The 57,671-nt window shown below is 64.4% G+C and carries 49 protein-coding genes (1 of these 49 cut by a window edge); 20 read left to right on the top strand and 29 right to left on the bottom strand.

Annotated features, from left to right (window positions below; translation table 11 throughout):
• The 3 genes in view from fhcD to IYY11_RS19055 are tightly spaced (each overlapping or abutting the next) and all read right to left on the bottom strand, a layout consistent with a single transcriptional unit that may run on beyond the window.
• Window positions 1-346, bottom strand: the start of a protein-coding gene (gene fhcD / locus IYY11_RS19065; RefSeq protein ID WP_196405302.1) for a formylmethanofuran--tetrahydromethanopterin N-formyltransferase. It extends 563 nt beyond the left edge of the window; the window shows 346 of its 909 coding nt (coding positions 1-346); it begins with the start codon at window positions 344-346; the stop codon falls past the left edge of the window.
• Window positions 334-1,971: a formylmethanofuran dehydrogenase subunit A gene (locus IYY11_RS19060; RefSeq protein WP_196405301.1), complete on the bottom strand. Its 1,638-nt coding sequence runs from the start codon at window positions 1,969-1,971 to the stop codon at window positions 334-336. Before IYY11_RS19060 ends, fhcD begins: the two co-directional genes overlap by 13 nt.
• Window positions 1,962-3,062: a formylmethanofuran dehydrogenase gene (locus IYY11_RS19055; protein WP_196405300.1), complete on the bottom strand. Its 1,101-nt coding sequence runs from the start codon at window positions 3,060-3,062 to the stop codon at window positions 1,962-1,964. The genes IYY11_RS19060 and IYY11_RS19055 overlap by 10 nt, the downstream gene beginning before the upstream one ends.
• A 349-nt stretch (window positions 3,063-3,411) precedes the next feature.
• On the opposite strand from IYY11_RS19055, the gene pqqA reads away from it, so the two are divergent.
• On the top strand, window positions 3,412-3,489 hold the full coding sequence (gene pqqA, locus IYY11_RS23885) for a pyrroloquinoline quinone precursor peptide PqqA (RefSeq protein ID WP_083481414.1): 78 nt from the start codon (window positions 3,412-3,414) through the stop codon (window positions 3,487-3,489).
• 162 nt (window positions 3,490-3,651) lie between these two features.
• Entirely contained in the window at window positions 3,652-4,689 is a 1,038-nt protein-coding gene (locus IYY11_RS19045; protein WP_196405299.1) for a cytochrome-c peroxidase, read from the top strand.
• Window positions 4,690-4,809: 120 nt separating this feature from the next.
• Here IYY11_RS19045 and IYY11_RS19040 read toward each other — a convergent pair whose 3' ends face one another.
• Window positions 4,810-5,430 carry a response regulator transcription factor gene (locus IYY11_RS19040; protein ID WP_196405298.1) on the bottom strand — a complete coding sequence of 207 codons (621 nt, stop codon included), beginning with the start codon at window positions 5,428-5,430 and terminating at the stop codon, window positions 4,810-4,812.
• A 107-nt stretch (window positions 5,431-5,537) separates the two neighbouring features.
• Here IYY11_RS19040 and IYY11_RS19035 point away from each other — a divergent pair, with 107 nt between their 5' ends.
• Window positions 5,538-6,869, top strand: coding sequence for an ATP-binding protein (locus IYY11_RS19035; RefSeq protein WP_196405297.1), 1,332 nt, complete (start codon window positions 5,538-5,540; stop codon window positions 6,867-6,869).
• On the opposite strand, the gene IYY11_RS19030 is transcribed toward IYY11_RS19035, so the two are convergent.
• The gene (locus IYY11_RS19030) at window positions 6,863-7,234 is read right to left on the bottom strand and encodes an STAS/SEC14 domain-containing protein (protein WP_210331424.1); all 372 of its coding nucleotides are present in this window, start codon (window positions 7,232-7,234) and stop codon (window positions 6,863-6,865) included. The genes IYY11_RS19035 and IYY11_RS19030 overlap by 7 nt on opposite strands.
• A gap of 307 nt (window positions 7,235-7,541) precedes the next feature.
• Here IYY11_RS19030 and IYY11_RS19025 point away from each other — a divergent pair, with 307 nt between their 5' ends.
• The 8 genes from IYY11_RS19025 to IYY11_RS18990 all read left to right on the top strand — a co-directional run bounded on the left by IYY11_RS19025 (window position 7,542) and on the right by IYY11_RS18990 (window position 15,541).
• A complete protein-coding gene (locus tag IYY11_RS19025) occupies window positions 7,542-8,270 on the top strand; it encodes a DUF1614 domain-containing protein (RefSeq protein ID WP_196405396.1) in 729 nt (242 codons plus the stop codon).
• A 37-nt stretch (window positions 8,271-8,307) separates the two neighbouring features.
• Window positions 8,308-8,556: a hypothetical protein gene (locus tag IYY11_RS19020; protein WP_196405295.1), complete on the top strand. Its 249-nt coding sequence runs from the start codon at window positions 8,308-8,310 to the stop codon at window positions 8,554-8,556.
• A gap of 34 nt (window positions 8,557-8,590) precedes the next feature.
• Entirely contained in the window at window positions 8,591-10,990 is a 2,400-nt protein-coding gene (locus IYY11_RS19015) for a TonB-dependent receptor (protein WP_196405294.1), read from the top strand.
• 92 nt (window positions 10,991-11,082) lie between these two features.
• Window positions 11,083-11,484, top strand: a complete 402-nt coding sequence (locus tag IYY11_RS19010; protein ID WP_196405293.1) for an EF-hand domain-containing protein — start codon at window positions 11,083-11,085, stop codon at window positions 11,482-11,484.
• Between the two features lie 65 nt (window positions 11,485-11,549).
• Window positions 11,550-12,737 (top strand): ABC transporter substrate-binding protein, encoded by a 1,188-nt coding sequence (locus IYY11_RS19005; RefSeq protein WP_196405292.1) that lies wholly within the window; start codon window positions 11,550-11,552, stop codon window positions 12,735-12,737.
• A 131-nt stretch (window positions 12,738-12,868) separates the two neighbouring features.
• A complete protein-coding gene (locus IYY11_RS19000; RefSeq protein ID WP_196405291.1) occupies window positions 12,869-13,822 on the top strand; it encodes a YVTN family beta-propeller repeat protein in 954 nt (317 codons plus the stop codon).
• A gap of 145 nt (window positions 13,823-13,967) precedes the next feature.
• Window positions 13,968-14,714, top strand: coding sequence for an ATP-binding cassette domain-containing protein (locus tag IYY11_RS18995; protein ID WP_196405290.1), 747 nt, complete (start codon window positions 13,968-13,970; stop codon window positions 14,712-14,714).
• Complete coding sequence (locus IYY11_RS18990; protein ID WP_196405289.1) at window positions 14,711-15,541, top strand: ABC transporter permease; 831 nt, start codon at window positions 14,711-14,713, stop codon at window positions 15,539-15,541. The genes IYY11_RS18995 and IYY11_RS18990 overlap by 4 nt, the downstream gene beginning before the upstream one ends.
• A gap of 33 nt (window positions 15,542-15,574) precedes the next feature.
• Here IYY11_RS18990 and IYY11_RS18985 read toward each other — a convergent pair whose 3' ends face one another.
• The 5 genes from IYY11_RS18985 to IYY11_RS18965 all read right to left on the bottom strand — a co-directional run bounded on the left by IYY11_RS18985 (window position 15,575) and on the right by IYY11_RS18965 (window position 18,950).
• Window positions 15,575-16,486, bottom strand: a complete 912-nt coding sequence (locus IYY11_RS18985) for a hypothetical protein (protein ID WP_196405288.1) — start codon at window positions 16,484-16,486, stop codon at window positions 15,575-15,577.
• Window positions 16,487-16,541: 55 nt separating this feature from the next.
• Window positions 16,542-17,069: a translation initiation factor IF-3 gene (gene infC, locus IYY11_RS18980; protein WP_018408763.1), complete on the bottom strand. Its 528-nt coding sequence runs from the start codon at window positions 17,067-17,069 to the stop codon at window positions 16,542-16,544.
• Window positions 17,070-17,251: 182 nt separating this feature from the next.
• Entirely contained in the window at window positions 17,252-18,130 is an 879-nt protein-coding gene (locus IYY11_RS18975; protein ID WP_196405287.1) for an alpha/beta fold hydrolase, read from the bottom strand.
• Complete coding sequence (locus IYY11_RS18970) at window positions 18,127-18,351, bottom strand: zinc ribbon domain-containing protein (protein ID WP_196405286.1); 225 nt, start codon at window positions 18,349-18,351, stop codon at window positions 18,127-18,129. The genes IYY11_RS18975 and IYY11_RS18970 overlap by 4 nt, the downstream gene beginning before the upstream one ends.
• Before the next feature lie 38 nt (window positions 18,352-18,389).
• The gene (locus IYY11_RS18965) at window positions 18,390-18,950 is read right to left on the bottom strand and encodes a hypothetical protein (RefSeq protein WP_196405285.1); all 561 of its coding nucleotides are present in this window, start codon (window positions 18,948-18,950) and stop codon (window positions 18,390-18,392) included.
• Window positions 18,951-19,071: 121 nt separating this feature from the next.
• On the opposite strand from IYY11_RS18965, the gene IYY11_RS18960 reads away from it, so the two are divergent.
• Window positions 19,072-20,811: an acyl-CoA dehydrogenase family protein gene (locus IYY11_RS18960; protein WP_196405284.1), complete on the top strand. Its 1,740-nt coding sequence runs from the start codon at window positions 19,072-19,074 to the stop codon at window positions 20,809-20,811.
• Between the two features lie 230 nt (window positions 20,812-21,041).
• Here IYY11_RS18960 and glpD read toward each other — a convergent pair whose 3' ends face one another.
• Both glpD and IYY11_RS18950 read right to left on the bottom strand, forming a co-directional pair.
• Entirely contained in the window at window positions 21,042-22,508 is a 1,467-nt protein-coding gene (glpD, locus tag IYY11_RS18955; RefSeq protein ID WP_196405283.1) for a glycerol-3-phosphate dehydrogenase, read from the bottom strand.
• Window positions 22,509-22,544: 36 nt separating this feature from the next.
• The gene (locus tag IYY11_RS18950; RefSeq protein ID WP_196405282.1) at window positions 22,545-23,876 is read right to left on the bottom strand and encodes a DEAD/DEAH box helicase; all 1,332 of its coding nucleotides are present in this window, start codon (window positions 23,874-23,876) and stop codon (window positions 22,545-22,547) included.
• A gap of 306 nt (window positions 23,877-24,182) precedes the next feature.
• Between IYY11_RS18950 and IYY11_RS18945 the strand changes: the two genes are divergently transcribed.
• Both IYY11_RS18945 and IYY11_RS18940 read left to right on the top strand, forming a co-directional pair.
• Window positions 24,183-24,896 (top strand): MgtC/SapB family protein, encoded by a 714-nt coding sequence (locus tag IYY11_RS18945; RefSeq protein ID WP_196405281.1) that lies wholly within the window; start codon window positions 24,183-24,185, stop codon window positions 24,894-24,896.
• 177 nt (window positions 24,897-25,073) lie between these two features.
• Window positions 25,074-26,696 carry an ABC-F family ATP-binding cassette domain-containing protein gene (locus tag IYY11_RS18940; protein ID WP_196405280.1) on the top strand — a complete coding sequence of 541 codons (1,623 nt, stop codon included), beginning with the start codon at window positions 25,074-25,076 and terminating at the stop codon, window positions 26,694-26,696.
• Window positions 26,697-26,768: 72 nt separating this feature from the next.
• On the opposite strand, the gene IYY11_RS18935 is transcribed toward IYY11_RS18940, so the two are convergent.
• Together IYY11_RS18935 and IYY11_RS23495 are read right to left on the bottom strand one after the other, a co-directional pair.
• A complete protein-coding gene (locus tag IYY11_RS18935; protein WP_196405279.1) occupies window positions 26,769-28,343 on the bottom strand; it encodes a hybrid sensor histidine kinase/response regulator in 1,575 nt (524 codons plus the stop codon).
• Window positions 28,340-29,824, bottom strand: coding sequence for an ATPase domain-containing protein (locus tag IYY11_RS23495; RefSeq protein WP_312029754.1), 1,485 nt, complete (start codon window positions 29,822-29,824; stop codon window positions 28,340-28,342). Before IYY11_RS23495 ends, IYY11_RS18935 begins: the two co-directional genes overlap by 4 nt.
• Before the next feature lie 282 nt (window positions 29,825-30,106).
• Between IYY11_RS23495 and IYY11_RS18925 the strand changes: the two genes are divergently transcribed.
• Entirely contained in the window at window positions 30,107-31,180 is a 1,074-nt protein-coding gene (locus tag IYY11_RS18925; RefSeq protein WP_196405278.1) for a DGQHR domain-containing protein, read from the top strand.
• Here IYY11_RS18925 and IYY11_RS18920 read toward each other — a convergent pair.
• Window positions 31,139-33,148: a glycosyltransferase gene (locus IYY11_RS18920; RefSeq protein WP_196405277.1), complete on the bottom strand. Its 2,010-nt coding sequence runs from the start codon at window positions 33,146-33,148 to the stop codon at window positions 31,139-31,141. The genes IYY11_RS18925 and IYY11_RS18920 overlap by 42 nt on opposite strands.
• Before the next feature lie 71 nt (window positions 33,149-33,219).
• On the opposite strand from IYY11_RS18920, the gene IYY11_RS18915 reads away from it, so the two are divergent.
• A complete protein-coding gene (locus tag IYY11_RS18915; protein WP_196405276.1) occupies window positions 33,220-34,131 on the top strand; it encodes a transporter substrate-binding domain-containing protein in 912 nt (303 codons plus the stop codon).
• Here the strand turns inward: IYY11_RS18915 and IYY11_RS18910 are convergent.
• Window positions 34,098-34,541: an Hpt domain-containing protein gene (locus IYY11_RS18910; RefSeq protein ID WP_196405275.1), complete on the bottom strand. Its 444-nt coding sequence runs from the start codon at window positions 34,539-34,541 to the stop codon at window positions 34,098-34,100. The two genes, IYY11_RS18915 and IYY11_RS18910, sit on opposite strands and share 34 nt — an antisense overlap.
• Before the next feature lie 268 nt (window positions 34,542-34,809).
• On the opposite strand from IYY11_RS18910, the gene IYY11_RS18905 reads away from it, so the two are divergent.
• The gene (locus IYY11_RS18905; protein ID WP_196405274.1) at window positions 34,810-40,863 is read left to right on the top strand and encodes an apolipoprotein acyltransferase; all 6,054 of its coding nucleotides are present in this window, start codon (window positions 34,810-34,812) and stop codon (window positions 40,861-40,863) included.
• Window positions 40,864-40,871: 8 nt separating this feature from the next.
• Here IYY11_RS18905 and IYY11_RS18900 read toward each other — a convergent pair whose 3' ends face one another.
• Entirely contained in the window at window positions 40,872-42,425 is a 1,554-nt protein-coding gene (locus IYY11_RS18900; RefSeq protein WP_196405273.1) for an FAD-dependent oxidoreductase, read from the bottom strand.
• A gap of 345 nt (window positions 42,426-42,770) precedes the next feature.
• Between IYY11_RS18900 and IYY11_RS18895 the strand changes: the two genes are divergently transcribed.
• The gene (locus IYY11_RS18895; RefSeq protein ID WP_246720088.1) at window positions 42,771-44,393 is read left to right on the top strand and encodes an outer membrane beta-barrel protein; all 1,623 of its coding nucleotides are present in this window, start codon (window positions 42,771-42,773) and stop codon (window positions 44,391-44,393) included.
• A 55-nt stretch (window positions 44,394-44,448) separates the two neighbouring features.
• On the opposite strand, the gene IYY11_RS18890 is transcribed toward IYY11_RS18895, so the two are convergent.
• The 11 genes from IYY11_RS18890 to ispH all read right to left on the bottom strand — a co-directional run bounded on the left by IYY11_RS18890 (window position 44,449) and on the right by ispH (window position 54,445).
• Window positions 44,449-45,444, bottom strand: a complete 996-nt coding sequence (locus IYY11_RS18890; RefSeq protein WP_196405272.1) for a hypothetical protein — start codon at window positions 45,442-45,444, stop codon at window positions 44,449-44,451.
• Between the two features lie 8 nt (window positions 45,445-45,452).
• Window positions 45,453-46,199 (bottom strand): aldolase/citrate lyase family protein, encoded by a 747-nt coding sequence (locus IYY11_RS18885; protein WP_246720087.1) that lies wholly within the window; start codon window positions 46,197-46,199, stop codon window positions 45,453-45,455.
• 74 nt (window positions 46,200-46,273) lie between these two features.
• Window positions 46,274-46,573 (bottom strand): ferredoxin, encoded by a 300-nt coding sequence (locus IYY11_RS18880; RefSeq protein ID WP_196405270.1) that lies wholly within the window; start codon window positions 46,571-46,573, stop codon window positions 46,274-46,276.
• 5 nt (window positions 46,574-46,578) lie between these two features.
• Entirely contained in the window at window positions 46,579-47,382 is an 804-nt protein-coding gene (locus IYY11_RS18875; RefSeq protein ID WP_196405269.1) for an NAD kinase, read from the bottom strand.
• 129 nt (window positions 47,383-47,511) lie between these two features.
• Window positions 47,512-48,435: an ROK family protein gene (locus IYY11_RS18870; protein ID WP_196405268.1), complete on the bottom strand. Its 924-nt coding sequence runs from the start codon at window positions 48,433-48,435 to the stop codon at window positions 47,512-47,514.
• Window positions 48,432-49,211 (bottom strand): pentapeptide repeat-containing protein, encoded by a 780-nt coding sequence (locus IYY11_RS18865; protein WP_196405393.1) that lies wholly within the window; start codon window positions 49,209-49,211, stop codon window positions 48,432-48,434. The genes IYY11_RS18870 and IYY11_RS18865 overlap by 4 nt, the downstream gene beginning before the upstream one ends.
• A 34-nt stretch (window positions 49,212-49,245) precedes the next feature.
• The gene (locus IYY11_RS18860; RefSeq protein ID WP_196405267.1) at window positions 49,246-50,043 is read right to left on the bottom strand and encodes a hypothetical protein; all 798 of its coding nucleotides are present in this window, start codon (window positions 50,041-50,043) and stop codon (window positions 49,246-49,248) included.
• A 21-nt stretch (window positions 50,044-50,064) separates the two neighbouring features.
• Window positions 50,065-51,816 (bottom strand): OmpA family protein, encoded by a 1,752-nt coding sequence (locus tag IYY11_RS18855; protein ID WP_246720086.1) that lies wholly within the window; start codon window positions 51,814-51,816, stop codon window positions 50,065-50,067.
• Window positions 51,817-52,008: 192 nt separating this feature from the next.
• Window positions 52,009-52,485 carry a ribonuclease HI gene (rnhA, locus tag IYY11_RS18850; RefSeq protein ID WP_196405266.1) on the bottom strand — a complete coding sequence of 159 codons (477 nt, stop codon included), beginning with the start codon at window positions 52,483-52,485 and terminating at the stop codon, window positions 52,009-52,011.
• The gene (thrB, locus tag IYY11_RS18845) at window positions 52,482-53,447 is read right to left on the bottom strand and encodes a homoserine kinase (RefSeq protein ID WP_196405265.1); all 966 of its coding nucleotides are present in this window, start codon (window positions 53,445-53,447) and stop codon (window positions 52,482-52,484) included. Before thrB ends, rnhA begins: the two co-directional genes overlap by 4 nt.
• A 29-nt stretch (window positions 53,448-53,476) precedes the next feature.
• Entirely contained in the window at window positions 53,477-54,445 is a 969-nt protein-coding gene (gene ispH / locus IYY11_RS18840) for a 4-hydroxy-3-methylbut-2-enyl diphosphate reductase (RefSeq protein WP_196405264.1), read from the bottom strand.
• Window positions 54,446-54,740: 295 nt separating this feature from the next.
• On the opposite strand from ispH, the gene IYY11_RS18835 reads away from it, so the two are divergent.
• Window positions 54,741-55,622: a DUF937 domain-containing protein gene (locus IYY11_RS18835; protein ID WP_196405263.1), complete on the top strand. Its 882-nt coding sequence runs from the start codon at window positions 54,741-54,743 to the stop codon at window positions 55,620-55,622.
• 192 nt (window positions 55,623-55,814) lie between these two features.
• A complete protein-coding gene (locus IYY11_RS18830; protein ID WP_196405262.1) occupies window positions 55,815-57,203 on the top strand; it encodes a glutamate--cysteine ligase in 1,389 nt (462 codons plus the stop codon).
• Between the two features lie 27 nt (window positions 57,204-57,230).
• Here the strand turns inward: IYY11_RS18830 and IYY11_RS18825 are convergent, their stop codons facing one another.
• Complete coding sequence (locus tag IYY11_RS18825; protein ID WP_196405261.1) at window positions 57,231-57,557, bottom strand: hypothetical protein; 327 nt, start codon at window positions 57,555-57,557, stop codon at window positions 57,231-57,233.
• Window positions 57,558-57,671: the final 114 nt, after the last annotated feature.

Here is a 57,671-nt window from a genome sequence, read left to right as displayed (position 1 = left end):
CGAATTCGCCGGCGACCGTCGAATAGACCGCGGAGCCCGGGCAGGTCAGCACGCATTGGCCGAGCCGGTTGACGAGCTGCTTCTCCGCGTCTTTCGACGACATGGCGAACAGCAGCACGCGAACGCCCGGACGTCCGTCCGGCGTTTCTTCGGGTGGCGCCTCGCGATCGATTCCGGCCTCGCAGCCGCAGCCGATGACCGACGTGGCGAAGCCCGTCATCGTCAACGCCGCCTGCCGCGCCCATTTGGCGTTCGGCGCGGTGATCAGAATGCCCGTCCCGCTCATCGGGAAGGCTTCGGCGAAATTGTCGTCTATCGTCACGCCGTTGCGAATTATATCCGGCATGGAACCTCCGCAAAGGCGTCCTTGTGCGGCAGCGCCGCGTCGGGCACGTCGAAAATGCTGCGCGGCAGGCCGTAAAGCTCGTCGTAATAGGAATCGAGGCGCTTCGTGATCTGCCCATCGTAGCGCGGGCGAATATGCAGCGTCTTGCCGCGCGTGTAATGCGAGACTTGGCCATCGCGCACGACGAGAGCGCCATCCTTGAACACGAGGGCCGCGCGCCGGAACATGCCGGCGACGTCGCGTCCGGGCTTATAAACGGCGATGTCGGCGACGGCGCCGGGACTGAGCCGGCCGCGATCGACAAAACCAAAGAGCTTGGCGGCGCCGGAGCGGCTCATCTGGGCGATTTCGTAAAGCGTGTATTCGCGCGAAATCGACGGCAGCGTGGTGTGCTCCAGCACCTCCGCCGGAAGCCGCGCAAGATGCTGCGCGCGAAGATCAGCGCTCATCAGCAGCGCGAAGAGCTCCGGATAGGTTGTGAAGGGGCCGCCGTTCGGATGGTCGGTGGTGAAGAACACCTGCTCGGGATTTTCAATGAGCAGGAACAGCTCCAGGCCCGCCGCCCATTGGATGGCGTTGTAGTAGTTCGAAATCTTGTAGACGTAGGGCACGATGCCGCCGCCATTGGCGTCGCCATCGAAGATCGCGCCCTTCTTCGGGATCGCGCCGGGCAGGCTGTTGAACTGTTTCAGAACGTCGGACGAGATCGTCACCGTGTCCGAGAACATCACCTGGCCGACGTCGACGCTCACATTCTTATTGGCGTTGATCTTCTCGGCGAAGAGCGCGCCGGCCGACGAGAAGCCGTTCTTGCCTTCCTTGCCATAGGCATAGAACTGCACATGGGCGAGATGGAGCGGCAGCCCCTGCGCCGCGTCGATCGTGGCGAGCGCCGTGTCGATATTGCCGGCAAGGCCGAGATTGTTCATGTGCAGATGCAGCGGATGGGCGATGCCCAGCGCCTGAGTCGACTTCTGCAGCGCCTGGAAAATCTGGCGCGACGTCAGCCCGTAAAAGGGCACGACGTCGTCAAGCCCGAAGACGCGCATGTTCTCCTTGAAGGCTTCGACCCCGCCGGGATTGATGCACTTCAAGCCAAGCGAGCGGGTGTTCTCGACGGTCTGCGCGACATAATCGTTGATCGCGCCATCCTTCTCGCCGTCGCGCAACATGCCGAGCAGAAAATCATCATTGCCGAGCACGGTGAGCGCGCCCTTGTCGATGATCGGCACGTCGTTGAATTCGAGATGGGTCTGCAGCGCGTGATGCGGCGCCATCGCCGGCTCGACGACCGTGGTGAAGCCCATCTGCGCGTAGAGACGGCCGGTCTCGTAGCTCGACCATTTGGCCGTCGACAGCGGCGTGTCGGCGAGCCGCGCGCGAATCGCGCGATGCAGTTCCGGCAGCAGCAGTCGCGCCGTGTTCACATTGCCGCCGGCGATGTGCGAATGGATGTCGATTGCGCCGGCCATGACGATATGGCCGGAGACGTCGATCTCCTTGTCGGCGCTGCGCCCTTCGGGCCGTTCGACGATGCGGCCGTCCTCGAACCACACGTCGCCGATCGCGTCCTGGCCGGTCGCCGGATCGACGATATGGCCGCCGCGCAAAACTGTCAGCGCCATGCGCCCTCCGAAACTTCCGCCATGATGGCGCCGATCGCCTGCGCCACGCTCGGCGCGTCCGTCGGCGCGCTTGCCCTGCGCAGCGTCATGCCGCCGGTTTCCTGACTCATCAGCACCGCGTCATGCGTGACGCCGGGCTGACCGACTTTAATGAACAGCCCGCGAGGCGGCGCCGCCTGCGCCGGCGCAAGCGTGATGAGCGGGATGTCGGCGCGGGACCAGGCGGGTTTTTCGCCGTCGAAGGCGGAAATCCACAGCGCCGCATCGGCCTCGCCGCTGTCGACAAGCCGCGAACTCTCAAAACGCCAGGGGTCGTGCTCCGGATAACCACGGCCAAAGCCCGTGCGCGGCGGAAAGCCCGTCATCCAGCCGGCGGCCTGGGTCACGCCCGAAGCGCCGCTGCGGCCACCGATATGGACCCCGGTGAATCTGGTCGTCGCGTTAAGCTCGATCACCAAAGCCTGCATCATTTCGATCGCCAGCGGATCGAGCGTCGACGCCGACCAGACGAAGACGCCAAAGCGCGCGCTTCGCAGCGTCTCCACGAGGCCGTCGATGAGCGCGACTTTTTCGGCGCCCAGCGCCACCGGCCGTCCGCCGAAGCGGGCGCGCCACGCCGCCAGCACGCCGGAAAGCTCCTGCACGGAGGCCGGAATGACCTTTGCGCCAGGGATGGCGTTCGCTTCGTCGCCTTCCGGCCCGACCCAGATCACCTTGCGCGGCTGCTGCGCTTGCGCCCCGCGGCGCGGCGGCTCGGCAAGCGCAAGGCGCTCCAGCATTCCAGGCCAGGCTTGAGTCAGCCCCGGGCCGATCAGCACGACGCAGTCGCCGCGAAGCCGCGCCTCATTCGCCGTCGTCGTGAACATGCCGAAGGAACGCTTGACGTCGATATCGGCGAGCGTTTCGCGCGACGCGAGATGGTCGAAGGCGCCCTTCAGCCGCTCGGCCAAAAGGATCGCGGCGCGCGCGCCGGCGACGTCGGCGCCAAGGCCGGCGACGAGCGGAAAGGCCGCTTCCTTGAGAATTTTGCCGGCATGTCGATAGGCGTCGCCAAGCGCAATCGCCTTGCCGTCGAGCGTTGCTGTCTCCATTCCTACCCCGATTTGCGACCTGCCCTGGCCAAGCTTGAAAGCTTGACGGCGAAGTGAACGCTATCCATTTGTTTTTTAGCGCCTACTCGCCGAGCCGGGCGGCTCCCTTCCGTGTTTTGCTTATGCCTATCAGCCGTCACGGCGACTGTCGAGACGTTCGCCTGCGTCATTTGCATTCGAGGCCCCACAGAAGCGCTCAGCTGTTGTCGCAAGCGGCCGATTTTGTGCGCCGCATCCCATTTGCGAAGCGGCGGCGATCATGTTAAATGCTGCGCCGAGCTTAAACCTGCGGGCGCGACGCGCCACATAAGCAGGCAGAGCCGGAAAGAGTCCTAATACGGAGGAAAAAATGGCCTGGACGACTCCCGTGATTGTCGAAGTCTGCGTCGGCATGGAAATCACCAGCTACGAGTCCGCCGAGATCTAAATCTCGGCGCGGCCTTTCGCTTCGTCGAAGGCGCCAACGAATTCCAAAAATCGAGCCGGCAAGAAGAGCGCTGCGCAAAGCGGCTGCGCTTTTCGTATCGCCGGCTCGAATCATTTCGGCCCGCGTCGGCGACACGACTGGCCGCAAACAGGAGCGTCGATTTTGCGCGCGCCTTCTTTTTTCATCGCCCTCGTCTCTCTCCTATTCATCGCTGCGACCGCCCAGGCGGAACCTCCGAACGCGAAGACGCTTCTTGAGGACGCGAAACAGAATTTCCAGCCGATCGTCGTTCCCTCCCCTGGCAATGATTCGGTAACGGCGGCGCGAATCGAGCTTGGTCGCCGATTGTTTTTCGAAAACCGCGTGTCGATGGACGGCAACGTCAGTTGCGCGCATTGCCATTTGCCCGACAAGCAGGCGAGCGACGGGCTGCCGAAGGCGATCGGCGTGTTCGGAAAGGAAAATCCGCGCAACGCGCCGTCGATCTTCAACGCCGCGCTGAATTTCAAACAGCATTGGCGCGGCGATCGCGAGTCGCTCGAAGACCAGGCGGAAAAATCGCTGCTCGGCCCGGCGAGCTTCGGCAATCCCGATCAGGCGACGGCGATGAGCAAGCTCAAGGCGGTTCCCGCCTACGCCGGCGCCTTCGCCAAGGCGTTCCCCGGCGACAAGGACCCCATCAACTCGAAGAATTGGGGCGTCGCGGTCGGCGCCTTCGAGCGCACCTTGCTGACGCCCTCGAAGTTCGACGCCTTCCTTGGGGGCGACGCTTCGGCGCTGACGAAGCAAGAGGCGGCGGGGCTGCGCAAATTCATCGATTTGGGCTGCGCCTCTTGCCACGATGGCGCTGGCGTCGGCGGCAATTCCTTCCAAAAATTTGGAGTTGCAACTGACTACTGGAAGGAAACCGGGGTCGCCAATCTCGATAAGGGCCGCGCGGACGTCACCAAGAATGACGCGGACCTTTATCTGTTCAAGGTTGCGAGCCTTCGCAACGTCGCGCGGACGGCGCCCTATTTTCACGACGGGTCGGTCGACGATCTGACCAAAGCTGTGAAAATCATGGGCAAGACGCAGCTCGGACAGGATCTTTCGGACAAAGACGCGGCCGACATTGTTGTTTTTCTCGGCGCGCTCACCGGTCCGGTTCCGGCGAGTTATTCTGCGCCGGAGCCCTATCCGGACGCCGAGACGAAATAGGCCGCGCGTCCCCTCTCCCGCTCGCGGGAGAGGGTGGCCCTGCAAAGCAAGGGCCGGGTGAGGGCCCTCATCCGTCGTCGCTTCGCGACACTCCCGCATGCGGGAGAAGGGATACGCCTCTCACGTCAGCTTGTGTTCGAGCGCGATGCGCATCAGCTCCATCGGCGTGCGGGCGCCGAGCTTTCGTTTCATGATCGAGCAGCTGTTGGCGATGGTCTTGTAGGAGACTTGAGTCGCGTCGGCGATTTCCGCCATGCCGAGCCCGCGTCCGAGCATCCGCAAGATCTCCAATTCCCGCGCGTTCAGCGCCGAAAGCGGGCTGGCCGCGGCGCCGCTTTTCTCGAAGGCAAGCTGATTGGCGATTTTAGGCATCAGAAAAACGCCGCCGGAAGCGACCTCGCGCACGGCGGTGAGCAAGAGATAGGGATCGTCGTTCTTCGTCACATAGCCCTTTGCGCCCATCTGAATCGCGCGCGCGGCAAAAATCGGGTCGTCGTTCATGCTGAAGACGACGATGCGGGCCTGCGGATCCGTCTCGAGAATCCGCCGCGTCAACTCGAATCCCGAAACCCCCGGCAGGCCGATGTCGACGACTGTCACGTCGGGCTTTTGCGCCACGAACACGGCAAGACCCGTCTCCGCGTCTCGCGCGTCGACGACGTCGATGTCGCCCTCACCGGCGAGCATCGCCGCGCAGCCGGAAACGATGATCGGATGGTCGTCGACGATAAGAACGCGCATAATCGGTCATGGCTCCAAGTATCCCGGGCCTGCCAACGGCAGGCGGCAAAACATTGCAGGCATTGGGGCCTATCGTAAAGTCGCACGCTTCTCTAGAGAATTGGCCCATGCTTCGAAGGCTCTCCCTGCGCCTTCGCCTGTCGCTGCTGCTCGGCGTCGTGCTCGCGCTGGGACTGGCGCTCGGCGTCGGCCTGCTCGTATTGCATGCGGGCGCGCGCGTTCGCGCCGAAGCCGACGGCGCGACGCGCCTTGCGCGCGAACTCGTAGAAGCGACGCTAACGCGACTTGACGCGGCGCCAGACCCGCAGGCGGAGATCGCGCGACTTCTCGCCGACGCGCGGCGGCTGCGCCATGTTCGCGTCACGCTCGCTGGAGAGGAGACGCCTGCTCGGGAGGACGTCGACCGCGCGCCGCAGTGGTTCACCCGGCTCGTGCTGCCGAACGCCGCTGTGAGCCGAATCGAAACCGGCCGGGGGTCCGCGATCATCATCGCGCCCAATCCCGCGGATGAGATCGCTGAAATCTGGCAGGAGATCGTTTGGCTCGCGATCGGCGGCGCGGGAATCGCCGTCGCCGCCTTTGCGCTCGTCTCGCTTGCCGTGTCGCGAACGCTGCGACCGGTCGCGACGCTCGCGGAAGGATTGCAGCGTCTCGAGCACGGCGAACATTCGATGCGCGTTCCCGCCGATGGCTCTCCGGAGTTCGTCATCATCGCCGAACGGATCAACGCGCTGGCGGCGACGCTGCAACGGCTCGACGAAGAAAATCGCAGGCTCGTGCGGCGCATGATCCATGTGCAGGACGAAGAGCGCAAAGACATCGCGCGCGACCTGCATGACGAGATCGGCCCTTTTCTGTTCACCGTGCGCGCCGGCGTCGGCGCATTGGCGCGCCGGGCAGCCGCCCCTGGGGTCGAGCCGGCGCGTCTGGGCGAAGATTGCGCTCGCATCGACGCGCAGATCGCCGCTCTGCAACAGGTCAACAGGCGCATTCTGGGCCGGCTGCGTCCCGCCGCCCTCGAGGAGATGGGGCTAGGCGACGCCTTACAGGCTCTGGCGCAAGGCTGGCGTGACGCCAATCCGAAGGTCGCCATCGCGCTGTCGCTGGACGGCGCCTCCGGGGACATCGAAGAGGCGACCGCGCTCACCGCCTATCGCATCGTGCAGGAAGCGCTCGCCAATGCGCTAAAGCATTCGGGGGCCAATCGGGTCGAGGTCGCCGTCAAACGGTCGAAGGGCGCATTGCATGTCGTCGTGCGGGATAATGGGGCCGGCCTCGACGCAGCGCGCTCCCCGTCTTCGAGCGGTCTCGGCTTGCGCGGTATGAGCGAACGAGTCGGCGCGCTCGGCGGCGCACTCACGCTTGCGAACGACGCAAAGGGCGGCGCGCGGCTAACCGCGTCGCTGCCGATGCGCGAGGGCGGAGCGGCGCGTCACTGAGCGACAATCCAATCGCGCGCCTGATCGGCGTGCGAGGTCGGAAACGCCTTCATGTCGCCGGGCATCATGAAGCTGAAAAACTGCATCGTGTGCTTGATCCACTCAACGTCCGTGACGAGCGCGACCCGTTCCCAGCGCGTCAGATGCTCCATGCCAACCTTAAAGTCCTCCCACATCGCGCCCGGATCAAAGCCCGAAAAGTCAGGCGCGATTTCGTAATAGATCCTGACCTTGTCATGTTTCTCGAGCGCATCTCGAACCGCCGGAACCAGAACGGCGTCATAATCGGCTTTCGTCACGCGTCCCTTGCAGACGATCGCAACGACGTGCGCGGGAAAGTTCGAGAGCTGCTCGCTCACCGGCATTCTCCTCAAATCTTCGCCGCGCAAGATGCGGCTTCGCGCAGGACTCTGCTTTTGGGCCGTATCGCGAACGCCCGACAATCGCGTAATTGTGCTGTCCACCATGAATTTGAAGACAATCGCCAAAATTTAGATCGGGCGATCATCCGCTTCGGCCAAACGCCGCCGGGCTCCCGTGAGGGTCAAGCTAAGGGCGCGCGCCGTCTCGCTTCGGCCTGGCCCTTCGCCTAACTGAGACTCAACTCGACCGGCGTCGCGTCGCCCCTATATGAGCCTTAACGGTCGACGCACCGCATCCATGGGGTCGCGCGTGTACTCCCAGCATGTCGATTACCTCCCTCTGCCGCCCATCCTCTACGCGATCTTCACGGGCGCGCTCATCGCGCTGTTCCTGCTGATCCAGTTTGGCGTGCTTCGCTATGCGTTCGGCCGCATCGGCCTGAGCTCCAAATATGCGACGCTCCTCCTATTCGCATCGCTTCTGGGAAGTTACGTGAACATTCCGGTTGCGCATTTCACGCAAGAACGCCTCGTTCCTCAAGAAATGATCGACGATTTTGGCGGGCGCTATGTCGTTCCAGAAGTCGTCGACTGGCCAGGAATGATATTGGCCGTCAATGTCGGCGGCGCCGTTATTCCACTGTTGCTTTCGATCTATCTGCTCGCCCGCAATCGCATCTGGATCGTGGCGGCGTTAGCGACAGCGATCGTCGCCGTGGTCGTCCATTACTTTGCGCGGATTGTGCCCGGCGCCGGCATTAGCGTGCCGATCCTGGCGCCGCCGTTACTGTCTGCGGCGCTCGCGATTCTGTTGTCGCGCGATTGCGCCGCGCCGGTCGCCTATGTCAGCGGCAGTCTCGGCACGCTCATCGGCGCCGATTTGCTCAATCTTGATAAGATAGAGGGCATCGGGACGCCGATCGTCTCCTTTGGCGGCGCAGGAACGTTCGACGGCATTTTCATCACGGGAATTCTTGCGGTGCTGATCGCGAGCCTGCCCTTGCGGCGGAAAACCACTGGCGTTTCGGCGACGACTTAACCGATCTGCGCGAGCCGATAGGGGCCTGCGAGCCAACGTGTTCGACGCGCTCGACGGCAATTTTGCGGCGGACACACACATTTATCCCGCCCGCATTCGGCTGTTGACGCTGGAGCGCACGGCCATTCGCCCTCGTCGCGCGTGTCGGGATATCTTCCCGAATTATACGGGAATGTATCCGCAGATTTCCGTTATTTTTCAGAAGTGTAGCCGTCGTGCAACAGACGGGAAATATTGCCGGTTTGTCGTCTCTGGCCCCTACCGGCCGCGCGCCGCGTCGATATAACTCGTTCAAACACGGTTCGAATTCCGGGTCTCTCATGCGCTACGTCAAACAGGTTTCGCTGATCGCGCTTTGCGCCTCCATCGCCACAACGGCCCGCGCGCAGCAGGCGCTGCCGACGATCGAGGTAGGAGGCGCGCCGCTGCGTTCGACCGCGCGTCCGCCAGTTCAGACGACGCCCTCGACCCAACGCGCGCCGTCAGGGAGAGCGTCGGTGACGTCAGCGCCAGCGACGCCCGCACCGCCGGCGTCTCCCATCGTGCGTTACGCTGTTCCAGCCGCGACCTACACGATCACCGGCAACGAGCTGCAGAATACGCGCGCGTTTAGCCTCACGGACAACCTGCTTCGTCAGGCGCCCGGCGTCACCGTCAACGACGTGGCGGGCGGCCCCTTCCTGCCCGAAGTCGATTTCCGCGGTTTCGTCGCCTCGCCCATCGCGGGAACGCCGCAAGGCCTCGCCGTCTATCAGAACGGCATTCGCATCAACGAAGCCTGGGGCGACAACGTCTATTGGGACATGATCCCGAGCGTGGCGATCGATCGCTTCACGCTCGTCACCGGCAACCCGCTGTTCGGCCTCAACGCCATCGGCGGCGCCGTTACGCTCGACATGAAAAACGGCTTCACTTGGCAGGGGTTCGAGCTCGACGGTCGTTTCGGCAGCCGCGGCCGTCGCCAAGCATCGATGCAGCACGGCCTCATCTCTGGGCCGTTCGCCACCTACATGGCGATGGAGGCCTTAGGCGACGACGGCTACCGCCAGTTTTCCGGCGCGCACATCAAGCGCTTCTATGGCGATGTCGGCTACCGCGGCGAGAGCGGCGAGATCCACGCCAATGTGACGCTCGCCAATAATAAGTTCGGCGTTTCAGGGCCGGCGCCGGTCGATCTCACCAACCTCGACGAAAGCGCGGTCTTCACGACGCCGCAGACGATCAAGAACACGCTCTCGATGTTCGACATCAATGGCGTGTTTCAGGCGACGCCGACCTGGAAGCTCTTTGGCGACATGCATTACCGCGCCTTCGATCAGGCGAGGGTCGACGGCAATACGACGGAGTTCGAATGTGAAGCCGACGAGTCGCTCTGCGAGAGCGACGCCGGCGACACAAACATCCCCAATTTTTTCAACGGGCAGGTCGCTCTGGGGGCGATCGATAGAACTTGGACGCGCTCGCGCACCATCGGCGGCACGGTGCAGGCCACGAACGACGATGTCTATTTCGGCTTCCACAACAAGATCACCTTTGGCGTCAGCTACGATCATGGCTGGACCGCCTTCTCCGCCAATGAGGAACTGGGCATCATTCAGCCCAATCTCGTCGTCGGGGGGTTCGGCTACATTGTCGAAGAGCAGGCGACCGGCATCTCCAGCGTCTCTGTGCGCGCGGCGAACGATTATCTCGGCGTCTATGCGCTCGACTCGCTGGATGTTACCGACGATCTAAAGGTCACAGCGGGCGCGCGCTTCAACCGCGCCAACATCGCGCTCTACGACATGAGAGGAACGACGCTGAACGGCAATGGCGTCTTCACCCGCATCAATCCCGTCGCGGGCCTGACCTACAAAATACTGCCGAACGTCTCCGCCTACGCCAGCTACTCCGAGGCGAACCGCGCGCCAACGCCGCTCGAACTCGGCTGCGCCGATCCCAACCGACCCTGTCTGATCGACAACTTCCTCGTCGCTGATCCGCCGCTGAAGCAGGTGGAGGCGCAAACGATCGAAGCGGGCTTTCGGGGGGATATTGCCGTTCCGACGGTCCTGCCCGCCTATGCCGATGCGCTGCCCGGCAATCTCAACTGGAGCCTTGGCGTCTTCCGCACCTATAGCTTCAATGACATTCTGAGCGTGCCGAGTTCGATCAACGGCCGCGGCTATTTCACCAATGCCGGCACGACTCTACGCCAAGGCGTCGAATCGTCGTTCCGCTACACGACCGAAAGGGTGAACGCCTTTTTGAACTACACGCACACGGATGCGACGTTCCGCTCGACGATCGTGCTCGGCGCGCCCGATAATCCGCTGACCGGGATTTATGGAACCGGCGGCTCCATCCTGGTGACGCCTGGCGCAAATCTGACATCAGTGCCGCGTCACCGCTTCAAGACCGGGATTGATTTCGCCGTGACCCCGCTGTGGAAAGTCGGCGCCGACTTTCAATATTCGTCCGGTCCGTATATTCGCGGCGACGAAATCAACCTCGCCGGAAGGCTGCCGTCATACGGCATTCTCAATTTTCGCACATCCTATCAGCTTGGCCCGAACATCCAGGTCTACGGCCTGCTCGAAAATGCCACCAACACCCGCGCGCGCAGCTTCGGCACGTTTTTCGACACGAATGACATCTCCTTCCTCGCCTTCAACAATCCGCGCATGGTCTCGATCGGGCCGCCGCTCGGCGTCTATGGGGGCGTGAAGATCACCTACTGACGCCAGAGAGCAGGAATGTCGCGGGCCGCTAGCCGGCTCGGCGGCGCCCGCGCTATATTGCGTGCGATGGCCTTACCCAAAAGGAGTCGCACATGAAGAAAGCATTGATATTTGGCGCGCTCGCGCTTGCTGGCGTCACAGCGCAGCCGGCGACGCCCGCGCTCGCCAAGGCGACCGCCCCCGTCGCCGCGCTCGACACCGACGATGACGGAACTGTCGATCTCAAGGAAATCAATAAGTCTGCGACTGATCTCTTTGCGAGTCTCGAGAAGGACGCTGACGGAACGGTCGACCTCAAAGAGATGAAGGGACGCGTCTCGAAGAAAGCTTTCAAGACGGCCGATCCTGACAATGACGGCACACTGTCCAAGGACGAATTTCTGACGATGGTGTCCGTCATGTTCAAGGATGCGGATCCCGACAATGACGGCACGCTCGACGCCAAGGAGCTCGCATCCAAGAAGGGTAAGGCGCTGCTGCGCGTGACACGGTGAATCGAGGAAGGCGCGCGGGCTCTGAAGAACTTGATCCTGCGCGCCAAAGCGGCCATCTAGGCAATATGAAAAGCTTGGTCGCCGCCTTCTGTTTCATGCTTTTCGCCGCGCCGGTCGCGGCTGAAACGGTCAACGTCAAAGTCGGCGTCTTGCGGGAAACGCACGCCCGAGAAACCCTCTCCATTCTCGATATTCCGGCCGCCGACGATACGCTCGCGGGGGCGCTGATGGGCGCGGCCGACAACAACACCACAGGCAAATTCACCAACCAGACGTTCGAGGCGATCGACGCCAGGCTCGAGGACGGCGATGACGGCGATGACGTCGTGGCGGCCCTCGACGCGCTCCTGGACAAGGGCGCGCTGTTCATCATCGCCGATCTTTCGGCCGAACGTCTGCTTGCCGCTTCCGAGCGCGCGAAGTCGAAAGGCGCCGTGCTTTTTAATATCTCCGCGACGGATGACAGGCTTCGCGAGGCGGACTGCCGCGCCAATGTCATCCATGTCGCGCCGACGCGGTCGATGCTCGCTGATGGTCTCGCGCAATATCTCATCTGGAAGCAATGGCGCCGCTGGCTCCTCATCAAGGGCTCGCATCCGAAAGACGAATTTTTGGCGCAAGCCTTCCGCAACAGCGCCAAGAAATTTGGCGCGAAGATCGTCGAGGAACGCGTCTATGAAGACACCGGCGGCGGACGCCGCAGCGATTCCGGCTCCGTGCAGACCCAGCGGCAGATCCCGGTCCTAACGCAGAACGCGCCCGCCTATGACGTGCTGGTCGCCGCGGACGAGAGCGACGTCTTTGGCGGCTATCTTCCCTACCGCACCTGGGACCCGCGTCCGGTGGCAGGGTCAGGCGGCCTAATGCCGACAAGCTGGGACCCCTCCCACGAGCAATGGGGCGCGCTACAGTTGCAAAACCGCTTCACCAAGACGTTCAGGCGCCTGATGAATGCGCGAGACAATGCAGCGTGGCTCGCCATGCGGATGGTTGGCGAAGCCGCAACGCGCACCGGGTCGAACGACCCCGAGAAGCTCCGCCTCTACCTGCTCGGCGACGACTTCTCGATCGCCGCGTTCAAAGGCGTGCGGCTGACGCTGAGGCCCTGGAACCAGCAGTTGCGCCAGCCGATCCTGCTTTCCGACGGACGGATGATCGTCTCGGTTTCGCCGCAGGAAGGTTTTCTCCATCAAACGAGCGAACTCGACACGCTTGGAGTCGATCAGCCGGAGTCGAAATGCAAATTGAAGTGAAGAACGCCCCCTCCCCACCCCTCCCCCGCTGCCGCGGGAGAGGGAGCAGATTCGGCCTCTCGCTCCTTTTCGCGAAACGCCGATCGTTAGCGTCCCCTCTCCCGCGAAGCGGGGGAGGGACAGGGAGGGGATTGTGGGTCGCGGCGCTGCTCGCAACTTTGATCACGCCCGCCCACGCCTACAAGGCGTACGTCAGCAACGAGAAGGGCAATTCCATCACCGTCCTCGATACGGAGAAGCTGGAAGCGACAGCGACCGTGAAGGTCGGCCGACGCCCGCGCGGCATTGCGCTCAACAAGGACGGCTCCGAACTCTATATCTGCGCCGGCGACGACGACGCCATTCAAGTGCTCGACACGAAGACGCTAAAAATCACCGGCAAGCTGCCCTCGGGCCCGGATCCCGAGCTTCTGGCGCTCAGTCCCGATGGCGACGTGATTTATGTCTCGAACGAAAACGACAATCTCGTCACGCTGATCGACGTGAAGAAGAAAGAGATGATCGGCGACATTCCCGTCGGCGTCGAACCCGAGGGCATGGCCATCAGTCCCGACGGCAAACTGCTCGTCAACACCTCGGAAACGACCAATATGGCGCATCTGATCGACACGCAGTCGAAACAGATCGTCGCGAATATTCTCGTCGACGCGCGGCCGCGTTTCGCCGAGTTCAAGAAGGACGGTTCGGAGCTGTGGGTTTCATCGGAAGTCGGGGGCACCGTCGCGATCATCGATCCCGTGAAACGCGAGTTGAAGCAGAAGATCGCCTTCGACATTCCGGCGATGTCGAAAGAGGCGATCCAGCCGATCGGCATTTCATTCACGCGTGACGGAAAACGCGCCTTCGTCGCGTTGGGGCCAGCCAATCGCGTCGCGGTGATCGACGCGCAGACGAAAAGAATCGAAAAATATCTGTTCGTCGGTCAGCGCGTCTGGCACCTCGCTTTCACGCCCGACGAAAAATATCTGCTCACCGCCAATGGCGTCTCCAACGACGTCTCGGTGATCGACGTCGCATCGCTCAAAGTGGTGAAGTCGATCCCGGTCGGCGCCTTCCCCTGGGGCGTCGTCGTGGCCCCCCAATGAGTGTGGGTCTTCACGAATGTCATTCCCGATGCGCGGAGCGCGATCGGGAATCCAGAGCCGCGATCGGCGCTGTTGGCCGTGGCTCTGGATTCCCGGTCATTCGCGTCGCGAATGCCGGGAATGACAATCCTGTCGGAGCGCCGCAATGACCGACGCGCTCGCGATCAGAAACGTCAGCCATTCCTATGGCGCGCGCAAGGCGCTCGACGACGTCAGCTTTTCCGTCCCGGCCGGCAGCTTCACGGCGCTGCTTGGATTAAACGGCGCGGGCAAAAGCACGCTGTTCTCGCTGATCACGCGGCTCTACGCCGCGCGCCACGGCGAGATCGAGATCTTCGGCCATAACGTCATGCGCGAGCCGGGCGCGGCGCTACGCCAGCTTGGCGTCGTCTTTCAGGCGCGCACGCTCGATCTCGAACTCAGCGTGATGCAGAATCTCCTTTACCACGCAGCCCTGCATGGCGTCGGCCCGATCGACGCGCGCCGCCTCGGACAGGCGGCGCTGGCGCGCGCGGGCCTTGCAGACCGCGCCAAGGACAAGGCGCGCGCGTTGTCGGGCGGACAGATGCGCCGCGTCGAAATTGCCCGCGCGCTGCTGCATGATCCGCGGCTGCTGCTTCTCGACGAGCCGACGGTCGGGCTCGACATCAAGGCGCGCGCCGATCTCCTCGCGCTTGTTCGCGAGCTGGTGCGGGAAAAGAATCTCGGCGTTTTGTGGACCACGCATCTTGTCGACGAGATCGCCGACGATGATCAGGTCGTCATTCTGCATCAGGGCAAGGTGCTCGCGACCGACCGGGCGCGGGAGATCGTCGCGGCGCAAGGCGCGGCGAATATTGGCGACGCTTTCGCGCGCATCGCCGGGATCGGTCAGGAGAAGCTTTTGGCATGAGCGAAATTGCTGCGCCGAGAGGCTTCACCCTTCGCCAATATTTCATCTGCCTCTCGGGCGTCGTCTGGCGCGAAGCCTTACGCTTTCTGCATCAGCGCGAACGCTTCGTCTCGGCGCTGGTGCGCCCGCTCGTCTGGCTCTTCATTTTCGCGGCGGGCTTCCGGCAGGTGCTCGGCGTTTCGATCATCCCGCCCTACGAAACTTACGTTCTCTACGAGGTCTATATCGCGCCGGGCCTGATGGCGATGATCCAGCTGTTCAACGGCATGCAGTCCTCGCTCTCGATGGTCTACGACCGCGAAATGGGCAGTATGCGCACGCTGCTCGTCTCGCCCTTTCCGCGCTGGTTTCTGCTCGGCTCCAAACTTCTGGCGGGCGTCGCCGTCTCGATACTGCAGGTCTACGCCTTCCTGGTGATCGCCTATTTCTGGGAGATCGAGCCGCCAACGACATGGGGCTATCTCACCCTGCTGCCGGCGCTCGCGCTCAGCGGCCTGATGCTCGGCGCGCTCGGCATGCTGCTGTCGTCGCTGATCAAGCAGCTCGAAAACTTCGCCGGGGTGATGAATTTCGTGATTTTTCCGATGTTCTTCGCGTCTTCCGCGCTCTACCCGCTGTGGCGCGTGAAGGAGTCGAGCCCCTGGCTCTATTATGTGTGCGAGGTCAATCCGTTCACGCATGCGGTCGAACTGATCCGCTTCGCCTTTTATGAAAAAGTCGCGTGGACCTCGCTCGCGATTGTCTTCGCCTACACCAGCGCGTTCCTGGTCGCGGCAATCCTCGCTTATGATCCAGGGCGCGGCATGTTGATGCGCAGGGGCGGTTGAACGACGATTAGTCTGGCGACGTCGGCGCCGCGACTATTTCTTCGCGTCCTTCTTCGTGTTCTCCGCCGCGACCTCTTCGGCGACCCCAGGCGGCAGTTTGACGCCAGTGGCGAGCTGCGCGCCGAGCGCGATGGCGCGGGCTTCCGTCAGTATCAAGGCGCAATAGCCGAAATCCGGCTCGCGCGCATAGGACCGGCACACTTCCTCGCGCCAGGAGGAGAAGCCCGCCTGCTCCTTCACAATGAAGTCGCGGATGGCTTTTTCCTTCTTGTACTGATCGTAAAGCGCGCGGAACGTGCTTCGCACCGTCTTCTCGACGCGCGCGCGGGCGCCGAGCATCTCTTCCCCCTTCTTGGGGTCGATTTCATCCGCGCTCATCCCCCAGAGACCCTCGGGATCGGCGCGGCAACCCGCGTCCTTCAGTTCACAAGCCTTGCCCTCGTTGGTGACGAGAATCGCGCCGTCGAGAACGTCGAACGTGAAAGCGCAGGCTGGAAATGAGATCTGATAGCGCCGCAATCCGGTCTCGCTCTGGCGGGCCGTGAGCTTCAACGGCGTTCCGGCCACTTCGACTCGGCAGGCTTCGCCGGAGCGCCGCAAATCATCCCCGACGAGCGTGAGCTTGGCGACCTGCAGGTCCGCTCCGGCGCGCGAGAATTCAATGGCGCTTCCCTCGCCATCGCGTTTGATGATTTTCCCGACGATCGCGTCTTCGGCGGGCGCCTTCGGCATGATGGCCGGCCCCGCGGCCGCTCCCATCTCGCCGCCGACGCTTCTTTTCTTTGCTTGTCCGGGACTGGCGACCGTCCCTTCGGGAGTCGGGGCGACCGCACCCGGGAGAACAAGCTGCGCTCTGGCCGGCGCGACGCTCAGAGCAAGCAGCGCCGCGGCCCCGAGAACGCAAGCGCGACGCGCGGTCAGAGTGCGAATCCAAGATTTAAACATAGCGATCGCCACCCCTCGGCCGCAGCCCGGCCCTGCCCTTGCGGCGAGACGCGCGCTATCGAGGCGCCAGCACCATCACCATCTGCCGTCCTTCCATGGACGGTTCGAGTTCGACTTTGGCCAACGTGGCGGTCTCAGCCTTCACGCGGGACAGAAGCCGATAGCCAATGTCCTGATGCGCGATTTCGCGGCCACGAAAGCGAAGGGTGACCTTAACCTTGTCGCCTTCTTCGAAGAAGCGGCGCACCGCTTTCATTTTCACGCCGTAATCATGGTCGTCGATGCCGGGCCGAAGCTTTATCTCCTTAACCTCGACGACTTTCTGTTTTTTGCGGGCCTCGGCGGCCTTCTTTTGTTCGGCGAAGCGAAAACGCCCGTAATCAAGAATTTTGCAGACGGGGGGCGTGGAATTGGGCGCGATCTCGACGAGATCGAGTCCCGCCGCTTCGGCGATGCCCAGCGCGTCCGGCAATTGGATGACGCCGTGATTTTTCCCCTCGGAATCGATTAGCTGCACTTCTCGCGCGCGAATTTCCCGATTGATGCGCGGCCCTTCCTTCTGGGGGGCTGCGATGCTCTTCATTGGACGGCGAATGGATCATCTCCTTCTCTTGGTCGAAAGCCGGCCGCTGAGCCAAAGGCGCAAAACAGCGACCGCCGGACGCAGGGGTCCGGGACCATTGAACAGATTCCCATGCCAGCGCGCCAAGTCAACCATTACTGGCCCCCACACGCTGCTTTTTGCGTCCTCGAGCGCTGAATATTTTAAAGCAAGCCCAAAATCAGCTCGTTAACTTTTTCCGGCGCGTCTTCGGGGGTCCAGTGCGACACGCCTGGCAGCCGCTCGATCCGGAGATGGCGAACATAGCGTTCCGTGCCGTCAAGACAGGATTCGCCGAGCGCCGCATCATTAAGTCCCCAAACCACAAGCGTCGGCGCATCTATCGGCGCCTCGAGGTCTTCCGCCGCCAGAATGTCGCGGCCCGCGGCGCGATACCAATTGAGCATGGCGCGGGCCGCGCCCGGCGCCGCGACATTGGCGCGGTAGATATCCATCGCCGCTTTCGAAAAAACGCCGTCCCGGCCTGCGGCCCGTTCCATCAGCCACGCGGCGCCCGCGCCGCGCCGCGCGGACAGCAGCCGTTCAGGCAGCCAGGGCAGCTGAAAGAAGGCCGCATAGGCGGACTTCAGCTTTTGTCTCCATTCCTGTTCGAGCGCGCGCCGGAAGCACAGGGGGTGCGGAATGTTCAGAATGACGAGAGCGTCAATCTTCCGCAGCTTGCGAATGGCGACGACCCAGGCGAGGAAACCGCCCCAGTCATGGCCGACAAGCGAGACCGAGGCGGGATTGGCGGCGTCGATCAATCCCGCGACGTCGGCCGTCAGCGCCTCGAGGGAATAGGCGTCTTTCTCCACGGGGCGCGTCGTGGCGCCATAGCCGCGCTGATTGACCGCCCAAACGCGATATCCGGCGGCGGCGAGCGGTCCGACAAGATGACGCCACATGACGGCGTGCTGGGGAAAGCCGTGCAGGAGCAGCGCGAGCCGATCGCCCGCGCCGGCCTCGAAAACCTCGAACTCAATTCCGTTGGCCGGAACAACCAGGCGACGCGCTCCGAGCAGAGTCGCCGCCGCCGACGTCACATCTGGCCTGCTAACGCCGGGCAACTCGGACAGGGCGATCCCCCCGCCATCGCGGCGCAGCTCTCCGCAGACTCGCCGCCAGCGGTGGGTCGCGCGATGAGCGACAACTGGCGCTCGACATGGGCGCCGCCGCACGCGGGGCACTCGGGGGTCTCGTCGAAACGCGACAGAGTTTCGAACTGATGCGCGCAGTCACTGCAGCGATAGGCGAAAAGCGGCATTTGTCCCTCGGATCCGCCGAATTGACGATCCGCCGATTTTACCGGGCGGCGCGCGGCGCGCAAGGCGGCGATTCGACATAGGCGAGCATCCAGCCCGCCCGCCGTGCGACGGCGGGATCGCCGCACGCCGCTCGAACCCGCAGCTCCTCTCGCAAGCCTGGGTGGTTGACCTTTGCGGCCAGTCGGCAATAGCGCCGAAATTCCTGCGACGCGCGCCGCTCGACGATCGAGAGAGCAACCGCGCGCAGGCGCTTCGCCTGATGCTCGGTCAGCGCCATGCGGTTGATGAAACGAATGAGATCGGCCTTGGCGTAGCCAGAGCCAAAAAACATAGGATCGGCTTCAAGAAAGCGAATCACGCCCTCGAGTCCACGCGCGTCGCCTGCTTTCAGTCGTTCGATATCCTCTCCGAAATCACCCGGATAGGCGAGGCGCAGTGCGTCACGAAAGCGGGCGATCGCCGCCTTCCAGGCGATCGTGGCAGGATCGTTCTCGTCATTGCGATTCTTGAGTCGCGCGAAAGTGCGGCCGATTTCCTGGTGCGCCGCGCGCGCCGTCGCCGCCCGCTCCTCGTAATTGAAGCTCCATTTCTTCCCCATACTCTGCGAATGCCCGACCCATGAGGGAAAATATGCGTTTTGACGCACATAGAGGAGATAGCCCGCGCGTTCGCGCTGGCGCGCTAGATTCCGTGCAACGATTCGGATTGGAGAAAATCGGATGACCTATCGCGCGCCGCTCGACGACATTGTTTTTGCGCTTCGCCTCGCGGCCGGCGACGGCGCGATCGAGGCCGATGGCGTCTACCGCGATCTCGCCGACGGCGTCGCCGAACAGACGTTGGCCGAGGCGGCCAAATTCGCCGAACAGGTTCTGCTGCCGCTCGATCAGATCGGCGATCGCATCGGCGCGACATACGCCAATGGCGCCGTCACGACGCCTCCCGGCTGGCGTGAAGCCTATGCGCAATGGCAGGATGGCGGCTGGAACGCCATCGCGGCCGGCGAGGATTATGGCGGGCTGGATCTCCCTGCCCTGCTCAACGCCGGCTGCACGGAGATCTGGAACGCCGCCAACATGGCGTTCGCCGTTTGCCCGTTGCTCGGCCATGGCGCGATCGAGGCGATGGAGGCGCATGCCAGCGACGCGCTGAAGGAAACCTATCTGCGCAGAATCGTCAGCGGCGAATGGACCGCGACGATGAATCTCACTGAGCCCGGCGCCGGCTCCGATCTCGGATTGATGCGCACGCGCGCCGAACGCGCGCCCGACGGGTCCTACCGCCTGTTCGGCCAGAAGATCTTCATCACCTATGGCGAGCACGATCTTGCGCCGAACATCGTGCATCTCGTCCTTGCGCGCCTTCCCGACGCGCCCGCCGGCACGCGCGGCATATCGCTGTTTCTGGCGCCGAAATTCCTGCCCGACGAAACGGGCGGCTCCACGCGGCGCAACGATGTGCGGTGCGCCGGCATCGAGCACAAGCTCGGAATCCATGGCTCGCCGACCTGCACCATGATCTATGGCGATGAGGGCGGCGCGGTCGCTTATCTCCTCGGCGAGGAGAACAAGGGCCTCGCCTGCATGTTCACCATGATGAACAACGCCCGCCTCTCCGTCGGGCTGCAAGGCGTGGCGCTCGCCGAACGCGCGACGCAAATGGCGCTCGGATACGCGCGCGAGCGCAAGCAGGGCCGCGCGCCCGGCGCCAAGGAGACGAGCGCGATCATCGAGCATCCGGACGTCGCGCGCATGCTGCTGACCATGGCGAGTTCAACGGCGGCGGCGCGGGCGATTTGCTACGAGACGGCCGCCGCGATCGATCGCGCGCATCGCGACAGCGATCCCGCGCGCGCATCGGCGGCGCATGAGCGCGCTTCTCTGCTGACGCCCGTCGCCAAGGCGTTTTCGACCGATATCGCCAATGAGACGACGTCGCTCGCCGTGCAGGTTTTCGGCGGCATGGGCTATATCGAGGAGACCGGCGTCGCGCGGCTCATGCGCGACGCGCGCATCTGCGCCATCTACGAAGGCACGAACGGCATTCAGGCGATCGATCTCGTGACGCGCAAGATCCGCGGCGGCGACGGCGTGGCGCTCGCGCGCGAGATCGACGACATGCGCGCCATCGCGAGCGAAGCCGATGTCGCGCGCGAGGCGTTGCGCGAGTCTGTCGAAGCGCTGGCGCAGGCGAGCGCGTTTCTCCCGAAAGCCGAACTCGCCGGCGCGCTCGCCGGCGCGACGCCCTATCTGCGCCTCTTCGCGCTGGCGCGCGGCGCGACGCTGCTCGTCAAGGGCGCGAAACGCGCGCGGCGCGAAGCCAATGCGCATGCGGCGCGCTACGCCGCGCTTGCCCGCTTCTTTGCCGAAAATATCGTGATCGCCACGCCTGGATTGGCGAAAAGCGTGATCGACGGCGGCGCTTCGGTGAACGAGTCGCATGCGGCGCTTGGGGAGTGAACCTCGCTATCAGCGCGCGACGCCCCCTCCCCAGCCCTCCCCCGCTTCTCGGGAGAGGGAGCAGGCTGCGCCCGTCATCCACATTTCGCCGAAGGCCAGAAACTCCGTTTCGCGAAAGGCTGATCGTTAGGGTCCCCTCTCCCATCCGAAGTCGGCTGTTGCCGACTTCGGCGTCGATGCGCAAACCGGGAACACCCGGTTTGCGAAGCGGGGGAGGGACAGGGAGGGGGTCAGGCGCCGATGAACTCCCGCAGCGTTCCCTGCTGCGCGTCGCTCATATGAAGCCCGAGCTTGGAGCGACGCCACAGAATGTCGTCGGCGGTCCGCGCCCATTCTTTTTCGCGCAGATAGGCGATCTCCGCCTCGGTGAGGCCGCAGCCGAAGTCGCGGCCGAGATCGCTCAACGCGCGCGCATCCTTCAACATCTGAAAGACGCGCGTTCCATAGGCGCGCGCAAGGCGCAGCGCCAACGCATCGCCAAGAAAGGACTTGTCGCGTTTGAGATCGGCAAGAAAGCCGTCGAAGCCTTGCGGCATGTCGCCGCCGGGAAACATCGCGTCCGCCGTCCAGGGCTCGCCATGCGCGGCAAGAAAGCGCGAGAGTTCACTCAGCGCATGTTCGGCGAGCCGGCGCGCCGTGGTGATCTTGCCGCCGAAGATCGACAGCGACGGCGCCGAATCTTCCGGCGCATCGAGATCGAAAGCGTAGTCGCGCGTCACGACCGACGCATTCAGCGCCCCGTCGTCGTAAAGCGGCCGAAGCCCCGCGTAGCTCGACGCGATGTCGTCGCGGGTCGCTGGAACGCGCAAGAAATGATTGAGCGAATTGAGGAGATAGTCCGTCTCTGCGTCGCTGATCGCCACGGCGCCGGGCGGAGCGTCATAGGAGACGTCCGTGGTGCCGACAAGCGTGAAGCCTTGCTCATAGGGGATCGCAAAGACGATGCGGCCATCAGGGTTCTGCAGAATATAGGCGTGCGCGCCCTCGAAGAGCTTGCGCAGAACGAGATGCGAACCTTTCACGAGCCGCACATGTTTGCGCGACGGGATGCGCAGCGCGTCTTCGATCACCTGCGACACCCAGGGACCGGCGGCGTTGACCAGCGCGCGCGCTTGAATCGTCTCGCCATCCGCGAGCGTCGCCCGCCAGCGGTCACCCTGTCGCGCTGCGTGAACAAGCTTAGCGCCAACGCTGATCGTCGCGCCGCGTTCCGCCGCGTCGCGCGCGTTCAACACGACGAGGCGCGAATCGTCCACCCAGCAATCGGCGTAAGTGAAGCCGACGTGGTAAGCGGCGCGCAGCGGCGCGCCGAGCGCATCCTGCGAAAGCGTCACCATGTGCGAGGCTTCGAGCTGCCTGCGGCGGGCAAGGTGGTCGTAAATGAAAAGTCCGAGACGCAGCAGCCAGACGGGCCGCAGCCCCTTCTCATAGGGCAGAACGAATTTTAACGGCCAGATGATGTGCGGCGCGGCGGCGAGCAGCAGTTCGCGTTCGGCGAGCGCTTCATGCACCAGGCGAAATTCATAGAGCTCGAGATAGCGCAGACCGCCGTGGATGAGCTTCGTCGAGGCGGACGACGTGCCCTGCGCGAGATCGCCCTGCTCGACGAGTCTGACGGCGAGGCCGCGGCCGGCGGCGTCGCGGGCGATGGCGCAGCCGTTGATCCCGCCGCCGACAATGAGCAGATCGTAGAGCATGGCCGTCCTCGATTCGGAACGGCCATGACTATAGCCTTATGCCTGCGGGCGGCTCGCCTGCTTGTACCGCGCGCCGCCATTGGCGCGCCGCTTCTGGCCGTTGTTGGCAGGCCCGTCGGCGCGCTTCGGGGCGGGACGCTGCCCATCGCGCCGAGGATGCTGCGCGCCGTTTCGATGCGGCGCCGGCGAATTCGGCCTCTTGGGCGCCGGACGTGCGGAGTCGCCGTCATCCTGGCGGGCGCCTTCGGCGCGCCGGTCAGTGAACTCAAGCGTCTGACGCGTCAGCTTTTCGATGGCGCGCAGCAACGGCCGCTCGCCATTGTCGCAAAGCGAAATCGCCTGACCGGTCGCGCCGGCGCGCGCCGTGCGGCCGATGCGATGCACATAGGCTTCTGCAACTTCCGGCAATTCGAAGTTGACGACATGCGTGACGCCGTCGACGTCGATGCCGCGCGCGGCGATATCGGTCGCGACAAGCACCCGCGTGCGGCCCTTGCGGAAACCGTCGAGGGCGCGCAGCCGCTGGCTCTGGCTCTTGTTCCCGTGGATCGCGTCGGCGCCGACGCCGGCGCTCTCCAGATGCTGCGCGACGCGATCGGCGCCGCGCTTGGTGCGCGTAAACACGATCGCGCGCGAAATCTCGCGGTCGTTCAACAGTTCCACCAGCAGGTCGCGCTTGGCGCCGCCAGAAACCAGATAGACATGTTGCGAGACACGCTCAGCGGTGGTCGCCGCCGGCGTCACCGAGACTTTCGTCGGATCGCGCAGCATGTCGTCCGCGAGCGCGGAGATCTCGCGCGGCATTGTCGCCGAGAACAGCAGCGTTTGGCGTTGCTTCGGCAATTTCGCGACGATCTGGCGGATCGGAACGATAAATCCGAGATCGAGCATATGGTCTGCTTCGTCGAGAACGAGCACTTCGGTCGTCCCGAGCTTCAAACGGCCGCTGCCGAGATGGTCGAGCAGACGCCCAGGCGTCGCCACCAGAACGTCGAGGCCGCGCGCCAGCATCTCATTTTGCGGACGATGCGACACGCCGCCGACGATGACGCCGACGCTTGGGCGAAAGAAATGCCCGTAAGAGCGGAAACTGTCGGCGATCTGCGCCGCGAGTTCGCGTGTCGGCGCGAGAATCAGCGCGCGCGCCGTGTTGGGCGCCGCACGCCGCTTATCGGCCAGCAGCCGGTGCAGGATCGGCAGCGCAAAGGCCGCCGTCTTGCCGGTGCCGGTCTGGGCCACGCCGAGAAGGTCGCGACCTTGCAGGAGCGCGGGAATGGCCTGCGCTTGGACCGGCGTCGGCGTGGTGTAGCCTTCGCGCTCAAGCGCGCGCAGCAGGATCTCGTTCAAGCCGAGATCAGAGAATGTCATCACTTCGATTGTTGCTTTCAGTTGTCGATTCGAGCCACGAGAACCGGCGCGGAGAGCGCCAGCTCAGGACCAAAAAAGAGTCGGCCCCGCGTAACGGGCCTCGGCGTGGGAAAAGGGGGCGCTCGACAGCTCGTCGACGAAAACGTCAACCTACGCGGCTGGAGCGCCTCATGCTGCGGCGCAGCGCAGTCTTCATACAGGAGCGTCGCCTCAGGGTCAACATTCCGCAAGACCGCGGCGTCGGCCGCGACAAGCTTCCTCCGGCCTTCTATAAGCCGAGCAGCGGAACGCCAATGGATTTAGGCCATGAACGCCATTGCAAATTTCGACGGCGCGGAAATTCTCAATACGTTTGTGTCGCTGCTCGTGGCGTTCGTTCTCGGGACCGCGATCGGCGCGGAGCGCCAGTATCGGCAGCGCACCGCCGGGTTGCGGATTAACGCTCTCGTCGCGCTCGGCGCGTCCGCTTTCGTCGATCTCGGCATGCGGCTCATGGGCAATCAGGGCGCGACCCAGGTGCTGGCCTATGTGGCGTCAGGCGTTGGGTTTCTCGGCGCTGGCGTGATCATCAAGGAAGGCATGAATATCCGCGGACTGAGCACAGCGGCGACCGTCTGGTGCTCGGCGGTGACCGGCGGCTTCGCCGGCGCCGACCGTCCGGCGGAAGCCCTATTGCTCGCGGGTTTCGTGCTCGCTGGCAACACCCTCCTTCGACCGCTTGTGCGTCTGATCGAACGTTCGCCGATCGACGAAACCGCGACCGAAGCGATCTATGACGTCCGCGTCACGGCGAGCGAAGCCCGACGCGACGCCATTCGGGACACTTTGATCGAGCGGCTCGAAGCCGCCTCTTATCCGATCCAGGACATTGCTGAGAACGAGCGCGAAGACGACGTCGAGATCGTCGCGACCCTCGCGACGTCCAGCGCGACGGGCGAACAGCTTGACGCCGTGGTCGAGGCGCTCGCTGCGCTCGACGGCGTCTCCCACGCGACCTGGTCTTCGCGCACGAGCGATTGAAATCGCGCCGAGAGCAGGCGGCGCCGCCCTCGCCCCGCGGTTCATGATTTTTGACCGAGAGCGGACGTTCCCCGTCAAGGCTTAGGCAACGGTGTTTGCGATTCGGAATGCTCTTCCGCTGGCGCGCTGCATGGCCTAATGGCTACCCAAACTTTCCTTCCCGGGTCCCCTGCACACATGATTCGTCTCGAAAACATCAGCAAACAGAACGGTCACCAGATCCTCTTCATCGAGGCCTCCGCGACGCTCCTGAAGGGCGAGAGGGTTGGCCTCGTCGGTCCCAATGGGGCCGGCAAGACGACGCTTTTCCGGATGATTACGGGACAGGAGCACCCCGACGAGGGCCAGGTGGCCGTCGATCGCGGCGTGACCATCGGCTACTTCAATCAGGACGTCGGCGAAATGTCGGGGCGCAGCGCCGTGTCCGAGGTGATGGACGGCGCCGGTCCGGTCAGCGCGGTGGCTTCCGAGCTGAAGCAACTGGAGGACGCCATGGTCGATCCCGACCGGGCGGACGACATGGACGAAATCATCGAGCGTTACGGCGAGGTGCAGGGGCGCTTCGAGGAACTGGACGGCTACGCCCTGGACGGCCGCGCGCGCGAAATCCTCGCGGGCCTGAGTTTCACGCAGGAGATGATGGACGGCGACGTCGGCGCCCTGTCGGGCGGCTGGAAAATGCGCGTGGCGCTCGCCCGCATCCTCATCATGCGCCCCGACGCCATGCTTCTCGACGAGCCGAGCAACCATCTCGACTTGGAAAGCCTGATCTGGCTGGAGGAATTCCTCAAAGCCTATGAGGGCGTGCTGCTGATGACGTCGCACGACCGCGAGTTCATGAACCGCATCGTCACGAAGGTGGTGGAAATCGACGGCGGAACATTGACGTCCTATGCCGGCAACTACGTGTTCTACGAGCAACAACGCGCGCAGAACGAGAAGCAGGCGCAGGCGCAGTTTGAGCGTCAGCAGGCAATGCTCGCCAAGGAAATCAAGTTTATCGAGCGGTTCAAGGCGCGCGCATCGCACGCCGCGCAAGTGCAGAGCCGCGTGAAGAAGCTCGAGAAGATCGACAGGGTCGAGCCGCCCAAGCGCCGTCAGACGGTGTTGTTCGAATTCCCGCCGGCGCCGCGCTCCGGCGACGACGTGATCACCCTGAAGAACGTGCACAAAAGCTACGGCGCCCGGAGAATTTACGAGGGACTGAACTTTCAAGTGCGCCGCAATGAGCGGTGGTGCGTCATGGGGGTCAACGGCGCAGGCAAATCCACGCTGCTGAAATTGGTGGCGGGCTCCTCGCTGCCGGACGACGGCGCCGTCGCCCAGGGCGGCAGCGTGAAAATGGGCTATTTTGCGCAGCACGCCATGGAGGTGCTGGACGGCGAGCGCACCGTGTTCCAGTCGCTGGAGGACTCGTTCCCTCAGGCAGGACAGGGCTCGCTGCGCACGTTGGCCGGCTGCTTCGGCTTCTCCGGCGACGATGTGGAGAAGAAATGCCGGGTGCTGTCGGGCGGCGAGAAAGCGCGACTTGTCATGGCGAAAATGCTTTACGACCCGCCGAACTTTCTCGTGCTGGACGAACCCACGAACCATCTGGACCTGGCGACCAAGGAAATGCTCATCACCGCGCTGTCGCAATATGAGGGCGCCATGTTGTTCGTCTCCCACGACCGGCGCTTCCTGGCCGCGCTATCCAATCGGGTGCTGGAACTGACGCCCGACGGCGTTCACGTTTATGGCGGCGGCTACACGGAGTATGTGGCGCGCACGGGCCAGGAGGCTCCCGGCCTCCGTAGCTGACGACAGCGCGCACGGCGACAAGAGCTCGCATGGCGCTCAGCCGACGTGAAGCACACGCCCGGACTCATCTGCTCAGGTTGGTAACTCCGAGGCGAACAAATTTTCCAGTTCTGAGATCTTGATCGGCTTAACAAAATGCCGGTCAAATCCAGCCTGGGCGCTTCGCTCAAAGTCCTCGGCCTGGCCCCACCCCGACAACGCCGCGATGAACAGCGAATCTCCGCCGGGAAGCTGTCTGATCCTCCGGACAGTCTCGTAACCATCCATCCCGGGCATGCCGAGATCGACAAAGACGATGCAGGGCTGAAATTTCGGGATCACTTCCAGCGCCTCTGCCCCGCCAGGAACGACCTGCACCTCCATCCCGAAGGAGGCGATCAGTTCGCCAGTGAGTTTGCCGACAAGGTGGTCGTCGTCCACGACCAACACCTTCGTCTGGGCCGCGCGGCGCTCATTTGTATCTTGCGCGGGTTCAACGTTCGACGCCTCCGGCGCTTCGCTCAATGGAAGCCGAACAATGAACTCGCTGCCCTTATCCGCGCCACCACTTCGGGCTTCGATTGCGCCTCCGTGCAGCGTTACAAGACTGCGGGTGAGCGATAGACCGACGCCAATCCCGCCTTGAGCCCTTCCGAGATTGCGATCGACTTGGGTAAAGATGTCGAAAATGCGCGTGATCATTTCGGGCGGAATGCCGACGCCCGTATCCTTAACGATGACCACCGCGAAACGACCGTCCTGCGTCACCGTGACGTCGATCGCGCCGACGTCCGCTGTATATTTTGCCGCGTTGTTGAGAAGATTCGAAAAAACCTGACCGAGTCGAATGGGATCCCCCTCGATGAAAAGCTCTGTCGAGGGCGCGTAAAATTGTTTGCGATGTTTCCCGGCCTGAAGTTTGTCGGCCCCTTTTTCGAACACTTCGCGCACGAGCGCGACAAGATCCACGCGCTCCTTGTGAAGCTCTAACTTGCCGCGGCTGATGCGCGAAACTTCCAGAAGGTCGTCGACGATACGCGTGAGCTGTTGAGTTTGCCTCTCGATCGCCGATAGCATGTCGTCGTCCCTGTCGGCGGAGCGACGCTTCTTGATGTGAACCGCCGCGGAAATCACAGCGAGAGGATTGCGCAACTCGTGGGCCAGCACGGCGAGGAACTCGTCCTTGCGGCGATTGGCGGTCTGCAGCGCTTCCAGCGCATCGCGAATGCCGTATTGCAGTCGACGGGCGTCAATCGCGTTCTTGAGCGCGCTGATCAGCGAGCGCTTCTGCGCAGGGCGTTCGATGAAGCCGATGCTAGGGCGCTTTTCGAGCTTTCGTAGCAACGCCAGGTCTTTTTGAGCGTGGCCGCGGGCGAGAAGCAACACGACGGGCAACTGAGACCACGCCGGTTCTAGACCGATCAAATCATCCCAGGTCACCGCGCGATCGCTCGGCAATGCCTCTTCCGCCATAAGAACGCAGCCTGCGCCTTTCGCGATCTCTTGGCGCAGTTCTTCTTGGTTGCTGCAAACGTAGCAGGAAAGACCGCTATGATTGAGCAAGCCTTCGGCGAGGGCGGCGTCGCGTCCCGTTGGCGTCAAAATCAGAACGCGCAGGCTATCCTCGGCGCTCGGGCCGACATCCGCTGCGCTACTCTCCGTCATCATGGAATCGAAACGATGGACTCAGGATGATACACAGGCGTCCCCGTCAGGACGCCGGTAAAGCCTGTGAGCGGCTCGCTGACGTCGACGCCCCCCGCTCTCATCGTCAGTTTCCGGATCGTGTGCTCATGCTGGCCGCTACGCTTTTTGACGATCGACAAGGCCTTGTGCAGCGCGCCGTTAAGCTCGAAATAACGAAGCAGGAACACATTGTCGGCCAGGAAGCTGAAGTCCAGCGGCGAAGAGAGCTCCGTTCCGAAAATTCCGTGCTGGGTCAGGGTCATGATGGTGACAATCTGACGACGGCTCAGAAAGGAGAGCAACTCCCGGATGTGAAGAACAACACTCGGTTCTTCCATCGCGGATTGCAGATAGCCGTTCAGCGTGTCGATCCCGACGAGCTTCACGTCCCGCTTCTCGACTCGATCCACGACCAGGTCGGCGATCTCACCGACGCTCAGTTCGGCCGGATCAAGATGCCTGAGTTCAATGCGGCCGGCTTCGACTTCAGCGCGCATGTCTAGGCCCAATCCCTCGCTGCGGCCGATATAGCTCTCCTCGCTCTCGTCGAATAGAAAAAGGGCGCATTTCTCGCCGCGCTTGGCCGCGGCCATCGCGTAGAGCGATGATATGGTTGATTTTCCGACGCCTGCAGGCCCCGCGATAAGCGTGTTCGAACCCCGGGGAAGCCCCCCGCCGACAAGCGCGTCAATCTGTGCGTTGCCGGAGCCGAGCGCCGGAGCCCCCACGAGGCTCGAAAAGCTCTGTGCAACGAGGCGAGGATGCACGGTCAGCCCTCCGGTGGCGATCGTTACGTCGTGTGAGCCGCTCACATAGCTGCAGCCGCGCAGTTTGCTCACGCGCAATGCGCGCCGGTCGGCCCCGTACGAAGACTGTTTTTGCCGCAGTTCGATGATGCCGTCCGACATAGTTTTGCTGCGGAGATCCTTTTCCGTCGTCGACGCTTCGTCCAGCATCACCGTCGTGCAGTCGCGCGCCGCCATGAAGTCGCGAATACGTTTCAGTTGGCGCCGATGGAAGGCCGCCGTGGGCGCGACAACACGCAGACTCGAGATCGTATCGAGCACGAGCAGCTTTGGTTTCAACCGTTCGACTTCGGAAAAAAGATGGTCGAATGTCTCGCCGATCTCGACCTCCGCTTCCGGGAAGAGCGTGTAATCGAGCCCCTCTTCCGCGCTGGGCGGCTCCGACAGGCCCGTGATATTGATCCCCTCGAGACTCCATCCGTGCGATGCGGCGATCGACCGCAACTGTTGCGGCGACTCGGCGCTCGTCGCGAGGAGGCAGCTTTCCCCCGCGCGGACCGCCTGGATCAGCAACTGGAGCCCCATGGTCGTCTTGCCGCTGCCGGGCGCGCCTTCAACGAGAATAAGAGCGCAGCGCGGAAGTCCGCCGTTAAGAACCCTGTCGAGCCCCGGAACGCCTGTTGCAAAACGCGGGGTTGTCTCAATCGGCACGGACACTGTGGCGCTCCCGATAATCGCGAGTGTTCATCTTACAGCACGGCAAGTATTCGACAACATTGCTTTCCGCAATACTCCCCTTTCCGCGGCCTAAAAAGAGCATCGCGGCCGCGGCCGCAACGGCGTCGGATCGAAATTCCGAAGATAAACCCTGCCTTGCGCCCTCAACCCATCTTGCCCCCAAGCCTTTTCCCGCTTAGCCTTTTGTCCGAGTGCCGGTCGATTCGTCGAGTCAGCTGTCGCGAACGCTGTCAAAAGTTCGCGCTTCCGAGGGATCAGAACATGGATCGGGACACGCTCAGCGATATCGCCGAATCCGCCCCATTGCCGGACGCAGGGGCCGAATTGCGCAGTTCCTCCGCTTCTGCCGCCAGCAAAACGCCAATCACCGTTCCGGCGCAACTCGTTTCTCAAGGCGCGCACCGCTTTTACGCGCTGGTGCTCCCGAGCAGCCTGCTCGCCGAAACCTGCACGGTCGAACCGCGGGTCGAGAATCCGGAAGAGGGCTTCCAGCGCCTGCTGGATCCAAAGCGCGCGAAGTCCATCGCCAAATATATCGACGCCGGATTCGGCACGGTTCCTGGCGCCGTCGTGCTGTCGGCGCAGTCGCGCGCGCATATGCATTATGACCGCGCCGCCGGAACGCTGACATTCCGGCAGGACCCCCGCGCCTTCCTGATCATCGACGGCCAACATCGGGTTTTCGGCTTCAAGCTGGCGAAGCGCGCCGTCGACGTGCCGGTGGTGATCTACAACAAGCTGAAGCGTTCGGAAGAATGCCGGCTGTTCATGGACATCAACACCAAGCAGCGGCCGGTGCCCAATGAGCTGTTGCTCGACATCCGCCGCCTCTCGGAAGTCGAGACGAAAGCCGACGCGCTGCTGCACGATGTCTTCGATCTTTTTCACACACGCGACGACAGCGCGCTCAAGGACCTGCTCAGTCCGGCGGAACGGCGCAAGGGCACGATTTCGCGCGTCACCTTCAACGCCGCGCTGCGCTCGATCAAAGGCGCATTCGTCGACGCGCGGGCGGAGGAAGTCTACGCGGTGCTCAACGCCTATTTGCGCGCCTGCCGACATGGTCTCGGATTGCACAACGCCGATGAGCAGATCACCCATCCGGCCTTGTTCAAGGCGCTGGCGCTGCTGTTCGCCAATGTCGCCGAGCGCGTCGCCGACCGCCATGGCGGAAAATACACAGTGGCGAACTTCGAGGACGTGCTCATTCCCTTCTTCAAGCGTTTGAAGAAATCGGATCTGCCGCGCGCCGGCATGAGTCATGTCGCGCTGCACGAGCATTACGGCAAGGCGCTAAGCGCCGGCTTCCTGATCAAACAGTGGCTCTTTTCTTGAGACGAATGGGTCGACGTCTTTTTCCGCTTCGACAACGCCGCGCAGGGTCAGCCCATGCTCGGTTTTTTCCCAATGGAAGGGACGCCGCCAGAGTTCATAAAGCGCGCGCCAGGCCGCGATGCTCAGCATCATCAGCCACAGCGGCAGATAGATAAGCGCACGGCGAAACCGCGTCAGGCGGCGCCGGCGCATCCCCATGGCGAGTGGCAAAATCAGGGAGATCGCTCCGGCGATCGCCAGACAGCACCACAGCGTGCTCAAGGCGACTTCTAATGGCGCGACCGGCGCCAACAGAGCCCCAAAGATCGCATCATAGGCCATGCGCGCCGCCAGGAACGGGCCGAGCAAAGGACCAAACAATCCGCTGGCGAACATGGCGAGGACCGCGATCGCACGCCGCGAACCGAGATCGACGAAAAGCCGCATAGGCCGGCGGCAATGCACGATGAATGTCTGCATCCAGCCTTTAAACCAGCGCGTGCGCTGTTTCACCAGCGCGCCGAAGACCGCGGGCGCCTCTTCGAAGGTTTGCGAAGCGAATGTCCGCACCTCAAAGCCTGCACGCGCGAGCCGCAGGCCGAGATCCGCGTCCTCGGTGACGTTGAATGCGTCCCAAAAGCCGATGTCGCGCAACGCCTCGATGCGGAAGTGGTTAGACGTGCCGCCGAGAAAGAGCGGCATTCGCATCGCTGCGAGGCCCTTGTTGTAGACGTCGAAAAGCGCCGCGTATTCAAGCGCGAACATCGCCGTCATCCAATTTAGCTCGCCGTTGTCGATGGCGAGGCTCGCCTGCAGACAGGCGACGCTCGGCGGCGAGGCGGCGAAGAGCGTCGCGGCGCGGCGCAATTGCCGCGGCTCAGGCAAATCTTCCGCGTCAAACACCGCGACGAGCGATCCGCGAGCGAGCGGCATGGCGACGTTGAGGGCGCGCGGCTTGGTGCGCGGGGCGCCCTCGGGCGCAACCACGATCTCATGCGGCGCATGCGGCGGATGCGAGCGCAACGCCGCAGCCGTTGGTTCATCGTCGGCTTCGATAACGAATTTTATATCGAGCTTGGCTCTCGGATAATCCAAGCGGTCAATCGCCCGAGCGAGCTGGCGCGCAACGGCGGCCTCCTGATAGAGCGCAAGCACGATCGTGTAGATCGGCAGTTGCGCCTCGCTTTCGAGCAGTTCGGCGTCTGCGCAGCGTTGAAGGCTCGCCGCGCAGGCGAAAAGCCTCAGAAACGCTCCGCAAAAGAATGCGCTTGCAAGGAGCAAGGCCGATGCAAGGCGTAGAAAGAAGAAGGGCGCGTAAAGGCTCGCGGCCATTCCGATCAGCGCGACGAACAGCAGTCCCACCTGACCACGCCGCAGACCGCCGCGCGCGCACAAGTCTCGATCGACGCGCTCGACGAGAAAGGCCGCGTCGCGCGCGGCGTTGGCGGGATCGGCGCGACGCACCGCCTCCAAGAACCGCGTTCGGGTGGTGATCGCGAAAAGCGGCCGGCCTCTTGCCGCACGCCGCGCGCTCATCAACCGAAAGACGCCGCTGCCGCTCGGCGCGAACAGCCAAAGAAACCCGCTCGACGGGTCCCGAACCCGCGCGTAGCCGCATTCGGCCGTCGCAACGCCTGACGGGGCGACGTCGACAAGACTGTCGACGAAGTCGACGCTGAGATGCTTCGCCAGCGCCCGATAGAAGACATCCTCGGAGACGAGCCCTTCGGCGAGTAGCGCTTCGTCGGCGCAAACGCCCTGGCGGTGCGCCGTCGCAGCGGCGAATTGCAGCACTTGCTCCGGCACGCCATGCCCCGAAAGAAAGGCGATTTCGACGGGAATGGATCTCGACGCGGTCGCGCGCGACGGCGACGGCCGGCGAATGGCCGAGGAGTCAGCGAGCGCCCGGCGTCTGAAAGGCTGAGGAGGAAGTTCGTCCTTGATCTGCGAAGCAGAGGCGGCAACACTATCGATCGGCACAAAATTCATGCAATAAATCCGGCGAGCGCAGCAGCCTGCGCGCGACTATCGACCTCCAGCAAGGGCCAAGCAATCCTTTTATGCGCCGTCTCCCTCAGCCGCGCCGAACCCGTCTTCTCGCCTCAATCCGTGCGGCGCTCGCCGCGCTGTTGCTGACGTCCAGCTTCGCGGCTGCGGCGGCTGACGGCGCGCCGCCGACGCCGGCGCCCCCCGCGTCGACGCCGCCGGCCGAGAATGCGCCCTCATTCTGGGACCCCAACCGCACGCCGGAAAAGCCGGACGTCTCCGGACTGCGCCAGATCCGCTTCCTGACCGAGGACGACTATCCGCCGTTCAATTTTCTGCTTTCGGATGGACAGGTCGCCGGCTTCAATATCGATCTCGCCAGGGCGATCTGCATCGAACTCGACACGGCCTGCACGATCCAGCGGCGGCGGTGGGATCTGCTCATTCCCGCGCTCAACGACAATAGCGGCGACGCCATCATCGCTTCGCTCTCGATCAACGACGACACTCGAAAACAGGTCGATTTTTCCGGGCCTTACATGCTGACGCCCGGCCGGTTCGCCATGCAGGCCGACACGACCCTGACGTCGGCGTCTCCCGCCGCCCTCGCCGATCGTCCGATCGCGGTGGTCGCGGGCTCGCGACACGAGGCGTTTCTGCAAGCCTTCTATCCGCGCTCGACCTTGGTGACGTTCGAAACGCCGGCCCTCGCCCGCAACGCGCTAAAGAACGGCCGCGTTCAGGCGGTTTTCGGCGACGCCATCGCCCTTTCCTACTGGCTGAACGGCGCAGAGGCGGCCGGCTGCTGCGTTTTTCGGGATGGCCCCTTCACCGATCCGAAATATTTCGGCGAGGGCGTCGGCATCGCCGTGAAAAAAGGCAACGCGCCGCTGCGCCGGGCGCTCGATTATGCGCTCTCCCGCCTCGCCCAGCGCGGCGTTTTCGCCGAGCTTTATTTGAAATATTTCCCCGTGGGGCCGTTCTGAGCGGCGCCGCCCAGCAATAAAGCGATGGCGCCGCGCGCGCGTCCGATGGCGGCGCCCAGCATCTCGGCCTTCTCGGCGACGCTCGCATCCTCGCCGCGCAGCGCCTGTTCATACGCCTCCGCCGCGCGCCCCACCTCAAAGGCGCCGATCGCCCGCGCCGACCCCTTGACGGTATGCGCCAGCGCGATGCGCCAGTCGGCGTCGCCCGGCGCGGCGAGCGCGCGCAAACGTTTCGCAAATTGCGCCGCCTGTGCGTCGAAAAGTCCCAGCAGCTCCCGTTCGAGATCATGGTCGCCGAACGTCTGCCGCGAGAGATGGACAAGGTCGATCGGCGCCTCCCCGTCGACCTCGGAAAACGGCTGCGGCTGAGCTTGGCAATTAAGAAACGTGGAGTCCGCCAGTTTCGCCATCCCCATTCCTGTTCCCCTTGATATCTATCGCAAACCGGTTCGTTTTGCAGTCCGCCGGTAAAAGTCTGGCAAACTGCCCCCAGCGTCGAGACTGCCGCGTCGATCCTGAAGGGCGCGTTAACGAAGTTTCCCGATACGGTCCGCGCGCATGTTTCAATTGCCCGGATTGGGCTGTAAAGTTTGGTTAATCTTTATTCAATGGCGGTCGCTGAGCGGTGGGCCGTGAAATCGGCCGGGCGCGACGCGTCTGCGCCACTGGAGACGACGAATGGCGACATCGGGAAAGATCCAGGACGCGGCGTCCGCCGCGCTGACGGCGATCGAGGAGGCGCTGGATATCGGCGCGCCGCCGGACGCCGCAGGCGCTGCGGATGAGGCGAACAACCGGTCCGGCCCGCCCCAGAGCCCGAGAGCGGAAGCGCACGCCGGGGACCAAAGAAAGCCGGCCTCCGCTTACGGCGAACAGCAGAACCGCGTTCAACCGCAGACCGCAGCGATGGCGCCCGCCCTTGCGCCCGCGAACGACGACCGCCGCACGGTCGGCGAGTTGCGGCAGGCGCTGCAGATCAAGCCCAACCGCTCGATCATGGCGCTCACCTTCGCCTCCATGGGACTGTGGGCGGCCTGCTGGGCCCTGTATGTTTATTTCCATCAAGGCGAAATCCTCGACTCCAACGGATTGACGCTCGCGCCGAAGCCGGTGTTGACGCTCGCCGCGCTGCTCGCGCCTCTCGTTTTTCTCTTCCTCACCGGATTGATGGCGCGCCGCGCGCATGAAATGCGGCTCATCGCCAACTCCATGACCGAAGTGGCCATCCGGCTCATCGAGCCGGAAACGGTCGCCACCGAACAAGTCGTCTCGCTCTCTCAGGCGATCCGGCGCGAAGCCGCCTCCATGGGAGACGGAATCGAACGCGCGCTCGCAAGGGCCGGCGAACTGGAAGTGATCGTGCGCACCGAGGTGACCAACCTCGAGCGCTCCTACACCGAGAATGAACGGCGCATTCGGCTTCTCATCGACGAACTGACCCGCGAACGCGAAGCGATTGTCGTCAACGCCGACAACGCCCGCACGGCGCTCTTTGGCGCGCGCGAGACGCTGTCTCAGGAACTCGCCACAACTTCGGTCCATCTCGCGGAAGCGGTGAGCCAGGCCGGCGCGCGGGTCACCTCCTCGCTCGGCTCCAAGGGCGAGGAGATCCGGCTCGCGCTTGACGAAGCAGGCGACGCCTTTGAATCGACTTTGTCCAGTCACGGCGAAAGAGTGCTGATCGCGCTGACCCAGACCGGCGACGAAGTCGCGCAGAAAGTGACCGGCGCGAGCGAGGACGTCAGCCGCCGTTTCGCCGACGGCGTCGAGGAAGTTGGCCGCAAGCTGGAAGCCGCGAGCGAAGCGATCGCCGGCGATTTCGGCGCGCGCGGCCAAGATGTGCTCGAAAGATTCGAAGAGCTCGGCGCGAGTTTTTCCGAGGCGATCGGCGGCCAGGGGGAGCGGATCGTCGCGCAGCTCACGGAGACCGGCGGCGCGCTTCGCGAAACAATCGAGACGCAGGGCGGCGCCTTTGAGCGCTCGCTCGCCGAGACTCAGGAACGGCTGACGACCCGCGTCGCCGAACATGTCGAAAACGCTAAAACGACATTCGAAACGGCGGCAACCCGAATCGTCGGCCTGCTCGAAAACACGCATCAGAAGGCGCAGAACGAATTCGAGCTGCGCGGACAAGCGCTTCATGACTCAGTCTCGCGCAGCCTGAACCAGAGTTCGACGGCGCTTGTCGAACAGGTCGACGCCGTGCAGACGCGTTTTGTCGCCGCCGCCAGCGAAGCGGTGTCGGCGATCGGGGAGCATGGCGACCGAGTCAATGAAACGCTCGCCGATAACTTCCAGGCCTTCGAACAGACCGTGCTCGGCCGCGGCGGCGAAGTGGCGGAACGGATCGCCGAACGCGGGCTGCAGATCGAGACCACTCTCGCCGAGCGGCTTGCCGCCTTCGAAGACGCCGTGGTGCGCAACAGCGCCGAAGCGGCCATGCGCGTCGTTGAACATGGCGATCGCGTCAGCTCCGTCATTTCGGACGGGCTCGCCGCCTTCGAGGACACTTTCGCGCGGCACGGCGAGGACGTCGTCTCGCGCGTCGCCGAACACAGCGAGAGGGCCGCGACGACCGTCGCGACGCAGCTCGCCGCCTTCCAAACGGTGGTTGCGCTGCGCAGCGAGGAACTTGCGCAGAGCGTCGGCGAACACAGCGAGCGCGCAACGTCGGCGCTCTCCACGCAGCTTGCCGCATTCGAAGAGTCGGTCAATGGCCGCAGCGGCGAAATCGCCGAACGGGTCAGCGAACAGAGCGAGCGCGCGACGGCGACATTATCGGCTCAGCTCGCCGCCTTCGAGGAAGCGGTCACGCAGCACAGCGACGACGTCGCGACGCGCGTAACCGAACATGGCGGACGCGCGACGTCCGCCATTGCGACCCAGCTCGCCGCCTTTGAGGATACGGTCGCGCGCCACAGCGAGGAAATCGCGCAGCGCGTCAGCGAACATGGCGAAACGGCGACGTCGACGCTGACGTCGCAGCTCGCCGCTTTTGAAGAGACAGTCGTGCGCCACAGCGACGACATCGCCCTTCGCGTGAGCGAACAGAGCGAACGGGCGACGTCGACGCTCGCGGCTGAGCTGGCCTCGTTTGAAGACGCCGTCACGCGCCACGGAGAACAGATCGCGCAGCGTGTCGGCGAGCAAGGCGAACGCGCAACATCGACGCTCTCGGCGCAACTCACCGCCTTTGAGACCTCCATCAGCCGCCACGGCGACGAGATTGCCGAGCGCGTCGGCGAGCGCGGTGAACGCGCCGCATCGACCCTCTCGGCGCAGCTCGCCGCTTTCGGAGAAGCCGTCGAGCGTCACAGCGAAGAAATCACCCGGCGCGTCAGCGAGCACGGCGAACGCGCGACGGTGGCCTTTTCGGAAGGTCTGTCGACGTTCGAAGACGTCGTCGCGCGCCAGGGCGAAGATTTGGCGGCCCGGGTCGCGGCCCGCACCGAGCGCGCCGCCGCAGAACTTGGCGACAAACTCGTCGCCTTCGAAGACAGCCTCGCCCGCAACAGCGGACAGGTCAGCGACGCTGTCGCGCAGAGTCTTGAAGCGATCGAAAACGTGCTTGTGCGCCAGGGCGGCGAGATCGCGCAGCGCCTGGCGGAGCACGCCGGTAGCGCCGAAGTCGACCTCGCCGAAAAGCTCGGCTCCTTCGAAGATGCCGTCAAGCGTCACAGTGAAAGCGTGGCGTCCGTCGTCGGCGAACATGCGACGCGCGTCGACCAATTGCTCGACGAGCGGCTCAACGCGCTCGAGACGGCGGGAATGCTCGTCGCCAAAACCATGGAGACGACGCGCGAACTCGCGCTGCAGGAATTCGAGACGCACGGCGCGGCGTTGCGCGACAAGCTACGCCAAAGCGTCGCGGACGCCTCCTCGGCTCTCGCCGAAAACGCCGCCACGATGCATGAGCGCTTCTCCAATACGGCGAGCGACGCCGTTCTGGCGATCGCCACGCAGGGCGAGCGGCTGCATGAACTGGTGAACGATCGATTCGGCGCCTTCGAGAACGCCGTCCTGTCAGAAAGCAAGGACGTCGTAGCCTCGCTGGCCGACCATGGCGAACGCATCGCGGTCACGCTCGGCGAACAGCTCACGCAATTCGAGAATGCGCTGCTTCGCGACGGCGGCGAACTCGCCGACCGGGTCGGCGCGCAGGCCGAACGCCTCAGCGCCGAACTCACTCAGCGCTTCGCTGTCGTCGAAGACGTGATCGGCGGCAAGGGAACGCAGCTCGTCGACAATCTGACGACGCGGACGATGGACGCGGCCGCTCGACTCGACGTGCAGGCGCAAGAAATTACGCATCGGATCGACGACCGGCTGCAGTCGCTCGATGAGACCATCCGCACGCAGGGCGGCGCGCTCGTCGAAAGGCTCTCGGCGCAGGTCGAGCATTACAACGCCCGGATTGGCGACAATTCTCGCCATTTCGCCGATGAGATCGGCGCGAGACTGGCCGAAATCGACGGCGCAATCGAGAACAAAGGCGGCCATCTGGTCGAAAAGCTTGGCGCGCGCGCGATCGACATCGCGTCGACGATGTCGAACAAGATCGAAGCCTTCGAGAACGTCGCCAACGCCAGAACAATGGAGGCGGCGGACCGCATCGACGAACTGGTCGGCCGCGTTGACGCGGGCCTGGGCGTCGGCGGCCAGATGCTGCAGGAGGCGCTCTCCAAACACGCGGCTGAAGTCGCGCGGGTGATGGAGGACGGCGGCCGTCAGGTCATGCAAACGCTCGACGCAAAGATCAAGGACGTCGACTGGGTGCTGCTCTCGCGCTCGAGCGAACTGGCCCATACGATCGCCTCCAGAACCGAGGAAATCAACGAAGCGCTGGGCGGACACGCGAAGGAGCTGGAGACGACCCTCGACGGACGCATCGCGCTGCTTGAGAACAATGTGATCAGCCGGCTCGGCGCCGTTTCTTCGGAGATCGACGAAGGAGGCCGACTGGTCGTGGACACGATCGGCGCCCGTCTGCAAGACATCAAAGACGTTCTCGCCGTCGCGCGACACGAATTCGACACGACGCTTCATGCGCGCACGGGCGATCTCGGCCAGTCGCTCGCCGAACGCGTCGCGGAGATCAGCGGCGCGCTGGATGAGCGCCTCACGCAGATGCAGACCGTGCTCGACGCGCGCGGCGGAGCCGTCGCCCAGGAATTGACGACGATCGGCGATCTCGTGGCGACCGCCGTTGAAAATAGCAGCGCCGCCCTTGTCTCACGCCTCGGCGTCAAGCGCGATGAGCTGACGAATGCGCTGGACGCCTCTCGCGAGGCGCTGGCGCTGACGCTGGAGACCAGCGCGCAGACTTCGATTGCAGCGCTGCTGGAGACAAACGAAAAGATCCGCGCCGAGCTGCCCACCCTGCTCGACACGCTCGGCGAGACAAATGCCTCGCTGCATGCGGTCATCGACACGACCGGCAAAAATCTGGTCACGCTCGAACATGAACTTGGCAAGCGCCTTGCCGAGTTCCACGGCGCCCTCAACGAGGCCTCGACGCAAGTTGAACATATCAGCGCCGTCGCGGGCGGCACGATGCAGGACGCCAACGCCATTGTCGCGGCGCTCGACGAACGACAGCACACGCTATCGCAGAGCGCAGAAAAGCTGGCTCAAAGCCAGGAGGCGCTCGACGCGGTGATGGCCGCCCGCCGCCGCTCGCTCGAAGATCTGGTGACGCTCATCGAAGGCCGGCGCGCCGAATTTGAAAGCGCCATGACACAGTTCAGCGAACTGATGGACCGTTCGTTCCGCTCGATCGAGACGCGGTCGCGCGACCTTGGAGGAGAGCTGAGCGAAACCTCCCGGCAAACCGCCGATCTGATCGAGACGCGCTTTGCAGCGGTGCGCGCCGCCGCGGAAGGCGAACGCGAACAGACGTCGGAGGCGCTGCGCGCCGCCTTCTCGGAAACCAATGAAGAGATCACCCGTCTCTTCGGCGACGCGCGCTCGAAATTCGACGCCGCGACAGACGATATTCGCGGCCTCGCGCGCAACATTCATCGCGAGATCGAGGAGACACGTGAGGAGGTGCGCCGCGGCGCGACCGAAATTCCGCGCGAAACCGCGGAGCAGGCGGCGGCGCTGCGGCGGGTCGTCGGCGATCAGGTGAAGGCGCTGAACGAACTCACCGACATCGTGGCGCGTTCGGGCCGCGTCTATGACATCGCCGAACAGAGCGCGCCTCCGCTCCGTCAGCCGGTCGTGGATCAGGCGGTGCGCGCCGAGCCCGCAGCGCCACGCCTCGCGCAGAATCGCACGGCGGAGCCGACACGCGAGCCGCAAGGCGGCTGGCTGAGCAACCTGCTAGCGCGCGCCTCCTTCGACGACGCCGCGCCGCAACCGCCGCGCCAGGCGCGGTCCTTGGCGACGGCGGGCGCCCTCGACAGCCTGACGCTCGACATTGCGCGTATGGTGGACAACGCCGCCGTGGCGGAGCTTTGGCGCCGCTATCAGCGCGGCGAGAAGGGCGGACTTTTCGGTCGCCGTCTCTATACCGCGCAAGGCCATCAGACCTTCGAGGAAATTCGTCGCCGCTATCGCGTCGATCAGGCGTTTCGCACGACCGCCGATCGCTACGTCCAGCACTTCGAGGATCTGCTCATCGAGACAAGCCGCGGCGACCACGACGGCTCGAAAGCGCTCGACCTGCTGACCGGCGACGCCGGCAAGGTCTACACCATGCTCAGCCACGCCTCCGGACGCTTCGAATAGCTCGAACCCTATTCGATCGATTCCGGCGGCTCGGCGCCGATGCGCGCTTCAAAAACGACTTCGGCGCGCAGATTGTCGAAGTCGCGACCGATCGTCGCGACGGCCAGCAGCCTGTCGGCCTTGAAGTAGGAAACGGCGCAGTCGGCGGCGTTCGGATCGCCTGAAATCTCCAGCCGGTCCCACGACGCGGCGTTTCCGATATAGGAAATCGCTTCATCGTAATGCTGGCTCCAGAAGAACGGCGCGGCGTCGAACTTTTCCTTGCGGCCGAGAATGTTGCGCGCGGCCGTCTGTCCCTGACGCTCCGCGACCACCCAATGTTCGACGCGTATCCTCTCGCCCGTGATCTTGTCGGGCCAGCTGGCGATGTCGCCGGCGGCGTAAATATCGGGCGCGCTTGTTTGCAGATATTCGTCGACGAGCACGCCTCGGTCCACGGCGAGGCCGGCGGATTGGGCGAGCGAGAGATCCGGCTTCACGCCGACGCCGATGACCACGAGATCGGCGTCCAAGGTTGCGCCGCTTTTCAAAGTGAGCGTGCGTTCGCCGATTTCCGTCGCCGTGTCCCCGAGATGAAAGATGACGCCGTGACTCTCGTGGAGCTTTCTCACATGCGCGCCGATTTCGGGGCCGAGAATGCGCGCCATTGGTATCTCCTCGGGCGCGATGACGCGCACGTCGAGACCGCGGGCGCGCAGCGACGCCGCCACCTCAAGGCCGATGAAGCTCGCGCCGATCACCGCCACGCGGCGGACCCCGGCGCAGGCGGCGATGAGACGGTCGGCGTCGGCGAGCGAGCGCAGATAATGAACGTGGCTCCGTTCCGCCCCCGGCGTCGGCAGCTTTACGGGAAAGGCGCCCGTGCAGAGCAGCAGCGCGTCGTAAGACAGCGCCGCCCCGTCAGCGAGCGTTAGCCGCTTGCCCGCCGGATCGAGCGACACGACGCGCTGCCCGAGACGTAGCTGCACGCCATTGTCTCGATACCAGGCCGGGTCGCGCAATGGCAGCCAGTCCGCCTGCGCGGTTCCGGCCAAATAGTCCTTCGAGAGATTGGGCCGATCGTAGGGCTCGGCCACATCGGCGCTGATCAGCTCCAGAATGCCGTCATAACCCTCCGCCCTGAGCATCTGCGCCGCGGCGAAGCCCGCGGCGCCGCCGCCGACGATGACGACGCCGCGCGGCTCGGCCGCGCCCTTACGCTCCGGGCGCGCCGTATCCGGCAGCCTTTCGCGCGCAAACACCTTTCCATCGGCCTGCTCGACCCGCCACCGCGGCAGCGGATCAAAGGCGGGCGCGCGCAACGCGCGGCCGCTGCGCAGGCTGAAACAGGCATGGTGCCAGGGACACCGGATCGAGCCGCCGACCACGAGCCCCTCGGCCAAGGGCCCGTGATAATGCGTGCAATGAGCGCCGATCACGAAGAATTCGTCACCCTGTCGCGCCATCACGGCGTCCTCGCCCGCCACATGACCAAGCAAGGGGCGACCTTCGGAAATTTCGGCGGGAGCGACTCCCTGCGTGAAGTCGGGGCCCGCGGGCTGACTGCGCCCCTCTTCCGTCATGTCGCTCTCTCCTGTTCCGCGCCGTGCGCGCCCGCCTATTGCCACGCTTACTAAAGAGGGCGGCGCTTGAAGAGAGGCAAGCCTCGGTCTGGACGGAACTGATCGTGATTCGTCAAGAAACGAACATTTGTCACCTTTTTAACGACGAGAGGCGCTGCGAAATCAGCATCGACCGCCCTGGAACCATCAAAAATTGTGACATTGCCGCCACACTAATTAGAACAATTATTCGTCAGGGCATTATTTGCTTAACGATTAAGCAGATGCGCGGACGTTGGGCTTGAACGGAACTCCGCTCGCGAGTGATATCAATCAGATCTCGCCTCCCAGACGGAGTTCCCAGCTATGAAGTGGCCCTATCTTTCGACCGTCGCTGCACTCTCGCTAGCAACCAGCATCACCAGCGCTGCGCATGCTCAGTCGAAGTTGATGGAGGTCGACCCGACTCTCATCGAAGAGAATCAACCCGCGCCTCCGTCTGCGGCCGCGCGCGTCAAGAAAGGCCGGATCGTCAAGGGTCCGGCCGTGGCGCCGACGCCGGGATGGCTCGATACGCTGACCATCGACGGCTACATCGAAGGCGGCATCGCCCTCAACTTCAATCAGCCGTTCAACAAGCTGAACTGGGGCCACCTCTATACGGACCGCGCCAACTGGCCGACGTTCAACGGCGCCCTCTTGACCGTGCAGCGTCCGCTCGATCCGAAGGCCGAAGGCTATGACTTCGGCTTCAAGTTCCAGGGCATGATCGGCGAGGACATGCGCTACAACCACTACCTCGGCGTTCTCGATTATGCGATCGCCTCGCGCACGCAGATCGGACCGATCGAGGCCAATGTCCAGGCGCATTTTCCGTGGATTAGCCCGATCAGCGAAGGCGGCGTCGACCTCAAGGTGGGCATGTTCGCCACCTACAACGGCGCGGAAGTGATCCCGGCGAAAGACAATCTGTTTTACAGCCACTCCTACATCTTCAACTACGGTCCGTTTATTCACACCGGCGCAATGCTCACCACCCACGTCAAGCCCTGGCTCGACGTCTATACGGGCGTGACCAGCGGCGTGAACACGAGCCTTGGTTGGCCTGGGGACAACAACGCCGCCGCCTCGTTTCACGGCGGTTTCGGCTTCAACCTGCTCGACGGCAATCTGACCATTATGGCGATCACCCATACCGGTCCCGAGAACCAGAGGCAGACCGACCCGCTCGGCGTCGGCTGGCCCGTCGGTTTCGCCAACGGATTCCCCTTCACCGCGACCGGTTGGCCCAACGCCCTGACGGCGGGCTGGCCAGTCAACCAGGGCGGTTTCGGCGCCCCTGGCCTCTGCGCGTGCAACGTCAACACGGCGATCCGTTCGTTCAACAACCTCACGACGACCTGGAAGGCGACCGAGAATCTGACGTTCATCACCGACATCAGCTTCATGCTGGAAAGCGGCTGGAACAATAGCTCCTTCGGCCTGCCGCAAAAGGCCTGGGGCGCGGCCAACGCCATCACCGGCACGGGTTTCTGGGGAACGGCGCCGGCCTATCCGATGGGCGCGCGCGCCTTCGGCATCGCGCAATATTTCTCCTACAAGATCAACGATATCTTCAAGCTCAACGGGCGCGCCGAATTCTATCGCGACAACAACAACTTCTTCGTCAGCGCCTATCCGGGCTATTACGACGCGGTCAATCTGGCGCACGGCTTCTGGTGTCCGTCCTGCATCAGCCAGAACCTGGGAACGGGCCTTTACGCCAACAGGCCGGTCTATTCCGGCACGAGCTATCTCGCCTTCACGCTCGGTATGACGATCACCCCGGAACTGCCAAAGATGCCCTACATCACCGGCCTGATCATCCGGCCGGAGCTGCGTTGGGACACGACCGTCAATGGCACCACGCCGTTCTTCAGCCGCAACGGCCTGAGCTCAAACCAGGGCATGTTCAATATGGACGTGATCATTCCCTTCACGCTCCTTTAGAACGCAGTTTTCAAGCGATCCGAAGCAAAGCCGCCCGGTCCGCCGGGCGGCTTTTTTATTGTGGAAGTTCGTCGTTTGCGTGAGTGCGCGGCTGATCGCGCATGAGAATTTCGACGTCCGAGTCCTTGGTCGACTGCACGCGGAAAGTGCCCTGATAGGTTTTGCCCTCGTGGCGCGCGATGGCGACATATTCGCCTTCGGCCAAAACGAGCGACGGGAAAGCGCCGATCATCTCGCGGATGACGTCGCCGCCCGGCGTGAGCACCGAGAAGCTCGTATTGGCGAGCGCCTCGCCGCCGGGCTGCTTGACGAGCTTCAAGGTCATGGTCGCGGCGCGATGGCGCAGGGTCGCCTCGATCAGCTTTCCGGCCGGGATTTTCAAATCCGCCGTAACCACGGAGTTGGTCTGGTTTGTCCCGCCTTGGGCGCCCTGCCCCGTGTCGAGCAAAGTGGACACGACGTGATAGGCGCCCTCGGGGAGGCAGATCACGTCATCGGAGTTGGCGTTGGCGAGAATGAGCTTCGCTTCGGAATTGCCGCGTTCCGGCACATAAATGGAAATTGACAGCCGCTGTGCGGGGATTTGCGCGTCGCCCAGCTTGTCGATCAGCTTCAGCCCGCCGGCGTTCAGAACGATCCGCTCGGACACATTGCCGCCCTCTATGGCGACGCGGCGCGTGACGCCGGCAAGCCCATAGGCGGCGTGGACGATATAGGCGCCATCGGGCAGCGGCAGCGTCGGAGTCGCCTCTTCCGACTGCGCCACAAGCTTGTGCGATCCGTCCGGCAGGGCGCTCTCCTCGAAGACACGCCAAACAAGGCCCGAGTGGACCGGCTGCTGGTCATTGGCGGCGAGCGTCGCGCTCAGCCGCAGCGCCGCTCGTCTTTCGGTTGGCGGCGCGGCGGGTCCGGCCGCTTCGCCGGCGCTATGCGGCGGATGGGGACGGCGCGGGGGCTGTTGCTGCGCTTGCGTCGGCTCAGGGAGAAGCGCTGCGCCGGCGAGCGCCGCCGCGGCGGCCTGGCCAAGCACGTCCCATCGGACTTTTTTCATCGACCTGTCTATGCCGAGGATTGCGGTCTTTGTCGATTCTGGACCGCCGGGAAGAGTTCGTGGATGACCGCGATCTGTCCGGGAAAAAGCGCCATCGCCCCCTGAAAACCGTCGCGGCGCGCCGCCGCATAGGCCTCCGTTTCCCCGGTTTGCACGGGCGCGGCAAGCGCCGGAACGCCGGCCGAGGCAGCCGCCAGAACGACAGCCGCCCGCGCCATTTGGATGGCGGCGCCGTCGCCGCAGGCGAGGCCCAGCGCCGCGCGCAGCCCGGCGTCGTCGAAGGCCAGCGCCGCGAGACGCGGCGAAGCGCCGGCAAGGGAACGCAACGCCAACGCCGCTCCGGGATCGCCCCCGGCGAAGGCGCCGATCCTGGTCGCCCCATCGGCGAGGCCGGCTTGCGCCTCGCGCACGGCGAGCTTCACCGACATGCGCTGCAGGCTCGCGGCGCCGTCGCAGGAGGTCAGAAAGACGCCGTCCGGTCCCGGACCGAACAGCGCGTCGAGGTCGGCTTCGATGAGCTCGTTGTCGAGAGGGGCGACTTCGACGAAGAGTTGCGGCGCCGCGCGCTTGCCCTGCGCCTCCTTGCCTCGCCCTTCCTTGCCTCGCGCCTCCTTGATCAACGCGCAGGCGCGCGCGCGGGCGCTGCGCCGCGCCGCGTCCTCCGCGCAGGGTCCGAGCCGCAACAAAAGCGCATCGGCGCCGCAAACGAGCGCCGCCACGACATCCTCATCGCTGGCGTCGGATTCAAGGATCAAACAGGAGCGCATGCGAGCTGGGCTTGTTCCGGAAGACGTCGGATCCCTTTTAGCACGCTCCGCCCGGCCGCTGATCAGTCCGGGGCCTCGATCGCCTCCAGAACGAAGCGGATCAGCTCGTCGGTCGACGCATAGCTGATCCATTTCCCGCCAGGATAGACGACCGCGACGGGGCCGTGCTCGCATTGGCCGAGGCAGCCCGACTGCGACAGGCGCACGCCGTCGCGCTTGGCGAAGGGCAGCGCCTTGAGCGCTTCCTTCACCTTGGCCAGCGCCTCCTTTGCGCCGTGGTCCTCGCAGGCGGATCGGCCGTCGCGTGCGTTGACGCAGACGAAGACGTGGCGGCGGAAGGGTTTGATCGCTGAATCAGTCATTGGGCCTAGTATCCGAACTGCTCGCGCAGGATGCGTTCTTCCAGCGAATGGCCCGCATCATGGAGCAGGATCAGGCTGGTGGCGTGGTCCATCACAACGTCCACATAAGCAAGGTCACGGAATTCGTCATGATCGGCGACGACCGAGACGGGCCGCTTCGCCGCTTCGAGGACCTCGATCCGCACCTTTGCGAGGTCGGGCAGCAGCGCGCCATGCCAGCGGCGCGGGCGGAAGGCGGAGATCGGCGTCAAGGCCATCAGCGGCGCATCGAGCGGCAGGATCGGACCATTGGCGGAAAGATTGTAGGCGGTCGAGCCGGCGGGCGTCGACACCAGCACGCCGTCGGTGACGAGCTCCGGCAGACGCTCCTGGCCATTGACCAGAATGCGCAGCTTCGCGATCTGCGACGTCTGGCGCAACAGCGACACCTCATTGATGGCGTGCGCCGAAAACTCGTCGCCCCGCACATTGACGGCATGCATCAGCAAGGGGTGAATGATCGAAGGCTTGGCCTCGGCGATGCGCTTGCGCAGCCCCGTCTCGCGATACTGGTTCATCAGAAAGCCGACGGAGCCGCGATTCATGCCGTAGATCGGCTTGCCGGCGTCCATGAACCGATGCAGCGTGCGCAGCATGAGGCCGTCGCCGCCCAGCGCGACGATGCAATCGGCCTCCTCAGGCGGGCAGTCGCCGTATTTTTCAATCAGGCGCTGGCGCGAGTCCTCCGCCTCCGGCGCGCCCGAGGCGAGAAAAGCCAAATGGGCGCACGGCTTCTTCCCGTGACTCTGCGGATCTCCGGCGGCGCCCATCGCAAACTCCCTCTCACGCTCGCCGCAGCCGCCGCGATGCCTTCCGCATACACCGGCGCGAGGCCGGAGGGAACGGCGACGGCGCAAGCGGCGCGCGAGGCGCGCTCCGGCGGCCTCAATATGTCCAGCTTATTCGTCCTCGCCGGCGCCCCATAGCCATGCGGCGCCGCGCACGCCGCCCGAGTCGCCATGCGCATTCGGCAGGATTTTCGTATCAAAGGCGTCGGTGACGGCGTTCTCCCCCACGCGCGCCGCGAGCCCCTCATAGAGCCGCGAGATGTTGGAAAGTCCGCCGCCCAGCACGATCACGTCAGGATCGATGAGATCGACGACCACCGCCAGCGCCCGCGCCAAACGATCCTGATAGCAGTCGAGGCTTGCGCGCGCGGCGGGGTCGCCGGCTTCCGCAAGCGCGGCGATTTCGGCCGCAGGGCGGCGCGCGCCGGCGCGCTGCTCATAGTCGCGCGACAGGCCGGCGCCGCAAAGAAACGTCTCGATGCAGCCGCTGTGCCCGCAAAAGCAGGGGTTCCCCGGATATTCCTGCGGCGTCATCCACGGCAGCGGCGTATGGCCCCATTCGCCGGCGACACGGTTGCGCCCCTCGAGGATCTTGCCGTTGACGATGACCCCGCCGCCGACTCCCGTGCCAAGAATGACGCCGAACACCGCGCCGGCGCCGCGGCCGGCGCCGTCGATCGCCTCCGACAGCGCGAAACAATTGGCGTCATTGGCGACCCGCACCGGGCGTCGAAGCGCCTGCGCGAGATCGACGTCGAGCGGCTTGCCGTTGACGACGGGCGTGTTGGAGTTTTTCACGAGGCCGGTATGCGTCGAGATCGCGCCCGGCGCGCCGACGCCCACGGCGCCGCGCCGTCCGATATGGGATTCGATCTCGCGCACGAGGGTCGCGACGGCGCTCAGGATCATCCCATAATCATCGGCGGGCGTCGCGACGCGGCGACGCGCCAGCGTCTCGCCCGCGGCGTCGAGCGCGATCGCCTCGATTTTGGTGCCGCCGAGATCGACGCCGATGCGGATAATTTCGCGCGTCATTTCACGCGGGCGCGATCAATGTTTTGCGCGCCTGCGAGCGCGGCGCTCGCAGCGAGGTCGATCTGCGCGGAATCGAGATCAAGACCTTCGGTTTTGGCGCCAGCCCAGTTTGCGCCGGTCAAATCCGCGCCGGCGGCGTCGGCGCCCTTCAGATTCGCCTCGGAAAAATCCGCGCCCGCGGCGCGCGCGAAGCGCAGGTCGGCGCTCGCGAGATTGGCCTTGTGAAAACGCGCGCCTTCGAGCACGGCCGAGCGCAGCACCGCGCGCATCAATCCCATCGACTGGTTCTTCATGTCGGCGGAGAGATCCGCCTCGCTGAAATTGGCGCCGCGCGCCGATGCGCCGGTCAGATCGCCGGCCAGACGCGCATGCGCGAAGTCGGCGCCGTCGGCCCTTATGCGCTGCATTTGCGCAGCGAAGGCGTGCGCCCCCTTCAGCGATGCGCCGGTGAGGTCGGCTTCGATCAGCCAGGCCTGATCGAGGATCGCGTCGTCGAGCCGTGCGCCGGCGAGCGAGGTCTTGTTCATGCGGGCCGCGTGAAAATCGACGCCGTGCAGATCGAGTCCCGAAAGATCGAGGCCGTTGAGGCTTTTTTCCGAGAGATCGACCTTGTTCCCGCTCTTGCGATGCAGCAGCGCCGCTTCGACGTCGGCGCGCGTCAATTCGGATTTGGAATAGGCCGGCTGCGCAAGATCGACGCCTTGCAGCATGTCTTGCGCGCGGAGGTCTTGGACGGACAATGACGCGGCGCAGATGAGGACGAAGCTCAGACCCATACGCATACGCACGAACTCGTCCTTCTGCCGGCGCTTATGCCGCGTCGGCGTTGCGATCAGCTAAAGCGCCGCCGCTCAGCGCCCGCGCCTGCTCGACCCATCCGTTGCGCTTCACCCGCCCCGCCGCGCCGAGCGCCGCCTCGATCCATTTGACGTTGTCGTCGCTCCAGCCGGCGATCTGATCATAATGGAAAACCCCGAGCGCGTGCAGCTTCTCGACGCTCTTTGGTCCGACGCCCTTGATTTTTGCGAGATCATCCGGCGCGCTGTCGCGTGGCGCGGGAAGCGCGGCAGGCGGCGCGCCCGGCGCCATTTTGCCGCTCGGCGCGCGCATTTGCGCGGCTTTTCCATTCAGCGCCTTGGCGGCTAAAGCCGCCGCCTCTAGCGCCGGCTCAACGCTCGTCGCCGTCTCTGGCTGCGCAGTCGCGACAATCTCATTTTGCTCATCTTGCATATCTTGCGGTTCGGGCGACGGCGCGACGGTCGATTCGTAAACGTCGCGCGCCTCGCCGCGCAATACAACGATCGGCCGCTTGGCGGCGTAAGCGGGCGCGGCCTGTGTCGTCTTGAGCGCGCCGCCAACCGGCAGGCCGATGAGATAAGCGAGCGCCGCGATCAGCAACACGTCCATCGTCAGCGCCGCGCGCCCGTCAAGGAGCCCCAGCCAGGAGGCGGCTGCGCCCGCGCCGAGCGTCACGGCGATCGCGATAATATTCCAGCCGGGCGCCGCGGGGGCGTCCTTCGCCGGCGAGGTCGTCACATAGCCGGCAAGCGCGCCAAGCCCGCAGGCGGCGGCGAACCAAGGCCAGCCAAGCGTCAGCAAGTAGGACATCTGCCGTCTCCTTCTCTGGCGCTACTTGACGACGATTTCGACGCGCCGATTGCGCGCGCGATTTTCGTCGCTGTCATTGGAAGCGATTGGGCGCTCGCCGCCATAGCCGACGGCGCTTATTCTCAACGGATCGAGTCCGGCCTTCGCCAAGCGATCGACGACCGCCTGCGCGCGACGCTTGCTGCGCCCCACATTCACTTCGGCGATGCCGAGGCTATCGGTGTGCGCCGCGACTTCGAGAGTGGCGCCCGGGCAGCGTAGCGCCGTCGCGGCGATCGCATCGATGACAGGCGCGGATTCAGCGGCTATCGCTGAATCGTCGGACACAAAGACGATTGGCGATTTGGCGAGAAGCTCTGAGAGCGCCGCGCCACATTGGCTCGCAACAAGCGGCGAGCCGACGATGCGGGTCGACAATTGCGCCTCGCCGCGGAAACTCTGTGGAAGCGTATCGGCGAAGCTCGCCGCGATCTCGGCGCGTGCGCTCTGATGACGCGCGACGCCCGCGAGTGAAATATTCAAGTCGCTGATCGCGAGCTTGCCTTCGTCGAGCCGCGCCAATGCGGCAAGGGAATGATCCGTCGCTTCCGCGAAGTTTTGCGGCGCCCCTTTCGCGATAACGAGCCGATCGACGACTTTCGCGTCGAAGAAATTCCTGCGCGCTGTTTCGACGAGGCGATTACGGACAGCCTCATCTGGCGCATAGCCGGTGAGCGTAACGTCTCCGCCGGCGCGCTGGGCGCCGAAAACATATGGCGTCATCGGCCCCGCCATGACGTCGAGCCGCGCGATCTCAAATCCTGAAGGCAACCGCGCTTTTGCATCGGCGCGGATCGTCTCGCCCAATATGTTCTGGCGCCCCTGCCCTTCGATGATGATCCTGCCGTCGGATACCGCGACTTTGCCTTGCGACAACTTGCCGAGTTCGCCGACCGCGAACGCAAGCGCGCCGGCGAAGTCTCCGGCCGGCGCGCCGGCGCCGAGCTGAATCGCATCGCTGACCGCGGCGCCGGCGCCGGCCGCGGCCGCCATGGCGACGACCTGCTTGCGCAGATCGTCGCTCGGCAAATGGCCGGAGAGGCTGATGACGCCGTCGCGCGCCGCCGCTGAAAACACATAGGGAGAAACACGCGGCGGCGACACTGCCACTTTTACCGCGCTCTCGCCAAATGGCGACGCCTTGAGCGCGGCGAGCGCCTTGTCGTAATCGGCCGCGCTGCGCGCCTCGCCGGAAACAGCCAGAGTCGCGTCGGTCATCGTCGTCGATGCGGGATCGAGTTCGGCGAGGCGGCGCACGGCGAAGGACGCGAGTTCGGGGAAGGATTGCGGCGCGCCGTCGGCGTAGGCGGCGGAGTCCGACACTTCCAGGCCTAGGGCCGCTATCTCGGCGCGCAGCCTTTCGCGCGCGCCGGTCGGCGGGACGTTGCCCGAGATTATGGCCTTGCCGCCGCGGCGTTCGAGTCTCAGCACGAAGGGCGTCGCGCGCGAGAGAGGCTGCGTCGCATCGATGATGCGACGCGCCGGCGTTTCAACGCCAAGCGTCGTCAAAAGCTGAGCTTTCACATCACGCGACAGCGAAATGCCGGCAAGAACGACGTCGCGGCCCGCGACGCGGACCTCCGGCCTGTCGATCGCGTCAGGCGACCGTGCGACTCGCGACAAGATCGCAGCGCGCAGATCGTCCTCGAGACGAGGCGCCACAGCGCCCTGCGCAAAATAGACCAGTCCAAAAAGGACCGGCAGTCCAATCCACCATTTTTTGGAAAGGTGCATCGACGTCTTGCCCCCCATCGAAGAGAGAATCAGCAAAGACGCGCTTAACTCAACCGCACATGGTCCTTTTGCGCGGCGACGTGTCAATATGATGGCAAACAAAAATGGGGAACGCGGCCGCGCCGCGCTCCCCAAAGGCGAAGAAGAGTTCCGGTCGACTCTGAAATAGGATTCGCCCGCTCTTCGACAAGGCTACTTTGATGAAAGGCGTGCGCTTGCCGGCGGCCTGCCGGGGAGAAAAGGCGCCATGCCGGCGCGCGCCAATTCGTCGGCGCGCTCGTTCATGTCATGGCCCGAATGGCCTTTGACCCAATGCCAGCCGACGTCATGCCGCTCCGCCGCCGCTTCCAGCCTTTGCCACAGATCGACGTTCTTGACCGGCTTTCGGTCGGCGGTGCGCCAGCCGCGCGCTTTCCAGCCGGCGATCCATGAGGTGACGCCGCTGCGCAAATATTGCGAATCGGTATGGAGATCGACCGCGCAAGGACGCGTGAGCGTTTCAAGCGCCATGATCGCCGCCATCAGCTCCATGCGATTATTCGTGGTGAGCGGCTCGCCGCCGTTGATCTCTTTTTCGCGATCGCCAAAGCGGAGAATCGCGCCCCAGCCGCCCGGACCCGGATTTCCCGAGCAGGCGCCATCCGTCCAGATCTCGACGCCGCGCGTCATGAGCCGAGGCCATAGACGCGCGCGTCAGGGGTGGATTGGTGAAACCGCAGCTTGGCGAGATATTCGCGTGGGTCCTTGGGACGCACCAGCGCGCCTGCCGGCACATTCAGCCAGTCGACGTAGCGCGTGAGCAGAAATCGCAGCGCCGCGCCGCGCGCGAGCGTGGGAAAGGCAGATATCTCGGCGGCCGAAAACGGCCGAAGCCGCCGATAGGCGTCGAGCAGCGCGGCGCCCTTGTCCGGTTGATAGCGATTCTCGACGTCAAAGCACCAGGCGTTGAGACAAATCGCCAGGTCATATGCGTAGGCGTCGGTGCAGGCGAAATAGAAGTCGATCAGCCCCGAGATGCGCTCGCCGAGAAAGAAAACATTGTCAGGGAAGAGATCGGCGTGAATGACGCCGCTCGGAAGGTCGCGCGGCCACTCCCGCTCCAGATGATCGAGTTCCGCGTCGACGAGCGCGCCCAATCCCGTCGCGACCTCTTCCGCGCGCGACGCGCACGTCGAAAAAAGCGGCCGCCATCCCTCGACGGAAAGCGCGTTGCGGCGCCGCTGCGCGAAATCGGCGCCGGCGAGGTGCAGTTGCGCGAGAGTCGCGCCAAGCGCGGCGCAGTGCGCGGTCTCCGGATGGTGGATCGAATAGCCGTCCAGAAAGGTGACGATGACGGCGGGTCGGCCGGCAAGGCGCCCGAGCGCGAGTCCGGCGCGGTTCTTCACCGGCAGCGGACAGGTCACGCCCCGCGCCGCAAGATGTTCCATGAGGTTCAGGAAGAATGGCAAATCGGCTTCAGCGACACGCTTCTCGTAAAGCGTTAGGATGAAGCTGCCGGCGCCAGTATGGAGATAATAGTTGGAGTTTTCGACGCCCTCGGCGATGCCTTTGCAGGAGAGCAGCGGCCCGAGATCATATGTCGCGAGGAACGCGATCAGCTCCTCGTCGTCAACCTGCGTGTAGACGGCCATGGGCGCCGACCGTTCACTGCGGGCCGCCCTCAGGCGATCGCCCGCAGCTCCTTGGGCAGAGGGAAGGACACGTTCTCGTCGGCGCTGGAGATGGTTTCGACGACAATGTCGTAGCGTTCGGCAAATGCGTCCATGATCTCCTCAACCAGAACTTCGGGCGCGGACGCGCCGGCGGTAATGCCGAGCGACGATATGTTGCCAAAAATCTCCCAGTCGATCTCACCCCGTCCCTGCACGAGCTGCGCCGGCGCGCCAGCGCGCTCGGCCACCTCGCGCAGCCGCTGTGAGTTCGACGAATTGGGCGAGCCGACCACGATCACGGCCTCAACATGCGGGGCGACCTCCTTCACCGCAGCCTGGCGGTTCGTGGTCGCATAGCAGATGTCTTCCTTGTGCGGGCCAACGATCTTCGGAAAGCGCTTCATCAGCGCGCTGACAATCTCTTGGGAATCGTCGAGCGACAGCGTCGTTTGCGTCACATAAGCCAGATTCGTTTCGTCATCGAGTTTGAGCCGCCCGATGTCCTCCACAGATTCGACCAGCACCACCGCCGCTTCCGGCAGCTGTCCCATCGTGCCCACGACCTCAGGATGGCCGGAATGTCCGACGAGCAACACCCGGCGGCCGCGCCGCCAGTGAATTTCCGCCTCTCGATGCACTTTGGTGACGAGCGGGCAGGTCGCGTCGATGGCGAGGAGTCCGCGCCCCGCCGCTGCGGCCGAAACTGCTTTGGCGACCCCATGCGCCGAGAAGATCACCGGCGCGTTCGTGTTCGGAATTTCGTCGAGCTCCTCGACGAAAACCGCGCCCTTCGCCTTCAGCGATTCGACGACGTAGCGATTGTGGACGATCTCATGGCGCACATAAACGGGCGGGCCAAACTTGGCCAGCGCCCGCTCGACGGCGTCGATTGCGCGCACGACGCCGGCGCAAAAGCCGCGCGGCGAGCAAAGAAGTATCTTGAGCGGCGGCTTGGTCGGCCGGGGGTGAACGTTCATCTTCGCGCCTTTTGGCAGAGGCGGCGCAAGGCGGCGAGTCGCTCAAGCGCCAAACGCGGCCATCCGGATCACCCGGCTGAATGCCGGCAAGCAATGTCGCGCATGCGCGACGGTGTCAAGCCGCCGACGCGGCGCGGATCCGCTGCGGGAGACCCATCGGCGAACGCAGACAATGCGTTGTTGACGCCAGTGCGCCGCAACAAGTTTCCAACTCCGCAACCGATTGGCGCGACCTCCCGACTGTGACACCATGACGGCGGGCTCGGCGTCCGGGCTCGCGTGAACGGAGCTGCGCATGTCCTATCTCGACGAGATTTTGCAGTCCGCGCAAGGCGGCCAGTTGGTCTCCAATCTGGCCCAGCGCTTCGGCCTCTCCGACGAACAGATGGACAGCGCCATCAAAGCCCTCGCGCCCGCGCTCGAAGTCGGCCTGAGCAACGCCGCCGAACAGCCGGCGCTGTTCGAAAAGCTTTTGGGCGATATCGCGTCCCCGCTGCGCGCGGCCGCCTTCGACGACCCCGGCGCCGCGCAGGACGTGGACTCTCTGGCCCAGTCGCGACAGCTGCTCGCCGATCTCTTCGGCTCTCCGGCGGCCGCCGGGCGCGTCGTTCAGGTCGCCTCTCGCGAGTCGGGGCTGCGTCCGGACATTCTCTCGCAACTGCTGCCGGTGCTCGTCTCGGTGCTCATCGGCGGACTATTCAAAAATGTGAGCAACCGGGGCCTCGGCGGCGTGCTTGGCCAACTCGTCAGTTCAGGCGCGCTCGGCTCCATTTTGGAGCAGATGCTCGGCGGCGGCGCCCGCACGCCGCAGCCCGAACCCGCGCCGATGCCGACGCCTCGAGGCGGCGCAACTGGCGGCGGCGGCCTGCTGGGCGGCCTCTTGGGCTCGATATTGGGATCGCTGCTAGGCGGCGGCCGCCGACCGACGCCGGACCCCTACGGCGGATCAACGGGCGACGCCGGCGGCTTTGGCCGCAGCGGGCCGCTTGACCTCGACAGGGAGCGCGGGGCCGGCTCTCAGGGCCTGCCGGACGGCATGGATCAGGCGTCGGTTCAGCAGGCGATCGAAGAGATCAAGAAGACGCTGCAGATCGGCCGCGGCGGCGGCGGCGGCGAAACCGCCGGCGCGCGCTCGGATTTCGAGAGCATTCTCGGCCAGATGTTCGGCAAGCGCTAAGCGGCCGGCCGGCCAAGCCCTCGGACGGCCCGCAAGTTCTAAACCTCCATGACGCCCTCGGATCGCGCGGGCGCGGGCGCAGGCTTGCGCAACGCCCGCTTTCCTGCAATCCATCGGCGCGATTCCTTCACCCGCGAGGCGCATCCCGCGCCGCAATCGCGCGTCTCCTCGAACACGGAAAACTCCCCGTAGATGGCCCGCGACGTATCCGACACGACGCCGATCACGTCGCGCAACATGTTGGTCGAATGGCTCGAAGCCGGTTCCAAGACCGGCGGCGCGCCGCTGCTTATCGGCACGGAGCACGAGAAGATCCCCTTCTATGCGGCCGACGATTCGCCGGTCCCCTATGAGGGCGCCGGGGGCCGGGGCGGCGTGCGCGCGCTGCTTGAGGGCCTGCGCGACACGCTCGGATGGGCGCCCATCCTCGACCGGGACGCGCTGATCGGCCTCTATCAGTCCGATGGCGGCGGCGCGATTTCGCTCGAGCCCGGCGGACAATTCGAACTCTCCGGGGCGCCGCTGCCCGACGTTCACGCCACGCATGACGAGCTTGACGCGCACTTCGCAGCCCTTGCGCCGGTGGCCCGCGCGCTTGGCGTGCGCTTCCTTGATCTGGGCGCAAGCCCCAAATGGTCGCGCTCGGAGACGCCGACCATGCCCAAGCAGCGCTACGCCATCATGCAAGCCTACATGCCGAAAGTCGGCGCGCTCGGGCTCGATATGATGTTTCGCACCGCAACCGTGCAGGTCAACATCGACTTCGTCGACGAAGCCGACATGGTTCAAAAAACGCGTGTCGGCCTCGCTTTACAGCCGCTCATCACCGCGATGTTCGCCAACTCGCCATTTCTCGACGGCAAGCCGACGGGCCGGCTGTCGCAACGGTCCTATATTTGGCTCGACACCGATCCCGACCGAACCGGCATGCTGCCCTTCGCCTTCGAGAAGGGATTCGGATTCGAACGCTACGTCGACTATGCGCTCGACGTGCCGATGTATTTCGTCAAACGCGGCGACGTCTATCACGACGTGGCGGGCGCGAGCTTTCGGGACTTGATGGAGGGGCGGCTTCAGCAGCTGCCCGGCGAGCGCGCCACAATGTCCGACTGGGCCAATCACCTCTCGACGATCTTTCCGGAGGTGAGGTTAAAGACCTATCTCGAAATGCGCGGCGCGGACGCCGGCCCGCGCGCCCATTTCACCGCCCTTCCCGCGCTTTGCGCCGGTCTGTTCTATGACGCCGCCGCGCTCGATCAGGCGCGCGAACTGACGAAGGGATGGAGCGCCGCCGCCCGCCAGGCGCTACGCGCCGATGTGCCCGGTCTGGCGCTCGATGCGAAAATCGAGGGCCGCAGCCTGCGCGAGGTCGGGCGCGACGTTCTCGCGCTGGCGAAAGGCGGCTTGCGCCAACGCGCCCGCCTCGACGCCAAAGGACGCGACGAAAGCGTTTTTCTCGCGCCCCTCGAAGCGATTATCGAAGACGGACGCACCTTGGCCCAGCGGCGCTTGGACGCCTATTACGGCGGGTGGGGACAGTCGATCGACGCCGCCTTCACCGATTGCGTGCTTCCGCAATAGTATCGGGGGCCGGCGCCGACGCGCGGGTTAGCGCGGGAAGAGGTCGTGCAGCCCGAAGGGCGCCATCGGCGGCAGCGAGGAGCGCGCAGCAGCGTGCTGCATGCCGTCACCACGACGCATATCCGTGTAACCCAATGGGGCGACGGGGGTGCGAGGCATAGAGACGCGGACGTGGCCGCCGAGCCGAACACAACCGTTTGACCCCGCGACGGCGACATAATCGGCGCCATATCGCGCGCATTGGCTGACATTATCGGCATGCGCCGGCGAAACGGCGATGGCCGTCAGCGCGATGACGCCGAAAAAGCCTGCCGGCAGAAGACGGTCGCTGCGGCTGATGTTGTCTAGGGTCATGAGTTAGGGCCTCATTTCCGAAAGTTCGCGCGCGTCGCGCGAGATTTCAGGAGCCTTGCGATCCCGACAGTGTCTCGATACGCCGTGAACGCGCTGGCGGCGACGAGAACCTCC

Origin of the sequence: Methylocystis sp. H62 (genome assembly GCF_015709515.1) — a bacterium.
In the GTDB taxonomy this organism is placed as follows: Bacteria; Pseudomonadota; Alphaproteobacteria; order Rhizobiales; family Beijerinckiaceae; genus Methylocystis.
The sequence above is the reverse complement of the archived record's forward strand: the minus strand, read 5'-3'. Positions and strand labels throughout refer to the sequence as shown.

Coding starts and splice junctions, on each gene's coding strand:
- IYY11_RS19060 (WP_196405301.1), bottom strand. CDS start 1,971: ATGGCGCTGACAGTTTTGCGCGGCGGCCATATCGTCGATCCGGCGACC.
- IYY11_RS19055 (WP_196405300.1), bottom strand. CDS start 3,062: ATGGAGACAGCAACGCTCGACGGCAAGGCGATTGCGCTTGGCGACGCC.
- pqqA (WP_083481414.1), top strand. CDS start 3,412: ATGGCCTGGACGACTCCCGTGATTGTCGAAGTCTGCGTCGGCATGGAA.
- IYY11_RS19040 (WP_196405298.1), bottom strand. CDS start 5,430: ATGCGCGTTCTTATCGTCGACGACCATCCGATCATCGTTTCCGGCTGC.
- IYY11_RS19035 (WP_196405297.1), top strand. CDS start 5,538: ATGCTTCGAAGGCTCTCCCTGCGCCTTCGCCTGTCGCTGCTGCTCGGC.
- IYY11_RS19030 (WP_210331424.1), bottom strand. CDS start 7,234: ATGCCGGTGAGCGAGCAGCTCTCGAACTTTCCCGCGCACGTCGTTGCG.
- IYY11_RS19015 (WP_196405294.1), top strand. CDS start 8,591: ATGCGCTACGTCAAACAGGTTTCGCTGATCGCGCTTTGCGCCTCCATC.
- IYY11_RS19010 (WP_196405293.1), top strand. CDS start 11,083: ATGAAGAAAGCATTGATATTTGGCGCGCTCGCGCTTGCTGGCGTCACA.
- IYY11_RS19005 (WP_196405292.1), top strand. CDS start 11,550: ATGAAAAGCTTGGTCGCCGCCTTCTGTTTCATGCTTTTCGCCGCGCCG.
- IYY11_RS18995 (WP_196405290.1), top strand. CDS start 13,968: ATGACCGACGCGCTCGCGATCAGAAACGTCAGCCATTCCTATGGCGCG.
- IYY11_RS18990 (WP_196405289.1), top strand. CDS start 14,711: ATGAGCGAAATTGCTGCGCCGAGAGGCTTCACCCTTCGCCAATATTTC.
- IYY11_RS18985 (WP_196405288.1), bottom strand. CDS start 16,486: ATGTTTAAATCTTGGATTCGCACTCTGACCGCGCGTCGCGCTTGCGTT.
- infC (WP_018408763.1), bottom strand. CDS start 17,069: ATGAAGAGCATCGCAGCCCCCCAGAAGGAAGGGCCGCGCATCAATCGG.
- IYY11_RS18970 (WP_196405286.1), bottom strand. CDS start 18,351: ATGCCGCTTTTCGCCTATCGCTGCAGTGACTGCGCGCATCAGTTCGAA.
- IYY11_RS18965 (WP_196405285.1), bottom strand. CDS start 18,950: ATGGGGAAGAAATGGAGCTTCAATTACGAGGAGCGGGCGGCGACGGCG.
- IYY11_RS18960 (WP_196405284.1), top strand. CDS start 19,072: ATGACCTATCGCGCGCCGCTCGACGACATTGTTTTTGCGCTTCGCCTC.
- glpD (WP_196405283.1), bottom strand. CDS start 22,508: ATGCTCTACGATCTGCTCATTGTCGGCGGCGGGATCAACGGCTGCGCC.
- IYY11_RS18950 (WP_196405282.1), bottom strand. CDS start 23,876: ATGACATTCTCTGATCTCGGCTTGAACGAGATCCTGCTGCGCGCGCTT.
- IYY11_RS18945 (WP_196405281.1), top strand. CDS start 24,183: ATGAACGCCATTGCAAATTTCGACGGCGCGGAAATTCTCAATACGTTT.
- IYY11_RS18940 (WP_196405280.1), top strand. CDS start 25,074: ATGATTCGTCTCGAAAACATCAGCAAACAGAACGGTCACCAGATCCTC.
- IYY11_RS18935 (WP_196405279.1), bottom strand. CDS start 28,343: ATGATGACGGAGAGTAGCGCAGCGGATGTCGGCCCGAGCGCCGAGGAT.
- IYY11_RS18925 (WP_196405278.1), top strand. CDS start 30,107: ATGGATCGGGACACGCTCAGCGATATCGCCGAATCCGCCCCATTGCCG.
- IYY11_RS18920 (WP_196405277.1), bottom strand. CDS start 33,148: ATGAATTTTGTGCCGATCGATAGTGTTGCCGCCTCTGCTTCGCAGATC.
- IYY11_RS18915 (WP_196405276.1), top strand. CDS start 33,220: ATGCGCCGTCTCCCTCAGCCGCGCCGAACCCGTCTTCTCGCCTCAATC.
- IYY11_RS18910 (WP_196405275.1), bottom strand. CDS start 34,541: ATGGCGAAACTGGCGGACTCCACGTTTCTTAATTGCCAAGCTCAGCCG.
- IYY11_RS18905 (WP_196405274.1), top strand. CDS start 34,810: ATGGCGACATCGGGAAAGATCCAGGACGCGGCGTCCGCCGCGCTGACG.
- IYY11_RS18900 (WP_196405273.1), bottom strand. CDS start 42,425: ATGACGGAAGAGGGGCGCAGTCAGCCCGCGGGCCCCGACTTCACGCAG.
- IYY11_RS18895 (WP_246720088.1), top strand. CDS start 42,771: ATGAAGTGGCCCTATCTTTCGACCGTCGCTGCACTCTCGCTAGCAACC.
- IYY11_RS18890 (WP_196405272.1), bottom strand. CDS start 45,444: ATGAAAAAAGTCCGATGGGACGTGCTTGGCCAGGCCGCCGCGGCGGCG.
- IYY11_RS18880 (WP_196405270.1), bottom strand. CDS start 46,573: ATGACTGATTCAGCGATCAAACCCTTCCGCCGCCACGTCTTCGTCTGC.
- IYY11_RS18875 (WP_196405269.1), bottom strand. CDS start 47,382: ATGGGCGCCGCCGGAGATCCGCAGAGTCACGGGAAGAAGCCGTGCGCC.
- IYY11_RS18870 (WP_196405268.1), bottom strand. CDS start 48,435: ATGACGCGCGAAATTATCCGCATCGGCGTCGATCTCGGCGGCACCAAA.
- IYY11_RS18865 (WP_196405393.1), bottom strand. CDS start 49,211: ATGGGTCTGAGCTTCGTCCTCATCTGCGCCGCGTCATTGTCCGTCCAA.
- IYY11_RS18860 (WP_196405267.1), bottom strand. CDS start 50,043: ATGTCCTACTTGCTGACGCTTGGCTGGCCTTGGTTCGCCGCCGCCTGC.
- IYY11_RS18855 (WP_246720086.1), bottom strand. CDS start 51,816: ATGCACCTTTCCAAAAAATGGTGGATTGGACTGCCGGTCCTTTTTGGA.
- rnhA (WP_196405266.1), bottom strand. CDS start 52,485: ATGACGCGCGGCGTCGAGATCTGGACGGATGGCGCCTGCTCGGGAAAT.
- thrB (WP_196405265.1), bottom strand. CDS start 53,447: ATGGCCGTCTACACGCAGGTTGACGACGAGGAGCTGATCGCGTTCCTC.
- ispH (WP_196405264.1), bottom strand. CDS start 54,445: ATGAACGTTCACCCCCGGCCGACCAAGCCGCCGCTCAAGATACTTCTT.
- IYY11_RS18835 (WP_196405263.1), top strand. CDS start 54,741: ATGTCCTATCTCGACGAGATTTTGCAGTCCGCGCAAGGCGGCCAGTTG.
- IYY11_RS18830 (WP_196405262.1), top strand. CDS start 55,815: ATGGCCCGCGACGTATCCGACACGACGCCGATCACGTCGCGCAACATG.
- IYY11_RS18825 (WP_196405261.1), bottom strand. CDS start 57,557: ATGACCCTAGACAACATCAGCCGCAGCGACCGTCTTCTGCCGGCAGGC.